47 protein-coding genes and 4 pseudogenes are annotated in these 44,332 nt (G+C 57.2%); 19 read left to right on the top strand and 32 right to left on the bottom strand.

Annotated elements, in window-relative coordinates:
- Nucleotides 1-359, bottom strand: a 359-nt coding sequence (locus tag ACWXWJ_RS08740) for a DUF5997 family protein (protein WP_473964159.1), incomplete at its 3' end; no start/stop codon positions are given.
- Between the two features lie 36 nt (nucleotides 360-395).
- Here ACWXWJ_RS08740 and ACWXWJ_RS08735 point away from each other — a divergent pair.
- The 4 genes from ACWXWJ_RS08735 to ACWXWJ_RS08720 all read left to right on the top strand — a co-directional run bounded on the left by ACWXWJ_RS08735 (nucleotide 396) and on the right by ACWXWJ_RS08720 (nucleotide 4,352).
- Entirely contained in the window at nucleotides 396-1,136 is a 741-nt protein-coding gene (locus ACWXWJ_RS08735) for a LysR family transcriptional regulator substrate-binding protein (RefSeq protein ID WP_473964158.1), read from the top strand.
- A 145-nt stretch (nucleotides 1,137-1,281) separates the two neighbouring features.
- Nucleotides 1,282-1,956: an LGFP repeat-containing protein gene (locus tag ACWXWJ_RS08730; protein ID WP_473964157.1), complete on the top strand. Its 675-nt coding sequence runs from the start codon at nucleotides 1,282-1,284 to the stop codon at nucleotides 1,954-1,956.
- Nucleotides 1,957-2,218: 262 nt separating this feature from the next.
- Nucleotides 2,219-3,610 carry a PhoH family protein gene (locus tag ACWXWJ_RS08725; protein WP_448308158.1) on the top strand — a complete coding sequence of 464 codons (1,392 nt, stop codon included), beginning with the start codon at nucleotides 2,219-2,221 and terminating at the stop codon, nucleotides 3,608-3,610.
- A gap of 73 nt (nucleotides 3,611-3,683) precedes the next feature.
- The gene (locus ACWXWJ_RS08720; protein WP_448308159.1) at nucleotides 3,684-4,352 is read left to right on the top strand and encodes a GNAT family N-acetyltransferase; all 669 of its coding nucleotides are present in this window, start codon (nucleotides 3,684-3,686) and stop codon (nucleotides 4,350-4,352) included.
- Nucleotides 4,353-4,403: 51 nt separating this feature from the next.
- On the opposite strand, the gene ACWXWJ_RS08715 is transcribed toward ACWXWJ_RS08720, so the two are convergent.
- From ACWXWJ_RS08715 to glpX, 4 genes are all read right to left on the bottom strand, one after another.
- Complete coding sequence (locus ACWXWJ_RS08715) at nucleotides 4,404-5,993, bottom strand: MDR family MFS transporter (protein ID WP_473964156.1); 1,590 nt, start codon at nucleotides 5,991-5,993, stop codon at nucleotides 4,404-4,406.
- Nucleotides 5,990-6,715, bottom strand: coding sequence for a TetR/AcrR family transcriptional regulator (locus tag ACWXWJ_RS08710; RefSeq protein WP_473964160.1), 726 nt, complete (start codon nucleotides 6,713-6,715; stop codon nucleotides 5,990-5,992). Before ACWXWJ_RS08710 ends, ACWXWJ_RS08715 begins: the two co-directional genes overlap by 4 nt.
- A gap of 399 nt (nucleotides 6,716-7,114) precedes the next feature.
- Nucleotides 7,115-8,518 carry a class II fumarate hydratase gene (locus ACWXWJ_RS08705; RefSeq protein WP_473964155.1) on the bottom strand — a complete coding sequence of 468 codons (1,404 nt, stop codon included), beginning with the start codon at nucleotides 8,516-8,518 and terminating at the stop codon, nucleotides 7,115-7,117.
- Between the two features lie 173 nt (nucleotides 8,519-8,691).
- The gene (glpX, locus tag ACWXWJ_RS08700) at nucleotides 8,692-9,726 is read right to left on the bottom strand and encodes a class II fructose-bisphosphatase (protein WP_473964154.1); all 1,035 of its coding nucleotides are present in this window, start codon (nucleotides 9,724-9,726) and stop codon (nucleotides 8,692-8,694) included.
- A gap of 146 nt (nucleotides 9,727-9,872) precedes the next feature.
- Here glpX and ACWXWJ_RS08695 point away from each other — a divergent pair, with 146 nt between their 5' ends.
- Nucleotides 9,873-10,472, top strand: a complete 600-nt coding sequence (locus ACWXWJ_RS08695) for a DUF4245 domain-containing protein (protein ID WP_293792323.1) — start codon at nucleotides 9,873-9,875, stop codon at nucleotides 10,470-10,472.
- Nucleotides 10,473-10,482: 10 nt separating this feature from the next.
- On the opposite strand, the gene ACWXWJ_RS08690 is transcribed toward ACWXWJ_RS08695, so the two are convergent.
- Together ACWXWJ_RS08690 and xseA are read right to left on the bottom strand one after the other, a co-directional pair.
- Entirely contained in the window at nucleotides 10,483-10,779 is a 297-nt protein-coding gene (locus ACWXWJ_RS08690; RefSeq protein ID WP_293792322.1) for an exodeoxyribonuclease VII small subunit, read from the bottom strand.
- 4 nt (nucleotides 10,780-10,783) lie between these two features.
- Nucleotides 10,784-12,121 (bottom strand): exodeoxyribonuclease VII large subunit, encoded by a 1,338-nt coding sequence (xseA, locus tag ACWXWJ_RS08685; RefSeq protein ID WP_293792321.1) that lies wholly within the window; start codon nucleotides 12,119-12,121, stop codon nucleotides 10,784-10,786.
- Nucleotides 12,122-12,230: 109 nt separating this feature from the next.
- On the opposite strand from xseA, the gene ACWXWJ_RS08680 reads away from it, so the two are divergent.
- The gene (locus ACWXWJ_RS08680) at nucleotides 12,231-13,217 is read left to right on the top strand and encodes a 4-hydroxy-3-methylbut-2-enyl diphosphate reductase (RefSeq protein ID WP_293792328.1); all 987 of its coding nucleotides are present in this window, start codon (nucleotides 12,231-12,233) and stop codon (nucleotides 13,215-13,217) included.
- A 3-nt stretch (nucleotides 13,218-13,220) separates the two neighbouring features.
- Here the strand turns inward: ACWXWJ_RS08680 and ACWXWJ_RS08675 are convergent, their stop codons facing one another.
- From ACWXWJ_RS08675 to ACWXWJ_RS08660, 4 genes are all read right to left on the bottom strand, one after another.
- On the bottom strand, nucleotides 13,221-14,042 hold the full coding sequence (locus tag ACWXWJ_RS08675) for a DUF6542 domain-containing protein (protein ID WP_473964153.1): 822 nt from the start codon (nucleotides 14,040-14,042) through the stop codon (nucleotides 13,221-13,223).
- Nucleotides 14,043-14,069: 27 nt separating this feature from the next.
- Nucleotides 14,070-15,962, bottom strand: a complete 1,893-nt coding sequence (locus ACWXWJ_RS08670; RefSeq protein WP_473964152.1) for an AI-2E family transporter — start codon at nucleotides 15,960-15,962, stop codon at nucleotides 14,070-14,072.
- 106 nt (nucleotides 15,963-16,068) lie between these two features.
- Nucleotides 16,069-16,251 (bottom strand): methionine/alanine import NSS transporter subunit MetS, encoded by a 183-nt coding sequence (gene metS, locus ACWXWJ_RS08665; RefSeq protein WP_448308168.1) that lies wholly within the window; start codon nucleotides 16,249-16,251, stop codon nucleotides 16,069-16,071.
- Nucleotides 16,251-17,894: a sodium-dependent transporter gene (locus ACWXWJ_RS08660; RefSeq protein WP_473964151.1), complete on the bottom strand. Its 1,644-nt coding sequence runs from the start codon at nucleotides 17,892-17,894 to the stop codon at nucleotides 16,251-16,253. Before ACWXWJ_RS08660 ends, metS begins: the two co-directional genes overlap by 1 nt.
- Nucleotides 17,895-18,179: 285 nt before the next feature.
- Here ACWXWJ_RS08660 and ychF point away from each other — a divergent pair, with 285 nt between their 5' ends.
- The 3 genes from ychF to erm all read left to right on the top strand — a co-directional run bounded on the left by ychF (nucleotide 18,180) and on the right by erm (nucleotide 20,810).
- Entirely contained in the window at nucleotides 18,180-19,265 is a 1,086-nt protein-coding gene (gene ychF / locus ACWXWJ_RS08655) for a redox-regulated ATPase YchF (RefSeq protein ID WP_473964150.1), read from the top strand.
- A gap of 107 nt (nucleotides 19,266-19,372) precedes the next feature.
- On the top strand, nucleotides 19,373-19,606 hold the full coding sequence (locus tag ACWXWJ_RS08650; protein ID WP_473964149.1) for a recombinase family protein: 234 nt from the start codon (nucleotides 19,373-19,375) through the stop codon (nucleotides 19,604-19,606).
- 349 nt (nucleotides 19,607-19,955) lie between these two features.
- Nucleotides 19,956-20,810: a 23S ribosomal RNA methyltransferase Erm gene (erm, locus tag ACWXWJ_RS08645; protein ID WP_473964148.1), complete on the top strand. Its 855-nt coding sequence runs from the start codon at nucleotides 19,956-19,958 to the stop codon at nucleotides 20,808-20,810.
- A gap of 318 nt (nucleotides 20,811-21,128) precedes the next feature.
- On the opposite strand, the gene ACWXWJ_RS08640 is transcribed toward erm, so the two are convergent.
- Nucleotides 21,129-21,356: a type IIL restriction-modification enzyme MmeI gene (locus tag ACWXWJ_RS08640; RefSeq protein WP_338078520.1), complete on the bottom strand. Its 228-nt coding sequence runs from the start codon at nucleotides 21,354-21,356 to the stop codon at nucleotides 21,129-21,131.
- A 287-nt stretch (nucleotides 21,357-21,643) separates the two neighbouring features.
- Here ACWXWJ_RS08640 and ACWXWJ_RS08635 point away from each other — a divergent pair, with 287 nt between their 5' ends.
- Together ACWXWJ_RS08635 and ACWXWJ_RS08630 are read left to right on the top strand one after the other, a co-directional pair.
- Entirely contained in the window at nucleotides 21,644-21,925 is a 282-nt protein-coding gene (locus ACWXWJ_RS08635; protein WP_005290974.1) for a type II toxin-antitoxin system RelE/ParE family toxin, read from the top strand.
- 34 nt (nucleotides 21,926-21,959) lie between these two features.
- Nucleotides 21,960-22,220 carry a HigA family addiction module antitoxin gene (locus ACWXWJ_RS08630; protein ID WP_293792327.1) on the top strand — a complete coding sequence of 87 codons (261 nt, stop codon included), beginning with the start codon at nucleotides 21,960-21,962 and terminating at the stop codon, nucleotides 22,218-22,220.
- Nucleotides 22,221-22,274: 54 nt separating this feature from the next.
- On the opposite strand, the gene arfB is transcribed toward ACWXWJ_RS08630, so the two are convergent.
- The 6 genes and pseudogenes from arfB to ACWXWJ_RS08600 all read right to left on the bottom strand — a co-directional run.
- Entirely contained in the window at nucleotides 22,275-22,718 is a 444-nt protein-coding gene (arfB, locus tag ACWXWJ_RS08625; RefSeq protein WP_043014449.1) for an alternative ribosome rescue aminoacyl-tRNA hydrolase ArfB, read from the bottom strand.
- A gap of 31 nt (nucleotides 22,719-22,749) precedes the next feature.
- The gene (locus ACWXWJ_RS08620) at nucleotides 22,750-23,259 is read right to left on the bottom strand and encodes a putative glycolipid-binding domain-containing protein (protein ID WP_080716817.1); all 510 of its coding nucleotides are present in this window, start codon (nucleotides 23,257-23,259) and stop codon (nucleotides 22,750-22,752) included.
- A 238-nt stretch (nucleotides 23,260-23,497) separates the two neighbouring features.
- A complete protein-coding gene (locus tag ACWXWJ_RS08615) occupies nucleotides 23,498-23,662 on the bottom strand; it encodes a hypothetical protein (protein WP_192816054.1) in 165 nt (54 codons plus the stop codon).
- Between the two features lie 203 nt (nucleotides 23,663-23,865).
- Nucleotides 23,866-25,758 (bottom strand): heavy metal translocating P-type ATPase, encoded by a 1,893-nt coding sequence (locus ACWXWJ_RS08610; protein ID WP_473964147.1) that lies wholly within the window; start codon nucleotides 25,756-25,758, stop codon nucleotides 23,866-23,868.
- Nucleotides 25,755-26,114 (bottom strand): Cd(II)/Pb(II)-sensing metalloregulatory transcriptional regulator CmtR, encoded by a 360-nt coding sequence (gene cmtR, locus ACWXWJ_RS08605; RefSeq protein WP_012359887.1) that lies wholly within the window; start codon nucleotides 26,112-26,114, stop codon nucleotides 25,755-25,757. Before cmtR ends, ACWXWJ_RS08610 begins: the two co-directional genes overlap by 4 nt.
- A gap of 82 nt (nucleotides 26,115-26,196) precedes the next feature.
- Nucleotides 26,197-26,436, bottom strand: a pseudogene (locus ACWXWJ_RS08600) (LLM class flavin-dependent oxidoreductase); the annotation flags it as partial.
- Between the two features lie 98 nt (nucleotides 26,437-26,534).
- Here ACWXWJ_RS08600 and ACWXWJ_RS08595 point away from each other — a divergent pair.
- Nucleotides 26,535-26,834 (top strand): putative quinol monooxygenase, encoded by a 300-nt coding sequence (locus ACWXWJ_RS08595; protein ID WP_473964146.1) that lies wholly within the window; start codon nucleotides 26,535-26,537, stop codon nucleotides 26,832-26,834.
- Between the two features lie 4 nt (nucleotides 26,835-26,838).
- Nucleotides 26,839-26,984: pseudogene (locus ACWXWJ_RS08590) on the top strand (HigA family addiction module antitoxin); the annotation flags it as partial.
- Between the two features lie 100 nt (nucleotides 26,985-27,084).
- Here ACWXWJ_RS08590 and ACWXWJ_RS08585 read toward each other — a convergent pair.
- Together ACWXWJ_RS08585 and ACWXWJ_RS08580 are read right to left on the bottom strand one after the other, a co-directional pair.
- Nucleotides 27,085-27,435: a VOC family protein gene (locus tag ACWXWJ_RS08585; RefSeq protein WP_473964145.1), complete on the bottom strand. Its 351-nt coding sequence runs from the start codon at nucleotides 27,433-27,435 to the stop codon at nucleotides 27,085-27,087.
- Between the two features lie 996 nt (nucleotides 27,436-28,431).
- On the bottom strand, nucleotides 28,432-29,919 hold the full coding sequence (locus ACWXWJ_RS08580; RefSeq protein ID WP_473964144.1) for an MFS transporter: 1,488 nt from the start codon (nucleotides 29,917-29,919) through the stop codon (nucleotides 28,432-28,434).
- Nucleotides 29,920-31,025: 1,106 nt separating this feature from the next.
- Here ACWXWJ_RS08580 and ACWXWJ_RS08575 point away from each other — a divergent pair.
- On the top strand, nucleotides 31,026-31,244 hold the full coding sequence (locus ACWXWJ_RS08575; RefSeq protein WP_473964143.1) for a hypothetical protein: 219 nt from the start codon (nucleotides 31,026-31,028) through the stop codon (nucleotides 31,242-31,244).
- Between the two features lie 222 nt (nucleotides 31,245-31,466).
- Here ACWXWJ_RS08575 and ACWXWJ_RS08570 read toward each other — a convergent pair whose 3' ends face one another.
- The 3 genes from ACWXWJ_RS08570 to ACWXWJ_RS08560 are packed head-to-tail and all read right to left on the bottom strand — an operon-like array spanning nucleotide 31,467 to nucleotide 34,270.
- Nucleotides 31,467-32,240, bottom strand: a complete 774-nt coding sequence (locus tag ACWXWJ_RS08570; protein WP_473964142.1) for a class I SAM-dependent methyltransferase — start codon at nucleotides 32,238-32,240, stop codon at nucleotides 31,467-31,469.
- A 51-nt stretch (nucleotides 32,241-32,291) separates the two neighbouring features.
- A complete protein-coding gene (locus ACWXWJ_RS08565; protein WP_473964141.1) occupies nucleotides 32,292-33,554 on the bottom strand; it encodes an FtsX-like permease family protein in 1,263 nt (420 codons plus the stop codon).
- The gene (locus ACWXWJ_RS08560) at nucleotides 33,551-34,270 is read right to left on the bottom strand and encodes an ABC transporter ATP-binding protein (protein ID WP_473964140.1); all 720 of its coding nucleotides are present in this window, start codon (nucleotides 34,268-34,270) and stop codon (nucleotides 33,551-33,553) included. The genes ACWXWJ_RS08565 and ACWXWJ_RS08560 overlap by 4 nt, the downstream gene beginning before the upstream one ends.
- Nucleotides 34,271-34,332: 62 nt before the next feature.
- Between ACWXWJ_RS08560 and ACWXWJ_RS08555 the strand changes: the two genes are divergently transcribed.
- Together ACWXWJ_RS08555 and ACWXWJ_RS08550 are read left to right on the top strand one after the other, a co-directional pair.
- Nucleotides 34,333-35,502 (top strand): sensor histidine kinase, encoded by a 1,170-nt coding sequence (locus ACWXWJ_RS08555; RefSeq protein WP_473964139.1) that lies wholly within the window; start codon nucleotides 34,333-34,335, stop codon nucleotides 35,500-35,502.
- A gap of 11 nt (nucleotides 35,503-35,513) precedes the next feature.
- Nucleotides 35,514-36,164, top strand: a complete 651-nt coding sequence (locus tag ACWXWJ_RS08550; protein ID WP_473964138.1) for a response regulator transcription factor — start codon at nucleotides 35,514-35,516, stop codon at nucleotides 36,162-36,164.
- A gap of 13 nt (nucleotides 36,165-36,177) precedes the next feature.
- On the opposite strand, the gene ACWXWJ_RS08545 is transcribed toward ACWXWJ_RS08550, so the two are convergent.
- The 3 genes and pseudogenes from ACWXWJ_RS08545 to ACWXWJ_RS08535 all read right to left on the bottom strand — a co-directional run.
- Nucleotides 36,178-36,810 carry a hypothetical protein gene (locus tag ACWXWJ_RS08545; protein ID WP_473964137.1) on the bottom strand — a complete coding sequence of 211 codons (633 nt, stop codon included), beginning with the start codon at nucleotides 36,808-36,810 and terminating at the stop codon, nucleotides 36,178-36,180.
- Nucleotides 36,811-36,881: 71 nt separating this feature from the next.
- On the bottom strand, nucleotides 36,882-37,151 hold the full coding sequence (locus tag ACWXWJ_RS08540) for a hypothetical protein (RefSeq protein WP_473964136.1): 270 nt from the start codon (nucleotides 37,149-37,151) through the stop codon (nucleotides 36,882-36,884).
- Nucleotides 37,152-37,453: 302 nt separating this feature from the next.
- A pseudogene (locus tag ACWXWJ_RS08535) lies at nucleotides 37,454-37,972 on the bottom strand (ABC transporter ATP-binding protein); the annotation flags it as partial.
- On the opposite strand from ACWXWJ_RS08535, the gene ACWXWJ_RS08530 reads away from it, so the two are divergent.
- Nucleotides 37,971-38,483, top strand: a complete 513-nt coding sequence (locus tag ACWXWJ_RS08530) for a recombinase family protein (RefSeq protein WP_434819697.1) — start codon at nucleotides 37,971-37,973, stop codon at nucleotides 38,481-38,483. The pseudogene ACWXWJ_RS08535 and the gene ACWXWJ_RS08530 overlap by 2 nt on opposite strands.
- A 205-nt stretch (nucleotides 38,484-38,688) precedes the next feature.
- Here the strand turns inward: ACWXWJ_RS08530 and ACWXWJ_RS08525 are convergent, their stop codons facing one another.
- The 4 genes and pseudogenes from ACWXWJ_RS08525 to ACWXWJ_RS08510 form a co-directional block, all read right to left on the bottom strand.
- Complete coding sequence (locus ACWXWJ_RS08525) at nucleotides 38,689-39,078, bottom strand: hypothetical protein (protein WP_408925406.1); 390 nt, start codon at nucleotides 39,076-39,078, stop codon at nucleotides 38,689-38,691.
- 12 nt (nucleotides 39,079-39,090) lie between these two features.
- Nucleotides 39,091-40,635: a hypothetical protein gene (locus ACWXWJ_RS08520; protein WP_473964135.1), complete on the bottom strand. Its 1,545-nt coding sequence runs from the start codon at nucleotides 40,633-40,635 to the stop codon at nucleotides 39,091-39,093.
- Between the two features lie 359 nt (nucleotides 40,636-40,994).
- Entirely contained in the window at nucleotides 40,995-41,294 is a 300-nt protein-coding gene (locus ACWXWJ_RS08515; RefSeq protein WP_434819699.1) for a hypothetical protein, read from the bottom strand.
- Between the two features lie 144 nt (nucleotides 41,295-41,438).
- Nucleotides 41,439-41,951, bottom strand: a pseudogene (locus ACWXWJ_RS08510) (hypothetical protein).
- 172 nt (nucleotides 41,952-42,123) lie between these two features.
- Here ACWXWJ_RS08510 and ACWXWJ_RS08505 point away from each other — a divergent pair.
- Nucleotides 42,124-42,363 (top strand): type II toxin-antitoxin system Phd/YefM family antitoxin, encoded by a 240-nt coding sequence (locus ACWXWJ_RS08505; RefSeq protein WP_284804622.1) that lies wholly within the window; start codon nucleotides 42,124-42,126, stop codon nucleotides 42,361-42,363.
- A complete protein-coding gene (locus ACWXWJ_RS08500) occupies nucleotides 42,360-42,779 on the top strand; it encodes a PIN domain-containing protein (RefSeq protein WP_473964134.1) in 420 nt (139 codons plus the stop codon). Before ACWXWJ_RS08505 ends, ACWXWJ_RS08500 begins: the two co-directional genes overlap by 4 nt.
- Nucleotides 42,780-42,789: 10 nt before the next feature.
- Here ACWXWJ_RS08500 and ACWXWJ_RS08495 read toward each other — a convergent pair whose 3' ends face one another.
- A complete protein-coding gene (locus ACWXWJ_RS08495) occupies nucleotides 42,790-43,467 on the bottom strand; it encodes a YoaK family protein (RefSeq protein ID WP_448308183.1) in 678 nt (225 codons plus the stop codon).
- Between the two features lie 37 nt (nucleotides 43,468-43,504).
- Nucleotides 43,505-44,281 carry a MerR family transcriptional regulator gene (locus ACWXWJ_RS08490; protein WP_448308184.1) on the bottom strand — a complete coding sequence of 259 codons (777 nt, stop codon included), beginning with the start codon at nucleotides 44,279-44,281 and terminating at the stop codon, nucleotides 43,505-43,507.
- Nucleotides 44,282-44,332 lie beyond the last annotated feature (51 nt).

Raw genomic sequence — 44,332 nt, 5'->3', positions numbered from 1 at the left:
TCGTTGTCCTCGCGCTCACTAGCCAACTTATGTCTTGCTTCTCGCAGCCAATCCGGCTGATTCTCAAGCAGTGCCTTGATATCGGCGGTGGTCAGAGGCTTGTCCATCTCATTGTTCTTCAAGGACGTGATGCTGATCCCCAGCTTGCGTGCCACCTCTGGACGCGGGTGCGGTCCCTCGCGACGCAACGCCTGCAGCCAGGCGGGAGGATTCTTTTGCAGCTCAACGAACTGCTCATGTGTAAGTGCGGAATCTTGGAACTCCTGCGGGGTTGCAGGAAGATAAATGCCCAACTTCTTGGCGGCAGTGGCGGGCTTCATGGGCGGGCCGGATTTGTAACTCGGGTTCGCATCAGTCATGACCATCATTCTAATGAAGCCCCTATTATTAGTCCCATGCCAGATGTTCCCGCTTCACAGAAGCAGCAGTCCACCCGTCGCGTCTCTCAACCAAAGCGTCAGGCGCGTCACCTAAAGGTTGTTTTCAGTACTGGAGTGCAGCCCGATAAATGGTTTGGCCGATTCGACGAGCGCGTACCGGGGTGGAAGATCGCTAGCGCGGGAACCGATGATCCATTGGCTTATATACGCTCTCACCAGGCAGATGTGGCTTTGGTGCGTTTGCCCGCCGCTGGCTATGAACGCCCTGCGGACATGCATGAGGTGGCTTTGTATGAGGAACAGGTAGGTGTTGCGGCGCCCAAGGAGCATCCCGTCAAGCTCATGGACGCTATCGACTACCAAGAGCTCACTGATGAAAAGCTGATGTACATTACTCCGTCGACAGGCTGGGACGATGTCGCTGCTCTTCGTGAAGCTCTCCAAGTGGTGGCTGCCAACGTGGGCATTGCTGTCGCGCCGCGCCCACTGTTGCGTGCTCTCAACCAGCGCGGTGTAGTGCACCGAGATCTTTTTGGAATTGACGCCACCACGTGTCCGCGCACTCGCGTGGCCCTCATGTGGCTGACCGAATCTGACAGTGACGTCATTCAGGACTTTGTAGGGATATGTAAAGGGCGCACTGCGGGCAGTTCTCGACAGACTGCTGTTAGGGGGAGAGGCAGCGTCAATAAAAAGGCTGCTAAAGGTGGTAAAACAGGAAAGAATAAAGGGCGGAAGAGGCGCCCCGGAGCATAGCGCAAAAATAAAGAATTCGTTGCAGTTGGGTTAAGTTATTGAACGACAGCTGCGTTAGGGGGAGCTTCCTATTAAAAATAGATCGGTAGGTCTTTTACATAAAGTAAAGATGAAAAGTCAGTTAAGCCAATAGAAAGGTAAAAGAATGAACTCTAACAAGCGTTTCCGTCGATCCGCAGTCGCGCTGGCCGCCGGTGCATCCCTGGTTTTCGGTGTCTCTGCCTGCTCCGAGGAGGACAAGGACAAGGCTACCGACGCTGCTAACTCCGCAACCGACAAGGCAGGCGACGCTGCCGGCTCCGCTTCCGAAAAGGCTGGCGACAAGGCTGACGAAGCTAAGGACAAGATGTCCAGCTCTGAGGAATCCGAGGGTGCAGACGCTGAAGGTTCCAAGGAAGCCGGCACTGAGGGCTCGGATGCTGAGGGTGCCGGTGCTGAGGGGGAGACCGTGAAGGTCAAGACCGCTAACGGTGAAGAGGTTGAACTCCCCAAGGATGTGAAGACCGCCTGGGACAACGAAGGCGGCGAGACCGGCGCTTTCGGCAAGTTGACCGAGTTTAAGGACGGCGAGAAGGGCTCCCTGGCCACCTTCGAGAAGGGATGGATCGCAAACTCGGAGGAGAACGGCGCAGTCCCGCTGATCGGCAAGATCGGCGAGACTTGGGCAAACGGTGGTGGCCTGGACAATGAAATCGGCCTGCCGACCGCTCCGGAGCAGGGCGATGCGGCTTCCGGCTGGACCCAGTCCTTCCAGAACGGCACCATTAAGTGGGCCAAGGACGCTTCCGGCAAGTTCGCGGAGACCATCGAGAAGCACTAAACACATAAGTTCTAACCTTCAAGTAGAACTTGATAACCCCAGGTGAGGGGCACCAGATGCCTCAAACCCTGGGGCTTTTTTGTGTTTACCTAGAGTTCATCTGACAACAATGTAATTTCCATGCAGCGAGCACAGCGTCGGTGTTGTCCGAAGCAAGTAACAACTACCCACCTCATCCGTTTCCCGGATGTAAAGCGTAGCTTTTGCAACGCGGAATGTCCGGGTTGATTAACTCATGATCCCTGCAAGGAGCGCCATCTCCATGACTTCCGCCACGCCCACCGATCAGGCTCACCAGACTTTTCACGCCGATCAGGCTCTCAACGCTCACTCCGACGCAGAGCTTGGCCTGCGCACCTATGTTCTCGACACCTCGGTGCTGCTATCTGATCCTTGGGCACTCATCAAGTTTGCGGAGCACCGCATCATCCTCCCCGTCGTCGTCATCAGCGAGCTGGAGGGTAAGCGCCACCACCCCGAGCTCGGATGGTTTGCTCGCCAAGCCCTGCGCATGCTCGAAGATTTCCGCCAGGAACATGGCCGCTTGGATATGCCCAGCATCATCAACGACGAAGGCGGCACGATCCAAGTAGAGCTGAACCACGTTGATCAGTCCGTTCTCCCCACCGGTCTGCGCGGGGAGCAAAACGATCACCGCATTCTCGCGTGTGCTTTGAACCTGCGGGCAGAAGGGCACAACGTAACGCTAGTCACGAAGGATGTCCCGCTGCGTGTGAAAGCCGGCGCAGTGGGCTTGGACGCCGACGAGTATCACGCTCAGGACGTTGTGCTGACTGGTTACAACGGCATGGCTCGCGCTGAGGTTCCATCCGGGATCATTGACGAGCTTTATGACGTAGGAGAAGCCGACATCTCCGGTGCACTCACTGTAGAGGGCGACGAAGTAGACGAGCTGCCGATCCACTGCGGTCTGCAGCTTACTGCTGGTAGCCAATCGGTGCTTGCACGCTCGCTGGGCGATGGCATGGTGCGCCAAGTGCCCACTGACCTGGAAGCCTTTGGCATTCGTGGTCGTAGTGCTCAACAGCGCGTAGCTCTGGATCTACTGCTCGATAACGAGGTTGGCATTGTGAGCCTTGGCGGATCCGCGGGTACAGGCAAATCTGCTCTCGCGCTGTGTGCCGGCCTGGAAGCAGTTTTGGAACGCGGCGAGCACAAGCGAATCGTTGTGTTCCGGCCGCTGTACGCGGTGGGTGGCCAGGATCTCGGTTACCTGCCAGGCAGTGAGACCGAGAAGATGAACCCCTGGGCGCAGGCGGTCTACGACACCCTGGAGGGCGTAGTAAGCGATAACGTGCTGGAGGAAATCGACGCTCGCGGCCTGCTAGAGGTTCTTCCGCTCACGCACATCCGCGGACGAAGCTTGAACGATAGCTTCGTCATCGTTGATGAAGCACAGTCCTTGGAACGCAACGTGCTATTGACTGTCCTCTCGCGTCTGGGTCGCAATTCCCGAGTGGTGCTTACTCACGATGTTGCACAACGCGATAACCTGCGCGTTGGCCGACACGACGGCATCCAGGCGGTTATCGAGAAGCTGAAGAATAATCCGCTGTTTGCGCACGTTACTCTCACCCGTTCCGAGCGCTCTGCGATTGCTGAACTAGTCACAAACCTCTTGGAGAAAGGCTAGTTCGCTGACAGCTGCCGGCTGTTAGCTGGCTGTGAGTGGCGAAACCAGTGGAACGTGAGGCAGAATTTCTTCCATGACTTCCGCGAATACCGCAGGGACCCCTTCACAGAACAGCGCCACTAAGAGCGCTGAGGGTAGTGCCAAGCAAGCAGTCTTTATCCGCCTCATGGAGGAGAAAGATTACCCCCAGGTTCAGAACATTCTGCAGACGGGGATGGACACAGGCGAGGCAACGTTTGAAGAAAACGCGCCGGAAGACTGGGAGACCTTTATGCGTCACCGTCTGCCGGAGCTTTCGTTTGTCGCCATTGACACGGATCCCGCAGCCGCCGCGGCCGCAGGCCTAGGCGAGGATGGGGAAAAGGTTCTGGGCTGGATTACCGCCACTTCCGCCAGCCACCGAGACGTCTTTGATGGAGTGCTGGAAGACTCCATCTACGTTCACAAGGACGCTGCGGGCAAGGGCGTGGCCGGCAATCTATTGGATCGGTTGCTCAAAGACGCAGCTGACCAGGGGCACTGGGCAATGCACTCCAGCATTTTTCCGGAGAACGAAGGATCAGTGCGCCTGCACCTTTCCCGCGGCTTCGAAAAGGTGGGAATCTTCCACTGCATGTCCCACATGAACTACGGCCCTAAACAAGGCACCTGGCGCCACAATATGGTGATGGAGAAGATCCTGGAGGGCGGCCCGGCATGGGAGTACTACCAGGAAAACCTGGAGCACAACGAAGACGCCTAACCAGGGAAGGAGATTTGGCCTTCCCCGTAGCCGGGACTAACTTCTCCCGAGCTACTCGATGGTTTCCTTAAGATTGTCCTGGCGCACCAATACAAGAATCAATGCAGCCACCACGGCCACCGGAGCCATTGCTCCGAGCACGGGAACGAGGGCGTCGTTATACGACGTAGTGATCGCCTCGTGCAGTGGGCCGGGCAGTGTATCGACGATCTCCGGAGTCAACCGCGAGCTACCGCCACCCTGAAGCTTTTCCGCAAACGGAAGCCCTTGCGGCCCCATCTCCTTTATCGCGCCAGGCACACGCTGTCCCATCAAATCCGCTACACGGTGGGTAAACAGTGAACCAATGATGGCAGAGCCAGCCGTGCCGCCAATTTGGCGGAAGAAGTTATTCGAGGCCGTTGCCGTACCCACCATCGTGATTGGGAACGAGTTCTGGACAATCAGCACCAGGATCTGCATCGTAAGACCCAAGCCAACGCCCATGAGCGCTAGCACCAGGCCTAGGTGTACGAGGGAATCGTGGGCGTCAAAAAGCCCCATAAGGCCCACGGCAGTGGCGGCAACGCACAAACCTACAACGGGGAACCACTTGTAGCGACCAGTCCGGGACACGTACTGACCGGAACCGGTAGCAGTGATGATCATGCCCGCCATCATGGGGATCATCATCAAACCGGCCTTGGTGGGTGTCATGCCGTGAACCATCTGAATGTACGTCGGCATATAAGCCAGCACGCCGAACATGACCACGCCCGTGATCGTGCCCGCCAAGGTGGTGACCACGAAGTTGCGGACGGTGAATAGTTGCATGGGGATCAGCGGATCGCTTGCTTTGCGTTCTGTCACTACGAAGAGAGCGGCCAGCACTACGGAGGCGATGCCGAGGCCAATGATGACTGGGCTGGACCATGCATAATCGCGGCCGCCCCACGTGAGCAGCAGAATCAGGCAGCTCGTAGCGCCGGCCATGAGAACAGTGCCGATCACATCGAGATTTGCGCCCTTGCCACGCTTCGGCAGCTTCAGATTGAAGCCCACCATGAGCAGGGTCGCGATCGCCAGTGGAACGTTAAACCAGAGAGCCCAACGCCAGCCTGGGCCATCGGTGAAGAAGCCACCCAGGAGTGGCCCCAGTACCGAGCTCAGGCCGAATACGCCGCCCATGATTCCCATGTAGCGGCCGCGCTCCCGGGCCGAAACCACGTCGGCGATGATCGCCTGCGACCCGATCATCAAGCCACCCGCACCGAGGCCCTGTACGCCGCGGGCGGCGATCATCATGTCCATGCTCTGCGCTAGCGCTCCAATGACGGAGCCGGCCAGGAAGAGGGAAACAGCCACTAGGTACAGCGGTTTGCGGCCCATCTGGTCGCCTAGCTTGCCGTATACCGGCATGCCGATGGTCATGGTGAGCAGGAAGATGGTGATGACCCAGCTCATTTTGTTCGCGCCGCCAAGCTCACCGACGAGGGTGGGTAGAGCGGTGGAGAAGATCATTTGCCCCAGCGAGGACATCAGCATGCCGAGCATTAGGCAGCTGAATACGAGTGGCACATTGTTGTTGTTTTTGAGGCGCTCTTTTTCTGCGGTCTCGAGCCGTGCCTTGGCAGCTGCGGCTTGCTTTCGGGTATCGCTCATAGGCGGTTCTCCTTTTGAGTTGTTTCTGCGATGGCGGTTGAGGGTTCGATGGCGGAGAAGATTTTCTGCAGTCCTGCCAGGGGAATGTCGAAGTCTTTTGTGCTGCTTAGCGTTCTTCCGTTGCGCGTTGCCGAAGTGGCAGCGGCCCATTGAACGGTGGTTGCAGCTGTGACGATGAGGTGTGCTTCCTCCATTGCTTCCAGGTCTGAAAGGCGATTGCCCGGGTGCTTGTCGAGGTTCCGGCATACAGCTTCAGCGAGGTCGCTGCGAAGCTTTTCGTAGCAGGCGATCTTCGCGAGTGCGAGGTTGGGGAATCTCTCAAGTATTTGGGATCGACGCCACCTTATCGACTCCGCTAATTCCGGATCGAGGTTGGCATTGTCCGACTTCCGAGCCTCTTCCAGGCGCTTCTGGGTTAGCATCTCGTAGAGGTGCTGGGGGAGGCTGCCCTGGTTGGGGGAGAAGTTCACTATTTCTGCGAAGTCTTCTTCAGTGAGGAGGGGAGGTTGCTTGCCGACCGCAACGTGCTCCTTTGAAGAAAAGTAGTTGAAGAAAGTGCGGCGGCTGATGTCAGCAGCGATGCAGATTTCCTGCAGGGTGACTCCATCAAAGGAGCGGTCGAGGAAGAGCTGGGTAGCTTTGTCCTCAATCCGCAGCCTGGTCTCCAGGCGCTTGCGCTCGCGCAACCCCATGTTTGCGGGGGCTGAGCTATTTGAATTCATCACTTGCCCAAAAGTACACCGAGTGCAAAGTTATAGCCAGTGCAAAATGTGTGTGATTGTGCATCCATGTTGTGGTGGTGTGGGGTGGTTCACGTTGGGTGTGGGGAAGGGGGATGGGGGGGAATGTCGTTAAATCGGGAATCTGTTAAAGGGGTCCGTTTGCATTAGTGTAAAAGGCCAGTTCAGAGCGTTTCATGTGGAGGGTGCCTGCGGTGAAGCTGTCGCAGATTCCCGATCTAGCGATATTTCATCCTCGCCGAGAGGCCGGATCCCAGGGCAGAGAAAAACCCGCTGGCATCCCTCCGTAGACGGCAGTTAGCCTCCGGAGGGAAATCAGCGGGTGATCTACTAAACTGACTCGTCCATCAGGCGGGGTCAGTCGCGCCAGCCTAAAATGGCCTACTTGTCGCGGTCGGTGTTGGCCATGGCCAGGACATCGAGACGCTTGTCCAGCTCCTCCTCGGTCAGCTTCTCGCCATCGACGAAGCCCAAGTCGATCACTGTCTGGCGGATGGTCTTGCCTTCCTTCAGTGCGGTCTTTGCAACCTTAGCTGCAGCCTCGTAGCCAATGGCGGAGTTCAGCGGGGTAACGATGGACGGGGAGGACTCAGCCAGAGTGCGCATGCGCTCCTCATTCGGCTCGATACCGTCGACCAGCTTCTCCGCGAATACGCGGGCGGTGTTGGCCAGCAGCTTCGCAGACTCCAGCACGTTACGAGCCATCATCGGAATGAAGACATTCAGCTCGAACGCACCCTGGGAGCCGCCGAAAGCCACAGCAGCGTCGTTACCGATAACCTGTGCCGCAACCTGGGTAGCGGTCTCACACAGAACAGGGTTGACCTTGCCCGGCATGATGGAGGAGCCCGGCTGCAGATCCGGCAGGTGGATTTCGCCCAGGCCAGTCAGCGGGCCGGAGCCCATCCAGCGGATGTCGTTGGCGATCTTGTTCAGGGAAACGGCGATGGTGCGCATAGCGCCGGAGAACTCCACGAGGCCATCGCGGTTAGCCTGTGCCTCAAAGTGGTTCTCTGCCTCACGCAGCTCCTTTACGCCGGTCAGCTTGACCAGCTCAGCGGTCACATTTGCGCCGAAGTCAGCCGGAGTGTTCAGGCCGGTGCCTACTGCCGTACCGCCGATCGGCAGCTCGCCCAGGCGGGGAAGAGTAGCCTCAACGCGCTCGATGCCAGCAGCGATCTGACGTGCGTAGCCAGAGAACTCCTGGCCCAGCGTCACCGGAACGGCATCCATCAGGTGGGTACGGCCGGACTTCACAACCTTTTCCCACTCCTTGGCCTTCTTAGCCAGGGATTCCTGCAGGACCTTAAGACCCGGAATCAGGTCAGTTACTGCAGCCTGGGTAGCGGCAACGTGGGTGGCGGTTGGGAAGGTGTCGTTGGAAGACTGACCCATGTTCACGTGGTCATTCGGGTGGATCTCCACGCCGTTGTTCTTGGCGATGGAGGCGATGACCTCGTTGGTGTTCATGTTGGAAGACGTGCCGGAACCGGTCTGGAAAACATCGATCGGGAACTCAGCGTCGTGCTTGCCCTCAGCGATCTCCTTGGCAGCGGAGATGATGGCATCCGCCTGCTCTTCGGTCAGCAGACCGCGATCCTTGTTTACCTGCGCACAAGCAGCCTTCAGCAGACCCATGGCACGGATCTGTGCGGATTCCAGCGGGCGATCGGAGATCGGGAAGTTCTCCACTGCACGCTGCGTCTGTGCACGCCACAGAGCCTTGGCGGGAACCTTAACCTCGCCCATCGTGTCGTGCTCAATGCGGAATTCTTGCTCGGTCATTCTTTCATCACCTTTATCTCGATTGCTTTATGACGCTTCCCGCTGTGAACTCGTCGACGTTCAAGCAGCAGGAACGTAAAGAAGCGGATTAGTCTTCGTGTCCCGCACGGACACTGCCCAACTTACCTAAAAGGATGTCGGACGGTTGAGGCGTGCGGGCGTCAATAAAAGGGCTAGTTACGGGTGTAATCCAGCACGGAGTAGGACTGCAGTTTCGCCAGCTGGTGCTGCGACTCGATGAAGCGGATTGTGCCGGAACGAGAACGCATAACCAGGGAACGGGTGGTAGCGGAGTTCTGGTGGTAGGAAACGCCACGCACCATGTCGCCGTTGGTTACACCGGTAGCTACGAAGTAGCAGTGCTCGGAGTTCACCAAGTCGTTGGTGGTCAGCACACGATCCAGGTCGTGGCCAGCGTCCAGAGCCTTTTGGCGCTCGGCTTCGTCCTTTGGCCACAGCTTGCCCTGGATCTCGCCACCCATGCACTTCATCGCTGCTGCGGCGATAACGCCCTCCGGAGTGCCGCCGATGCCCATCATGATGTCCACGGAATTCGTCGTATTATCCTGCGCGGTAGCCACGGCGCCGGCGACATCGCCATCACCGATGAGTCGAACCTTTGCGCCGGCCTCGCGGATTTCGCGAATGAGATCCGCGTGGCGCGGGCGATCCAAGACGACAACGGTGATGTCACCCGGAACGGTTCCCTTGGCCTTTGCCACGGCCTTGATGTTGTCGGCGACTGGAGCGTCAATGTCGACCTTGCCGACGGCCTCCGGGCCGACAGCGATCTTCTTCATGTAGAACACCGCAGAAGGGTCGTACATGGAGCCACGCTCGGCGGCGGCGATGACGGAGATGGCGTTCGGGCGTCCCTCTGCCATCAGAGTGGTGCCATCCACCGGGTCGACGGCGATATCCACCGCCGGGCCATTACCGGTGCCGACATGCTCGCCGTTGAACAGCATCGGGGCTTCGTCCTTCTCGCCCTCGCCAATGACCACCACACCGTCCATCTCTACGGAGTTGATCATCTGACGCATGGCGTCCACAGCGGCGCCGTCACCGGATTCCTTTTGCCCACGTCCGACCCACTTGCCGGAGGCCAGAGCAGCAGCCTCGGTCACGCGGACAAGCTCCATTGCCAGATTGCGATCTGGAGCATCTGGATTGGGGGAGACAGCAGGGGTGTGCGCTTCAGTCGACATGATCTTCCAGCTCTTTTCTATTGCTGATAGGTAATAGGTTCTATTCCACTTCCATTGTGCCCTATTTCCCACGGGCGATGCCTTTAGCAGTATCGGCCAGCCCTACCCAGGGTTAATTTGCCTAGTCGAGCAGAGGCAGTGCGATAATGGCGGACGTGCAGATTCAAAAACCCCGCGCATTTCAATCCGCCAAGGACATCGTGCTGTCCCTGGTGGTGTTGTTGGTCGCCATGTTCTTGACGGTCGGGTTCACGGGCCTGTGCTCCTTTGATCCGGGTGAGGCGGATCGGTCGGGTCCGGTGCAGGAGGTCGATGCAGATGCGGTGCTGAAGATGGATGCCCGTACGTTTGACTTCCCCATCCGCAACCCGGAAATGCCGGAAGGGTGGGTGCCCAATTCCGCTCGTCGTGTGATGGTCAACGGCGAACCGTCGAGCTTGGTTGGATGGGTCGTCAACGGAGAGAACTACATTTCTCTGACGCAGACCGGTGCCGATTTCAAGGCGGCAAGCCAGCCTGATGATTCGGTGCGGGAAGAGACCAGTACCGAAACCACTGGAGACGTTGAGTGGCATGTCTTCACCGGTGAGGATGCGCGCCCATTGTGGGTTGCCGACCTGGGGGATGTGCGTTTGGTGATCGAGGCTATGGCTTCTGCTGAACAGACGCGCACCGCTGCAGAAAAGATTGCCGCGACCGACCCGATCGATGTCGGCGAAGCGGCGCAGCCTTCAAAGGCTAAGTAGTCCTCTTCTGCTATTCCTCGCCGTTCGGCGCCACCTGCTCGGTTCCAGATGCTCCGGCGCTTCGGGCTTCGCGCTGTTGCAGTGCCTTTTCGATGCGCTGTGATGCGCCGTTGAGATAATCCTCGCAGTATGCTGCCAGCTCCTCGCCGCGCTCCCAGTAGTTCAGCGATTCGTCCAGGCTCATCTGCCCTAGCTCGAGGATCTTCACCACTTCCACCAGCTCGTCCCGCGCTTCCTCGTAGCTGAGTTGATCGAGCGGGCGAAACTTCTGTTGTTCGGTGTTTCCGGTGCCGTTGTTGTCTGCCATTGTCTTAAGCCTCTTCTGTGTTCGTATCTGCGTTGGTATCTGCGCGGTTGTTGTGGTCGTTGTTGTCACTGTCGCTGCGGTCGCGAGTCTTTTTTATGACGCCACCCGGTGCGGCTTGCACGCCCATCGCTGCGGCCGTGATGGATCCATCGGGAACCCGGATCCGCAGTTGTGAGCCGGGAGCAACCTGATCCACCGTGGTCACGACCTGCGCGCCCGATTTATCCCGTGGAATAACTTGCACGATTGAATAGCCACGGGCAAGAGTCTGCGATGGTCCCAGTGCATTAACCTGAGCCTTCAACGACTCGATGGAGCTCCGCAAGGAACGGACGTGCACCCCGAGTGCGCGATCCTTTCGCTGCAGTGCTTCTGCGATGATCTCTCTTTGCCGGGTGACTGGCAGACTTGGATCCGCCATGACTGGTCTGGTGCGGATCTGCGCTAACCCACGCCTCTCGTGAGCCACCCAGTTACGCAACGCGCCTGCACCACGTTCACGTGCTTCGCCGATAATCCGCAGTTCCTGCACGACGTCCGGTACTACCGTCTTCGCTGCGTCAGTGGGAGTGGCCGCACGGACATCGGCAACGTAGTCCAATAGCGGGTTGTCCGGTTCGTGGCCGATTGCGGAGACTACCGGCGTGCGCATTCGGGACACTGCGCGCACCAAAGGCTCCTCGGAAAATGGCAGAAGATCCTCTACAGAACCTCCACCGCGGGCGACGATGATCACGTCCACAGCCTGATCGCGTTCTAGCTCTTGGAGGGCATCAACTACTTGCGGAACCGTCTTGGGGCCTTGCACTGCCGTGTTGATAACCCGAAAGCGCACGGCGGGCCATCGTCGCTTAGCAACCTCCATCACGTCCCGTTCCGCTGCCGAACCACGCCCAGTGATGAGCCCGACAGTTGTGGGCAAGAAGGGGAGCGGAGCCTTCAGCCGGGGGTCGAAGAGACCCTCGGCGAACATTGCCTTCTTCAACTGTTCTATTTGAGCCAATAACTGGCCAATTCCCACCTGGCGAATATCCGTCACCCAGAGGGAAAAACTGCCACGTTTCGAATAAAACGAGGGCTTGCCGTGGACAATGATCCGGTCACCGTCCTTGACCGGAGTAGCCAAATTTTTCAGCGCGCTGGTCTCGACGGTCAAAGACACGGAGGCTTCGACGTTCACATCGCGCAGAGTGATATACGAAAAACGCCACGTGCTCTTCATGTTCACCTGGGTGACTTGGCCTTCGACCCAGATGAACCCAAGTTTCTGAATCCAGTTCTTTACTTGGTCGTTCAACTGCCCGACAGCCCAAGGGGACTCCGCAGAATTTGGAACGCTCATGGTTAAGCATTCTAAAAGACGGTGCGGACACCCTGGGCGCCTACGCCACATTGATGGTGAATGGTCAGACCCCGTCACGTGGTTTAACCGGCTTCACTCTTCCATTACGATGGGGCACATGACTACCCCAACTACAGAGCCAAGTACCGATACTAAGAAGGTTTTCCTCGCTGCTCCGCGTGGCTATTGCGCAGGAGTTGACCGAGCAGTCGAGTCGGTGGAAAAGGCTTTGGAAAAGCATGGTGCACCTCTGTACGTGCGCAAAGAAATCGTGCACAACAAGCATGTCGTGAAGACTTTCGAGGAACGCGGTGTGATTTTTGTGGATGAGACCACCGAGATTCCTCGCGGCTCCAACGTGGTTTTCTCTGCTCACGGTGTGTCGCCTGCTGTGCACAAGGAAGCCCGTCAGCTCGAGCTCAAGACTTTTGACGCCACGTGTCCGCTTGTCACAAAGGTCCACCACGAGGTCACGCGGTTTGCAAAGCAGGGCTACCAGATCATCCTCATCGGCCACCACGGGCACGAGGAGGTCGAAGGTACAGCGGGTGAAGCCCCAGATGTTGTACACCTCGTCGACGGCGAGGATGATGTCAACGCGCTGGAGTTCCCGGAGGGCACCAAGTTGGTTTGGCTGTCTCAAACGACGCTCAGCGTGGACGAGACCATGTCCACAGTGAAACTGCTCCGCGAAAAGTTCCCGGATATCCAGGATCCGCCGTCTGATGACATCTGCTACGCCACACAGAACCGCCAGGTAGCAGTGAAGGCGATTGCGCCGAAGGTGGAGCTCATGATCGTGGTTGGCTCCCAGAACTCTTCGAACTCCAAGCGACTGGTGGAGGTCGCTCTGCAGCACGGCGCAGAGAATGCGCACCTGGTGGATTACGCAGAGCAAGTTGATCCGGCATGGCTCGAGGGCGTTACGAACGTCGGCGTAACCTCAGGCGCTTCGGTGCCGGAGATTCTGGTTCGAGGGGTATTGGATCTTCTGGCGGACAAGGGCTTCGGTGAAGTCGAGGAGGTCACCACCGCGACGGAGGATCTGATCTTCTCCCTGCCTCGCGAGCTGCGCCCGCCGCGTACGCAGAAGTAGTTCTTAGTCGCGCTCGTCGTCTAGGTAGCGCTTGGGGGACAGTCGTCGCTCCGGGAGGGGAACCCGGCGGCGCTGTGCGTTATCTCGCAGTTCAGCTGAGCTGCGCGTCACGCGGGTAGCTTGACGGGGAGATGCCTCACGGCGGGAATATGCGCCTCTCTCTGAACTCTTGACAGGTTCGGAACGCGAGGTGGCGTCATCATCATAAAGAGACTCCCTACGCGCCCGGGTACGTTCCTTCGCGCGACCGTAGGCTTCGATGTTGCTGCGGTCAGATTCGCTGCGGCGGCGACGCTGCATCTCTAGCCTTGCGGCCTTGCGAGTGAGGGATTCGCGGTAGCTCCACCAGCGGAACACTGCGATTCCCACCGCAAAGAGGAAAGGGATCAGCAGCCACAGAAAGTGCTCGATGGCGGGGTAAATCGACGTAATGACCTTTGTTTTCCTGCTGGCTATGGTCGCCGCCCCAGAGCTAAACCAGCCGATGACGAGTGATCCAAACAAGTAATACAGCGGGAATGAGGCCACAGTAAGGAATAGGCCGCGCGGTTCGACGAAGATCGTGGAGACGATCATTGCGATCACGAAGAGAATGAAGAAACTGGTGGGGATTGTGGTGTCACCCTTGGCTAGTACCAGTCCAGTGAAAATCACCGCCAGCATCACAAGCACCGGAGCCCAAACGGGGAACCAATGCGAGGGAGAATCCTCGTGCGCTATTTCAGCGTGGCCACGACTACGGCCGAGGCGCTGTGCAGAGCGACTTTCGCTGCGCTGCGTGGCGCTCGTGCGGTTACTGCTTGTAGTTCGGCTGCTTTCGGTCACGGGGTAATGCTACTTCTTTGGTTTGCTTTACTTGTTATTGCCACGGAGGGAGTTCAGGATTGACTGCACCTTCCCGCGGATCTGTGACTTTGTGTCGTTAGAGGATGACGCCCCTTCGTTTTCAGTGCCTGCCGTTTCCGTGGAAACGCCACCATCAGCCGCTGCGGAGCTCATGTCCTGGGTGGCGGTTTGGATAGCACGGGGAGCCTGAGCGGACTGACCGTTTTGGGCAGTTTCGCCGTGACGAGGCTCATTTAGCTGATTTGCTTCGGACTTCTTGGAGTTGGTGAGCATCATTGCCTTACGCAGCTCCTGCCAGCGCTGAGCTGCACGTTCCGACTGTTCTCCAGTAAGTGAACCTGCGGTGGTGGCGAACTCGATATCCCTAGAGGTCTTTTCGCCTGTGGCGAGGTCTGTTAGATCACCCACGTAGCGCAGAATGACCGCAATCATGGCGGCAGTGGGTACTGCCAGGAATGCACCAATGATGCCAAACAGAGTGGAGCCCAGGGTAACGGACAGCAGAATGATGACAGGGTGGACGTTCATCGCACGGGACTGCAGCACTGGCTGCAGGATGTTGCCTTCCAGCTGCTGCACGGCGATAACGAGCAGCAGCGCCATCACAGCGGTATTGAAATCCACAGCTACTAGTGCGATGAGGACCGATAGGGCGCCGGCGACGAATGCACCCACCATCGGGATGAAGCCACCGAAGAAGGTCAGGATCGCAAGCGGACCGGCTAGTGGCACGTTGAGGAGCACCAGACCCAGGCCAATAAAGATCGCGTCGATGGCAGACACGATGGCCTGCGTGCGGATGAAGCCACCCAGAGTGTTCCAGCAACGGGTCAGAACCTCGGTGAGGTGCCAGCCGACACGGCGACCCGTCACGCGGCGCAACATCGGCAGGAAGTTCTCGCCATCCTTCAGGAAGAAGAATGTCAGAACCAGCATGACGAACATGGTCACCAGTAGGGAAGCGGTTTCAGTGCCGAAGGCCGCAAGGCTGGTGGCGATGTCGCCGGACTTGTTTTGCAGCCAGTCGGTAATCTGCTGCACGCCGTCGTTGAACTGGCTTTCCTGCAGGTTCACAGGCGGTCCCTGGAGCCAGTCCTGGATACGGCCGATACCGTCGCTAGCTTGGTTGACGATCGTTTTGCCCTGATCCACCGCGCTCGGGGCGATGGCGGCAAAAGTCCCGATGATTAGGGCGAAGAAGCCCAGAATGGCTATTAATACAGCCAGGCTGTTGGGAACTTTGGCCTTGCGCAATACACGCACGACCGGCCAGAGAACCGTACAGACAATAACCGACAGGCACACCGGAAGAATGCCCGCCCACAGCTTGCCGAAAACTTGGAAACCTAGGTAAAGCGCTGCGGCAATAATGATGAAGCGCAGGCACCAGCCCGCAAACCAACGACCCGTGGTGCCGATTACCTCGGCGCGGTCGCGCAGCTCAGGGTTGAGATCCTCGTCGATGGAAGATTTCTTGTTCTTCTTCTCGGACTTCTTCTTCACCTTGGCCGCATGTGACTGCACGCCGGGGCGCTCGTCGGTCTCGGTCTCTCCGTCTGGCTCATTATCCTCCGCGAGTGGCTTTTCATTGCCCGTGGTAGCGCGGGCGGAACTGCGTTCCTGTACGAATGCCTCGCCTTTTTCCTCAACGGTGGGAGCCGTCTCCGCGCGCTTGGCCTCAATCACTTCCGCCTCCGGAGATTCGGGACTGATTGTAGGGCGCTTTGCGGCTTCTGGTTCGTCTGCAAAAGAGCCGGAGCCTAAGCGTGCTTCATCTTTATCGTCGCCAGGGATCGGAATGTTCTCGGTATCCATCCGCTGTGAACCCGCGATAAAGTCTGCGAAGTCACGGCCGTCCTCGCCAAGAAAGGGCCTGTCGTGGGGGTTCTGGGAGTTCATTCTCCCTATTCTGCCTTACGACGGCCCGAAACGGGAGTTAGAAATGCCCTCCCGGAGCATGTTGATGTGACTGTGCTTGATTATTGGGTTTGGTTAGTGGGTTTGATTATTGGCTGACACCGGTGGCGGTGTGAGCGGCCAAAAGCGAATCATTGTCCGTGCCAGGTGCGTCGCCTAGCTCACCAGTGGAGTTGTCGTCAGTCTTGGCGAGCATCAAGATAGCGGCGATGAGTCCGCCCCAGATCACCAGAATAAACAACACCATGAGAAGTATTGCGGGGCCGGTCATTAGAGTTCATTCCCTTCGGTCGGGGTGGAGGTAGGCGTCGTCACCGAGGATGTGGCAGCGCCAGTGGACAGAGGGTTTGGTACCCCGCGCGGGCGGCCATTAGGTGGTACGCCGTAGTCGCTGCTAGGCAGTCCGTCGAGGATCTGGTTGCCGCGGAACGGGATGAAGGTCCACAGCACCGCCCCGAAGGCAATGAGGATTAGTACCAGCCAGCCGTAGCTGAAAATGGTGCTCGATTCATAGCCTTCGTATCCCTCGGAGAGTAGGGTGCGGATCTCCTCAACCAGGAAGAACAACAGCACTGCAGGGGTGATAATGAACACGCAAGCCTGCCAGACAATACCCAGTCGCAGCTCGGATACAGCGTTGAGGTGCTGTGCGATTTCGTTGCGACGCCCCTGAATCCAGCCGATAGTCAAGACGGCGGCCACGGCGCAGATAACGATGCCCAGGTTATTTGTGAACTTATCCATGATGTCCAGCGTGATGAGGCCAGAAGTCGTCGAGAACAACAGGCAGGATATAACAGCCATGATGCTTCCGACGCTGATCGATGCGACCTCGCGGGACAGGTTCAACTTGTCCTTCACTGCCGAGATCACAACTTCCATGATGGAGATCAGAGACGTGATGCCAGCTAGGAAAAGAGAACCGAAGAACAGGATTCCGAACAAGGAACCCATTGGCATCTGATTGATGATGGTGGGGAATGCGACGAAGGCCAATCCGATACCGCCCGACACCGTCTCGTCTACTGCGGTGCCGGACTGTGCGGCCATGAAGCCCAGGGTTGCGAACACGCCGATTCCGGCCAGCACCTCGAAGGAGGAGTTAGCAAAAGCCGTAACCATGCCGGTGCCGGTAAGATTCGTGCGGGGCTTCAGGTAGGAAGCGTAGGTAATCATGATGCCGAAGCCGATCGACAGGGAGAAGAAGATCTGGCCGTAGGCGGCGATCCAGACCGAAGTGTCCGTCAGGACGCTCCAGTCAGGTGAGAAGAAGGCATCCAGACCATCGGTAGCGCCCTCCAAGAAAAGGCTGCGTACTACCATCACTACGAACAGGATGATCAGTACCGGGACGAAGAACATCGTGATTCGGCCGATGCCCTCGTTAATGCCACGAGCGAGGGTGAAAATGCACACTACCCACACACCAATCATGACCAGCAAGATTGGTACAACGAAGTCACCGGTCCAGGCGGAGGAATCGTCGAGCTTAAGGAACTCTTTTTGGAAATAGGTTTCGGCGTTGTCGCCCCACGCCTTGGAAATGGAGTTCCAGGTATAGATTCCGGACCAGGCGATAATGGCGGCGTAATACACTGCGATGAAGAAGTTGACGCCTACCTTAAGCCAGCCAATAGGCTCAGCGAACTTGCCGGTACGGCGGAACGTAAGGGGAGTGGAACCGCGGAAGCGGTGCCCCATTGCGAGGTCGAACCAGAGCAGCGGAATACCAGCGCTGAGGAGAGCGACCATGTAGGGAATGAGGAACGCGCCACCGCCGTTTTCATAGGCGGCGTAGGGAAAACGCCAGATATTTCCCAGGCCGACTGCGGAGCCGATGGCGGCCATGAGGAAGACGAGTCGGGAGTTGAATGTTTCCCGTCGCTGACGGGGGTTGGCTTGAGACGTTGTCATTGCGAGGCAGCTTTCTTGCAGGCATCTCGGGGTGTGAAGGGGGAGACGAGACTTTAGGGGTGGCAAAGCCTCAAGTTTTTCTAAGGTGCATTTACTATACGACCGTGCAAGAGGGCTAATAGTGGGTTTTCACAATTTTTTCCTGAGTTTGATTACTTACGGGGTGGGGGTGTTGGGGCTGCGGAGATTTGAAAGGACTTCAAAAACGGTTTAGGTGGCGAGCTGTGGGCGTCAATAGAAAGGGTGCGTTGTTGGCAGCAACGGCCGGGCGATAGGATGGGGCACGTGACTCTTACTCTAGGAATCGTCGGCCTGCCCAACGTGGGCAAGTCCACGCTGTTTAACGCCCTGACCCGCAACGATGTTCTGGCTGCGAACTACCCGTTCGCGACCATCGAGCCCAACGTGGGGCTGGTGGAGTTGCCTGACCCGCGTTTGACGCGCCTGGCGGAGATTTTCGAATCCGAGCGCATCCTGCCCGCGACTGTGTCCTTCGTGGACATCGCCGGCATTGTGAAGGGCGCCTCCGGCGGTGAGGGCATGGGCAACGCCTTCTTGGCGAACATCCGCGAGGCGGACGCGATCTGCCAGGTGGTGCGTGCGTTCTCCGACGACAACGTGATCCACGTCGATGGACGTGTGGACCCCGCCAGCGATATTTCCGTCATTGAGACGGAGCTGATCCTGGCCGACCTGCAGACGGTGGAGAAGGCTCTGCCGCGCCTGGAGAAGGAAGCGCGGAAGAACAAGGATCTGGCTGAGCAGGTTGAGGGGGCCAAGAAGGCGCAGGAGATCCTGGAAGATAGCCGGACGTTGTCGAACGCCGCGGCGCAGGGGGAGATCGACCTGGCTACCGTGCGCGATTTGCACTTCCTGACGGCCAAGCCGTTCCTGTACGTGTTCAACTCCGATGAGGCCGTGCTGACCGACGAGGACAAGAAGGCAGAGCTGCGCGAGCTGGTGGCTCCGGCGGACTGCGTTTTCCTGGATGCCGCTACAGAGGCCGACCTGCTGGAGCTGGATGACGAGGAGGCAGCTGAGCTGCTGGAATCTGTCGGTCAGACCGAACCGGGGTTGCAGACGCTGGCAAAGGCTGGCTTCGCGACGCTTGGCCTGCAGACCTACCTGACTGCTGGGCCGAAGGAGGCTCGCGCGTGGACGATCCACCAGGGTGACACTGCACCGCAGGCTGCGGGTGTGATCCACACGGACTTCGAGAAGGGCTTCATTAAGGCCGAGATCGTGGCCTTCGAGGATCTGGACGAGCTCGGTTCCATGGCGGAGGCCCGTGCCCACGGCAAGGTGCGCCAGGAAGGCAAGGACTACGTGATGGCCGACGGCGACGTGGTGGAATTTAAGTTCAATGTGTAGCTAAGGGCCGTATTAATAGCGTTTGACAACACGCGCTCCTATTTGCCGTCGTATCTCACGAGACGCTGAGGTGGATGGCCGCACCATCGACCTGCAGCCTCAGGACTGTGAAGCCATTGCAAAGCAGCGTGGCTTGCGCGTTGGACATAGGACATAACGACGTCGATCAGTCCATTTCCGCGTCAAAGAAGAATGTGGCTCGCCCCGAATACGACGCCATGGTGGCATCCTTTGAACGCGGCGAAATCGACGCGATCATCTGCTGGGACCTCGAACTACCCGCCCCACGTCGCTGGACAGTCCGATCGGTCGGACAGAATTACTCCCGCACCCCAGCGTAATCAGGGGTGCACCTTAAAAACATTCGGAGGTGGGGGTAACTCCCCCTCGTTCCCCAGAGACAAAATACGCCAGTGGCGTCTGTATGACGCCCCGAAGGTAGGACAAATTCCAATCCAGAGAGGTCTTGCACTGTTGCGGTGCGGTTGTCTTCTTTCTCATCGTATTGCACCCTGCGAAATTAATTGGATACGATAGAACCATGTTGATTTCAGGTTCCGTTTTCATGCGGCCGCTCACCAACCGCTAAGGCGGTTTTCTCCCTCCCGCGGGTCAAAAACCGCTCCGGTCCTTTAGCCGGGCGGCCATTTGCCATGCCCGGCTCCGTTTCAACTCCACGGAGCACACCTGATGTCTACATACGGATACGGCCGTCACGAACATGGCCAAAATTTTCTCACAGACCATAAGATCATCAACACCATCGTCGATCTTATAAAACAAACCTCCGGCCCCATCATCGAGATCGGGCCGGGAAGCGGTGCCCTCACTCACCCGATATCCCGCTTGGGGAGGGCAATAACGGCAGTTGAGGTAGACGCAAAACTAGCTGCCAAACTCACAAAAAAGACCGCCTCGGCGTCGGTCGAAGTGGTCCATGATGATTTCCTTAACTTCCCGTTACCCGCCACTCCCTGCGTCATTGTGGGAAACATTCCCTTTCACCTCACCACTGCCATTCTTCGAAAGTTGTTGCATGCGCCGGCATGGACTGACGCTGTACTCCTCATGCAGTGGGAAGTCGCTCGCCGCCGGGCCGGGGTAGGCGCAAGCACGATGATGACGGCTCAGTGGTCCCCATGGTTCACGTTTCACCTTGGTTCCCGAGTACCAAGGTCTGCTTTCCGTCCACAGCCTAACGTTGACGGGGGGATCTTAGTGATCCGCCGGGTGGGTGACCCGAAGATCCCGATAGAGCAACGCAAAGCCTTTCAGGCTATGGTGCACACCGTTTTCACCGCCCGGGGACGCGGGATAGGGGAAATTCTCCGAAGGGCAGGGTTGTTTTCATCACGTTCAGATACACAATCATGGTTGCGCTCGCGAGGAATCGACCCCGCAACCCTACCCCCCAGATTGCGCACCAGCGACTGGATCGATCTCTTTCAGGTGACTGGTTCCTCTCCATCGCACCATCGGCAAATTTCACAATCGGGAAGTAGTCAACGCCCTCCTCAACGCAAAAAACGAGGCCGGCGGCGTTAATCCCCCCCCCGCCACCCAAACCGAAATCCACCAGTATTAGTGGACGACCAGTGCTGGTCTACCGTGAGCCGGGTTATGACAGTGACGTGTTCTCGTCGGGCACAGTCATAGTTCCCGGCGTTGCCGGCGACAGGGTTCTATACCCAGCAGCGGGGCCGATCAAAATTACCCGCACGGGGGACGACCCTGCTGGTGGTTTCGATTTTGATGGAAGCGAGGAGATTAGCCCCTCGACAACTCCCCGTAGCTGGCGAACAGTAGCTCCTGGCGCTGGCGCTCGTTGGTGAGTTTGCGTGCCACACCGAAAGCTTTATTTACTTATCGGTCCAATTCGTCGTGAGCCTTGAGCAGAGTTTGGTCCATCGCTAACGGGTTGTAGTGCTCCGCGAGTGACCCCTCGGGGTGCCGCTCGCGGGCCCGCAGTACCAACTGTCCAGCGTCGATGATTCGCTGCTGCGCTTTCTCATCTAGTTCACACGGAGCTGGTCCGAAGGAGTAGCTCCCGGTGTACTCCGAAGAACGGAAAAATGAATAGTGGGGATACATCGACTTCCATTTTCCATTCTCCCGGCTCAGAGTATTGAGGGGGCTGGGACCGGGTCCGTAAACCCTTTATGTTTTCCACGCACAGCGGTTTATAGCGACGATCCCTATAGGTTTTCCGCAGAACCTATATGTATTTCTGTGCACCCCCATGTTGTCCGTTTTAGCGGTATTTCGTTGCTACTTCCGCACTTGCGAATAAAATGGTTATTTATCGCCGACACTCCGTAGAGTTCAAGTTTAACGTTTAGCGTTATTGACGCTTCGCGTTATGGGGGATAGGGTGAAGCATGATCCAGTCGTTCGCTGACAAGGACACTGAGCGTCTGTGGAATCGAGAGCGGGTTCGCTCGATCGATTCCCGCATTCACTCAGTAGCGCTGCGCAAGCTTCGCCAGCTTGGGTACGCGCAGACTCTTGATGAGTTACGGATTCCCCCGGGAAACCGGCTCGAGGCGTTGAAAGGTGATCGGCGGGGTCAGTTCAGTATTCGAATCAACGACCAGTGGCGGATCTGTTTTAGGTGGTCCGCCGCGGGGCCAGAGGAGGTTGAGATCGTTGACTACCACTGACAAGCTCCCTCCGGTTCACCCCGGTGAGATCCTCATGGAGGACTTTCTCAAGGAAATGGGGATCACCCAGCACAAGCTCGCCGTCTCCATCGGCGTCCCGCCCCGCCGGATCAACGAAATTGTTCACGGTAAGCGCGCTGTAACCGCTGACACGGCCCTTCGTCTAGCGAAGTTTTTCGAGATGAGCCCCCAGTTCTGGCTCGGGTTGCAGACCCAGTACGACCTGGATGTGGCGGAAGACAAAATCCTCCCGGAAATCGAGCGGATTCAACCGGTCCAAGCTGTCTCAGCGTAGCGGTTACCCGAACCAGGTCCGTCAGCGTGAGGATATGCACGCGGATGGTTCGAACTAGGGAATTTGGGGCCGCCGTCGCGTGGACTTGAGTTCCGAGCGCCGCTTCTTCGCTTCGAGACGGCGCCGCACCGAGCCGCGCGTCGGCTTCGTTTTCCGCCGCGGGGGAGGCGGTGGGGCGAGCGCCTCACGCAATAGGGAGGCCATGCGCTCTCGCGCCTCGGCGCGGTTACGGACCTGCGAGCGCTGCGTCGACGCGCTCACGGTGAGCACAGTGCCGTCCAGGCGGTGTTCGAGGTTGTGGAGGGCGCGGCGGCGTTGGGCGTCGGAAAGCGATGCGCACGCCGCGATGTCGATGGAGAGCTGCACCTTGCTGTCGGTGGTGTTGACGCCCTGGCCGCCGGGGCCCGACGCCTTCGCAAACCGCTCCGTCAGGTCGGCGGCGACGATGGCCAGACCCCCGGGGATCCCTGGGCCAGGCGCGATGGTCAGGTCGTTCATACCGCCCAGCTTAGTTAGAGTTGTTTCCGGATCAGACCCGCCGTGCGAGATCAGGGTAGTGTACGACCACTCCGTCACCGTCGACCTCCAACTCGACGTCGACTCCCCGTGTTCCGCTTCCGTATCGGACAGTTTCAGCATCGACGGAGCTGTAGTACTGGTCTGATGCGATCACCTGGAGGGACGGTATATCAATCCAAGCCATGATCAGCTGCGTTTTCGGAACCTGAGTCTCAAGCAGCGTCAAGCGACGAATAGGCATTGTGTTGGTGAGAGGGCACAGACCGAGATCGCAATCGAGTGCGGCTTTCAGGTCGGCTGACTGGACGATACCGGGGGAGGGCAGATCTTCAGGCTGGGCGCCCTCTTCATTGGTTTCCGCCGACCACACGCCTTGCTCGGACCTAAACAGCTCGAGGCTTCGCCCCCATCCGTCGCCTTCAACGTTCACCGACACACGTTCGGTCACCCAGTTCTCCGCGGTGCGCAGCTCCCACGTGGCCTCGTATCCATCGCCGTATTGCACTCCGGAAGCGGTCAAGCCGGCTCTTAAAAAATGAACTGCGGCCTCGTGCCGGATGAGGGGAGTCTCGACATGCTCCCACTTATACGTGCGCTCTATGGTGAGGATTTTACCACGCTTGATGGTGCGAAAAGGCAGGTAGCTTTCGACTGAAACTCGGTGGAGTTCAAGTTCAACGTGTAACGCGAGCAGCCGCCGCCGGATTCTCGGTGGCGATTCCGGCCCGAACCTCGGGGACATTGTCGCGCTTCCTCATTTACGTGAGCTCCGCGACTCCGGCCAGCTCGCCGCTACCCCCATCTTCGATAGCTTGAGCGAGCTCGACCACGACCATCTGATCTGGTGCACTGGTTTCCGTCCGGCCCTCAGTCCATTCCGCCACCTCATGCGCGGCCGCGAAACCGCGATGACGAATCTGCATCTGGTCGGTTACGGCAACTGGACCGGCGACGCCTCGGCAACACTGATGGGTGGGAGCCCTTTGCCAAACACACTGCCCAGGTAGTCGCGGACCGTGTCGATGAAGCTCGGCATCAAAAGTTTTGAGGCGACGCTTGGTCCCTGAGCAGCTCGATCCTTCCAAGATCCGCGCTGGAGAGCCAGCGCGCTGGGCGAAGGTGTGTCTCAGCGCTTCGCTCGTGCGGCCCGCAGGCCGTTCAAGATGACAATGACTTCAGCGACCTCGTGAACCAATACGACAGCGGCCAGTCCCAGCACGCCGCTGATCGCCAGTGGCATCAACACGATGATGATGGCCAGAGACAGCACGATGTTTTGGTTGATGATCCTGCTGCCTCGGCGAGCGTGCTGCAGCGCTTGCGGGATCAGTCGGAGGTCGTGGCCGGTGAAGGCGACATCAGCGGACTCGATCGCGGCGTCAGAGCCGGTTGCTCCCATCGCAATGCCCACCGTTGCGCCCGCCAGTGCCGGGGCGTCGTTGATGCCGTCGCCGATCATCGCCGTCGGCGTCTTGGAGGAGAGTTCGGCGACGATGCTTGCCTTGTCCTCCGGTCGCAGCTCGGCGCGCACGTCGTCGATTCCGGCGATTTCAGCCAGCGCCCGGGCGGTGCGAGTGTTATCGCCGGTGAGCATGCTCACTTCCACGTCGTTGTCGTGCAGGGTCTGCACGGCTTGGGGTACCTCGGGCCGCAGCTCGTCGCGGACCCCGATCGCCCCGGCGAGGGCGTCATCGACGGTGACTAGGACGCAGGTCTGGCCCTCGGACTCCATGCGCTCAACGTCTGCCTTTAGTGGCCCGGCGTCGATCCACCGGGGGCTGCCCACCAGCACCCGTCGACCTTCGACGGTGCCGCCGATGCCATGCCCGGCCTCCTCGCTGATGTCCAAGGCAGCGGGCGCTTCGGGCCCCGCTGCCGCGATCGCCGTGGCGAGGGGGTGCGTCGATTGCTGCTCAACTGCCGCCGCGAAAGCAAGCACCTGCGCCGGATCGAATCCGTCTGCCGGGACCACGTCGGTAACCTCGGGCTGGTTGCGGGTAAGGGTTCCGGTCTTGTCCACCGCCAGGTGACGGATGCCGCCGAGTCGCTCGAACGCCGCGCCGGACTTGATGACCACGCCGAACTGGCTGGCCGCGCCGATGGCGGCCACGACCGTCAGCGGCACGGAGATTGCCAGCGCACACGGGGATGCTGCGACCAGGACCACCAACGCGCGGGTGATCCACGTCTCGGGGTCGCCCAGCAGCGAGCCAATCACGCCGACCAACACCGCCAGGATCATCACCCCGGGCACTAGGGGTTGGGCAATCCGGTCGGCGATCCGGGCGCGGTCGCCCTTTTCCGCCTGCGCCTGCTCGACGAGGTCGACGAGTGTGGTCAGCGAGTTGTCCGTTCCAGCTGCGGTCGTTTCGACTTCCAGCACACCGGCGGAGTTGATCGCTCCCGCGGGCACCTCGTCGCCGGGCGCAACCTCCTCCGGAATGGATTCTCCGGTGATCGCTGAGGTGTCAAGGCTGGAGCGTCCGGACCGAATGATGCCGTCCGTGGCGATCCGCTCCCCGGGGCGTACGATCATTAGCTCGCCAACCTCAAGGTCCTTCGCAGCGACCTCGGCCGTCGTACCGTCGCGCAGCACGGTCGCGGTTTGCGGTACCAGCTTCAACAGTGCCCGCAGTCCGCCTTGGGCCCGGTCCATCGCCTTGTCTTCCAGCGCCTCGGCGATCGAGTACAGGAACGCTAGCGCCGCGGCCTCTCCGACGTAACCGAGGATTACCGCGCCGACCGCGCTGATCGTCATAAGCAAGCCAATGCCGAGCTTGCGGTTCGTGACAAGGTTCCGGATCGCTCCAGGTGCGAACGTGTAAGCGCCCAACAGCAGGCCAAGCCAATACAGTACCGTTGCGGGCGTCTCCAAGTCGGACCAGCCCAGTGCCAGTCCTATGCAGAGGGCTACGCCGGAGAAGATCGGCAGTAGCAACTCGGGGTCCTTCCACCAGGGCCGATCGAGATCTTCGATCTCCGTGGCTGGTTCGTGTTCGCATCCACATGCTGAACTCATGCGTCCGCTCCTTTTCCGTCGCAGCCGGGCACCGAGCACTCAGGGTCGATGCACGGGGCGTTTTCGTCGACAGCCAACGTCGCGTTCACTAGCGCGTTGAGCGCTGTCGCGAGGTGCGGATCGGCGATTTCGTAGCGTGTCTTGCGGCCCTCCGGCTCGGCGACGACGATGCCGCAGTCACGCAAGCAGGTCAGGTGGTTCGAGACGTTCGAGCGGGTCAGGTCCAGGTCGCGCGAAAGCACGGCCGGGTAGCTCGGGCCGTCGAGTAGGGTGATTAGGATTCTGGAGCGCGTCGGATCCGCCATGGCCCGGCCGAGCCGGTTCATGACGTCGAGGCGTGAAGCAATAGTCAGCATATGCTGAATCATACAGCAGTTACTGAACTATTCAACACGCACTGAACTGACGTTGAAACGAAGAGCTTGCGACCTGCAGGAATTAGTCGATGGGATAGCCGGTAACTGGGCCTTCGTGATTCGGCTTCTTCCACGCGGGGGCGACATGCGTGGCGAAGTTGTCCAAGATCTTCACGTTGACGTCCACGCCCATTCCGGTGGGGATGGTGATGAGCAGGGTGCCGGCGGACATGACGGCGGCGTCGGTTTTGAGTTGCTCAATGAGCTTGTCTGGCTCGGCGGCGTAGGTGCGACCGAAGGTGGTGGTGCCGACATCAGGCAGCCTTAACGAGAGAGAGTAACTTTGCAACGAGATGCCGTGGAATATAAGTTTAACGTTTAAGCGCCGTGTCTGACTTTTAGCGAAGGTGTTCTAGGAGCATGTTCGAGCTGAACGGTACCCTGATCTGCAAAGACCTCAGTGATGTTTCGATCGTTGAACGGTTCCTTCCTAAACACGTTGAGCTCTCTCGTGATGAACTCGGGTGTCTGCGCTTCGAGGTCACTCAATCCGACGACCCGCTCGTATGGAATGTATCGGAACTATTCACTGATCAAGCATCGTTCGATTCGCACCAAGCGCGGGTTAAAGCGAGCGAGTGGGGTCAGGCAACAGCGCATATTCAGCGTGACTACACCATCACGGGGTCAGAGGACGTAGAGGCCGTTCACTACCGCTGACAAAATCCCTCCGGTTCACCCCCGGGTGAGAATCTCATGGAGGACTTCCTCAAGGAGATGGAGATCACCCAGCACAAACTCGCTATTGCTATCGGTGTTCCGCCGCGCAGGATAAACGAGATTGTCCACGGTAAGCGTGCCGTTACTGCGGGGATACAGCCCGTGCAGTCCGCCTCGGCGTAGCGGTGACAAATTAAATCCACGACAGGATGAACTTCGTCTTTGGAGCCTGCGTTTTAAACGCGCCTTGCTAGGTTGCGGGACCGCCCACGCAGAACTCGTTGCCCTCTGGATCCTGCATGACAGTCCACTCGAGCCCGGGTGCTTCGTTCGTGCTGAGTTCGGCAGCGCCTAAACCTTTGAGGCGCTCTACTAAGGCTTCGCGTTGCCCGCCGCCAACGTCGATATGCATGCGGTTTTTTCCAGGGGTGGGATTCTCGACGCGCTGGAACCCGAGCGCCGGCGTGGAATCAACCATCACGAAATCGCCGTAGTCGGCGGCGATTCTGCAGCCAGTTGCAGACGACCAGAACGTGGCGAGTTTTGACGGATCATGGCAGTCGAAGGTGATCTGGCGGATATCAAGGTTCGCGTCACTCATGGTTTCAATTATCGAGGTTCAATTGCGCACCTGCAATGTTTCGGAGAAGGGATCGTGGGGCTAGCCGGGTACTGTCTCTCGCCTCCCTAGAGAGACCCGACGGCTAATCGAGCAGGTTGCGGTTCTGCTTGCGCGCCTTCATTGAGTGAATGATCATTTCTCTTACGACTCGATGCCGTGTTTCGTGGCAGGACTTCCTTCCCCTGCGACGAGGAGCACGGTGGTCAACGTCGTCGCGCTGTGATGAGTGCATAGCCGGTCGTGGATTCGATCCGTCCGGAGGAATTCGTATGAGCTTTGAGGTGGTCGCGCAAGGCGCCCCATAGAGCCTCTCGGTGATACTCCAGGCCATGTGTGGCGGGGTCTGCTTCGAGTCTCCAGGGTTGACCGATTCCATCATTGCGTCTGTCGTTGTAGACGGTGCTGAGTAGACGGTGCTGGCATACTGCGAACCGGGGCCGGAATGATGCACGAGGCCAGCGGTTTCCCTAGCCGTCGCGATAATCTGGTTTGGAGCCTGCAACGGCAGTGTCTCGGTGCGGATCGTATCCGAAAAGGCCCAGTCGACAGTCTTTCGGTAATACACATCCATGACGTAAGCCGTGTAAAACAAGCCCTCCAGCCGTGCGAACGTATTTGGGGGTCACGTTCCGACGCCATAAAGCCGGAGCGGCCTTTAGTAACTCGTTGGTGTCGCGGAGCTGCTGGTTTTCTCGCCGTAGCCTCGCATTTGCAGCAGTGTTGTTTTCCTCGCCCCGCTGGACGTGTTCTTCTCGGTGAGCCTGCCGCACCACTGACGGGTAGTGTGCCAAGACACTCTGAGGTTCGGCGCGGCCACCTGGCACTGCCTTCGAAGAAAAATACCCTCCGCAAGGATGCGATCCTAGATCAAACGGACCACACGATCCTTCGCATTCTGATCAAACTTCTTCGGCATACCCCAGATTTTCCCAACTACTCAAACGGAACAAACGTGGGACGGTTCAGTTGTAGCTGCTAGTCATGTCGTGACTCAACTGTTGATACCGGAAGGCGAATTGCCCACCAGCAGAATGCAGCGCATAGGGCGCTGCAGAGAGCAGCGATGAACATGATGGTGCTCAGACCATCTGTGAAAGCTTCCGTTACAAGAGAAATAACTTCTCCTGGTCCTTGGATACGGAGCGCATTCAACTGTCCTGTTGCTCCCGCCTCGCGGATACTCTCTGGAACTTGCTTCAACGCGTCGATGTGAGAGCTCAAGACGGATCCGAAGAAAGCTACGCCTGTTGCTGTTCCGAGCGGGAAGGCGGTATTAACCACGCCCGTGGCCGAACCTGATCGGCTAGCCGGAACAACGGACAACGCTATGTTCATCATGTGTGGCATTGCTAAGCCAGTGCCCACTCCAATTACGATGAGCGGGCCAATAACCGGCTCCCATGAAGCATCTGGAGATACGGCTAGTCCCAACCAGATCAGACCAATGGTTACAAGGAGCATTGCGACTCCAGTAACTACATTGACTTTTCCTGTCCTCTGCAACGCTGAGGACGGACCCGCCACCACCACAATCGGAAGTGCCATGGCTAGAAGGACGAGTCCTACTGCAATGGGAGAGAGTTCCTGGTAACCCGCGAGCCAGAAGACGAGGTAGGGCATCATTCCGTATGAGGTGAGGCGAGCAGTGAAGGACAGCGTGATTGCTGCTGTGAAGGTACTACTCTTGAATAAGCTGAGGTCTAATAATGCTTCGTTGCCATGCCTGATTTGGAGAACTATGAAAACTCCCAATAAAGCCGCGGCGACGACGATCGCTCCGAGGACGAGGGGCGTAGTCCAGCCATCGTCCGGACCGCTAATGAGGGCGTAGTTCATGGCAAAGAGGGCGATCGCGATGATTGCGGTGCTGATCCAGTCGATGTGTCCACTGGCCCGTGTTGTCTCTTGGGAGGAGCGAATTAAGAAGAACATGATTGCGATAGCCAACAGACACAGCGGTGGGTTGATAGCAAACATCCAACGCCATCCACCGTTGCTTATGATGATCCCCCCTACGAGGGGGCCGAGAGCCGCAGCGGCGGCGCCGGCGGCCATGTAGATCCCGACTGCTCGTGAACGTCCTGCGTCGTCGCCCTCAAAGTGATCGGCAATGAGGGGCATACATGTGGCGAACACAAACGTGGCACCGAGTGCTTGGATAATGCGTCCAAGAATCAACATGTCGACGCTAGTGGCGACAGCGCAGAGCAGGGAGGCTAGCCCGAAGACAACATGGCCAATGAGAAATAAGGGGCGGCGAGGAATGCGGTCGGAGAGGGCTCCGACTCCCAGGAGTAGAGCCGCAAAGACGAGGACATAACTATTGACGACCCACTGGGCTTTGGAAAGACCGCTGGAAAAGCTTGCGTTGATTTCGGGTAGGGCGATGGTGACGACTGTCATGTCGAGTGTCATGAGCGCGGCAGAGAGTGCGATCGTGAAATTGAGCCATCGGGTGGACATTGCTTTAACTCCTTGGCTTGGGGAGGGTGCGCTGGAATGGGGGTAATCTCCAACTACCTAGAAGACAGATTAGCTTAGCCTTCCTTCACTTAATGTAGCCTAGCCTAAGAGGAGTGCTGAAAAGCAATGTACTCAGGGACATATTCGATGGCGGTGCTTCCAAACTCCTTGAATAGTGCAATGAACACATAAGCATAATAAGGAGAACTTTCTAATGTCTGGACATGAAAGGCCCCGTCGGTGGGCACAGTGAAAACGGCATGTGGAGAAAGCTACGTAGTACGAAAATGGCCTACGTTAACGGCCGAAACGAAGGACAAGCATTCGGTGGTGTTGATTTCAGAGCATTGCGCAATGCCATCAGGAACGTGCGCCGACACCCAGCCTTACGTTCCGTGATGCTGGGTGAATACCACTGGGAAATAGTTCGCTGGAGACCCTTCACATTCAGTGTCTTGGAACACTCCGGCACGAAGAGGCAACTTGAGGAAGATGGCGCCCATCAGCTTCGCGCAATCCTTGTTAGACGGGCTGATTACCCAGCTGGCGAAAGGGGGGTCGATATCACGCGGTGGCAGCACAGAATTCGGATTTAGAGTCAATGGATTCACACACCAATGGTTGGGCGCGTTGGGTCCACGAGATTGATGGTCCGTTCACTGTACCCGGTGATCATTCGCACCACATCACTCGGAATGAGATTGCCTACCTGGCCAAGCTCTATGTCTGCGGGAAGTCAGCCGTAAAGACATTAAAAGGAATGATATGAGTCAAGAAAAGAGTCTTATGGAAGGGTGTGCCACGCGTCGGCTTCACAAAAAAGCCTCCCAGCCAGTAACCCAAACTCCAAGAAAACAGCCGATTCTAACGCTTTTGCAGCCGGTACGTCGCTCGCTCGGTCTTGGCGTCGCGCTGCAGGTCATGGCCTCCATCTGCAGCGCATTGACATTTGTAACTCTGGCTCAGATGGTAACCCAGTTGCTTGAACGGGACGAGACGGGGCTGGGGAGCGAGCGTGGTGCGGACCTATTGCACGTGCTAGACCCAGCCATAGTCGTGCCGACAGCTTGGTTCCTCTCAGCTTGTCCGGCGGACAACGACAGCGGTTGACCGTTGCCACAGCGAAAGTGGCTGGCGCTGATGTAATTGCTTTTGATGAGCCGACCTGTGGGCTGGATCTTACTGCGATGAAGCATATGGGGCGGGTCATCCGCAGCTGTGCTGAGGAAGGCGCTGTGGTTTTGGTGGTGACGCACGACCGAGAGCTAATCGAAGAAATTGCAGATTTTGAGCTGAGAATGCCGAGTGGTGGGCTGCGTGGTTAAGCGGATATGCGACGGTGGCGATGGTGAGAAGTAGGGCGAACGACTGCATCGCGTTCAGATTCGGACACACCAACCCTGATACGTGCTAAGCGTCATCTCGATGAGACTGCTGAAGAGGATAAACAGCGCGTAGTTGAAGTCTTCACGTCCGGCGGGTGGCCTATGGAGTTCAAGTTCAACATTTAGTCGGTGCCGGGGTCTCTACGGTGAGAACCCCGGTTGTTAACGTCGTCGCGCTGTGATGAGTACGTAGCCGGTCGTGGACTCGATCCGTCCGGAGGAATTCGTATGAGCTTTGAGGTGGTCGCGCAAGGCGGCCCATAGAGCCTCTCGATGGGAGCCGGCATTGTCGGCCATCCATACGTGGGTGGGGCTGCCCTCGCGGTAGAGCTGCATGCCGTCCTCGATACTGTCGAATGTCCAGTTCAGCTCGCGGTGCTCGATGTGGATGCTTTCGAACCACTGCGACAGGCGTTCGTGAGCCACCTCGGTGATGCCCCAGGCCATGTGTGGCGGAGTCTGCTTCGAGCCTCCAGGGCTGACCGACTCCATCATTGCGTCTGTCATTGTGGCGAGGAAGCCCTCTTGATTCCAAGCAGTCATCACCAGCTCGCCGCCCGGACGTAGGATGCGAGCCCATTCTGATGGTCCGGTGGTTGGGTCGCAGAACATCGACCCAAATGTACTCGTGACGGCGTCAACGGATGCGTCTTCCAAGCCGGTGGCTTCGCCCAGTGCGTCTATCCACGTGGCGTTTGGCGCGTTGTGCTGCCCGATCGTGCGGATTCGGGCGGTCGGCTCGATAGCGGTCACGGTGTAGCCTTCGGCGACGAGCGCTGCGACGCCATCGCCGTGCCCCGATCCGATGTCGACGACTGCTGCAGGGGTGGGCAAACGTCCGGCCAATTCCGTGGCGACGAGTTCAGAGATCGGTCGTAGGCGTGCAGCTGTCGGGGCGTAATCGCTGGCTGACCAGATATCGCTGGGGGAGCTCATGTGCTCACCCTATATGAAAATCGTTGTCCTTTGTCATGAAGCTGGTTTGGTTCACTCGATAGCGCGGCTGAACGTTAGTCGACGGCGGACGTATGCACCGGGCAAATCGTCATCGACTGCTGTCCGGATTGTTGCTACCGCCAGTTTGACACTACATAGAGCCAAGAACATCGCAGCGAAGGTGCAGGCAAAGGCTGTCCACCAAATCCCATGGAAAGAAACAAAGCAGGTGAGGTGGTCATTTACTATGCCAACGGTCAGAACCGTGAACACCAAAACCACCACTGCAGCCGTTCCGGTGAGTGCGAATGCTTCGCCTATTTGAATTAGAATCCAGGACCTACTGGGCGCGCCTGCAAGGCGAAGCCCATGGATATCCCTTTTGATTCGGGCATGCATAATGAGCGAAGTCATTACGGCGCCAACGATACTGGGTGCAAGGACTGGACCAAGGACAACCACAAAAACTTGCCATGCTGACATTGAGCTCCCAGGCTCTGCGCCCTTGATTAACCGAAGCCCTGAACCCACACTGATGATGAGGCTTCCGAATAATACCCATGGAACGATATGAGGCGAGGAGAAGTTACGTCGGACGCGAACGTTGGCTCCTTCAATGCCAAGTACACGTGTCCACTGGTCAAGAAGAGGCAGCAGCCAGGGCAATAGTAGCGGTATGAGGACTGACATTCCCATCGCCCAGGCGAGTACATCTTCTGTTTTCTCGATGCAGGCGCCTCCAATACTGCATCCGGCAATAGCGACCGTAGCAACCGCGCTCCGGATTGTGATCCACAATGGGTGAGAGTCGGTTTGTGGTCGAAAAATCTGTCTTAGCGGTAGCAGTGCGCCAGCTATAGCGGCCCCACCGCAAACGAGTACGACCCACATCACCACAGAGGCATCAACCGATAGGTCAGGCATGGGGATACCATCACCACGAAGGGCCTCGACTGCTGGGCTCAGCGCTGGGCGAATGAGTTGTGCCCCGATTAAAGAGGTAGTAGCACTAACTACGGCAACTTGGCCGAGTATGAGGAGGTTGATCATCCACCCAGGCATGCCGACCATGCGCCAACTCTGATAAATCGGTTGGTGTTCTTCGATGGTCAAACGCATCTGACTAAACGTGACTAGAACGATGGCACAGATTGACATTCCAAGGATCGTTCCGCCAAGGGGAATTGCGTCTTTGCCATCTGCGGAGATCATCGAAATTGCCAGACTGCAGCTAGCGGAAGAAACGAGCATCGTGATTGAAATCGCCAGCCATGACAACCAATTCGACTTTAGGTCTTTAAGCCAAACAATCATGAGTTTTTGCTCCCAGGAGTGGCCAGAGGTTCTTTAGCGAGATCAATTACGCGGTCCGCATATGCGGCTGCTCTTTGGGAGTGTGTAACCATTACCACTGTCGATCCTGATTGGGTTGCTGTTTTGAGATGCCTTAACACCACATCAGCAGTTTGATCGTCGAGAGCACCCGTGGGCTCGTCAGCAAAGATGAATGGAGCGTTAGCAAGCAACGCACGAGCCACGGCTACACGCTGCTGTTGACCTCCAGAGAGTTGATGTGGCAGATAGTTTTCAAATCCTTTGAGTCCCAATGAATTAAAGACTGTCTTGACTTGAGCCATGGAGCAGCGGCGCCCACTAAACCTGGCGGTAAGCATCGCATTGCGCCTTGCCGTGAGGGATTCCAGCAGGTTGTAATCCTGGAAGACGAAGGCGCGCTCGGTACGGTGAGGGGAATTCACTGTGCCCGATGAAGGTTTGTCGAGGCCAGATAGAATTCTGAGTAGTGTTGTTTTGCCACTCCCAGACGGGCCCATTATGGCGACAAATTCACCAGAGTTAATGCTTAGTTCGAGACCGTCTAGCACCTTGTGCTTACCGAATCGCTTCGTAAGGTTATGAGCTTGGAGCGCTTGCGGAGAGACTGGTGAGCTAGCTGATGCGGCGGTGGCATGACTGCTTGTTCTTGATTTCTGCATACTCTCATCCGACCAGCCACGCAGTCTGGAAGCCATGGAGCCAACTACCTACATAACGGTAGAGCTGGCTCTACCGTTTTTCTCGAAGGCGACCACTAATGTTGAAATCGATGAAGACGTTGAAGAGTTTGGGTTGGAGTGCAGTGCTCGCGCTCCTTTTCGTACCTGGATTCGTTATCTCGTTGCTGATGCTGCCTTGGATTCCCCTTGTTGCACGCGGTGCAGATGCTATCTGTAGACGTGGGGCGTTGTGGATGGGCGTAGAAGTCCCGTACCGCAAAGCGAGCCGCTGGTTCGACTGGCCACAGTTCTTTCATCTGGTGATGCAACTTGTGCTTGCTGCAGCTGCCTTCTTTACATGGGTTTCTTTGGGCTTCTTTGCAGGAGTACTAATTGCCATCCCATTGCTACCTGTCGGTGAGCTTTCTCTGGGCGAATGGTCCACCTCAAATCCAATTCTTATTTTCGTTGTTTCTTGGGGTGTGGGCGCCATTGCTATTGGTCTTTTGATGATCTTCTCGCGACTGCTTTCCGCGGCGTCAATAGCTGTAGTTCGGTTTGCGCTATCTCCTAGCGATAAGGAGCTCGCTGCTTCTCGTGCCACTCTTATCGACGCTTTTTCTGGCGAACGCCGTCGCATCGAGCGTGAACTCCATGACGGGCCACAACAATATTTGACAGCGCTAAAACTCAACCTCGCTACAGCAAAATTGCATTACAAGAATCAGGCTTCCTCTGAAGTTATGGAGATAGCATTGGAGGATGCAGAACACAATGCCTCCCAGGCGCTACGCGCGTTACGTGCGACTGTGCGAGGAATCGCCCCGCAGGTGCTCTTTGACAGAGGGCTGGTTGCAGCCCTTGAAGAGCTAATCGCACACGCAGGGGTCGACGCTGTTTTGCAGGTCGAAGGTAGCTCTCCGGAGTTGGACGAAACAATGGCGCTACTGGCCTACCACTGCGTTGCCGAAGCTTTGACGAATGCAACGAAACACGGCGAAGCTCAGCACGTTGACGTGAAGGTCGCTTTTTCGAATCGGCTACGGGTATCTATTACAGATGATGGGTTGGGATTCATTGAGACCCCTTCAGAAGATTTACGTGACTTAAACGGTACGGGTATCGCAGGTTTGCGTGAGCGTGCTGCTGCACTTGGTGGAACGGTGAAACTCCAGAACATTAAGGATGGTGAAAGCTCGCTTGAAAATGATTCTGGTGCGCGGTTGATTCTTGAACTGCCTCTGTCGGAATCCCCCAAATCAACCTAGTGGAGAATAGATTGAAGATCTTGCTTGCAGAAGACTCTGCATTGCTTCGTGCCGGGCTAGAACAATTACTAATGGCGCTAGGGCATGAAGTCGTGACGGTGGTCGATGCGTCAGAATTGCGAAATGCCACGATGGCGAGTGATGAAAATGGGCAGAAATACGATGTGATTATCACCGATGTACGTATGCCTCCCACCATGACTGATGATGGTCTGCGCGCGGTATATGATCTGCGCAAACGGCATCCTTCCCAACCAGTTATGGTGCTAAGCCAATATGTTGCGGCGAGCTACCTCGATCGGCTGTTGGAGCACGGCGGCTTTGGCTATCTTTTGAAGGAACGCGTCTCTGACGTGGACGAATTCGTTCACTCTCTTAACGAGGTTGCTCGGGGAGGAACCGTCGTCGATCCAGAGGTTGTATCTGCCCTACTTTCGGCGCGACGAACCGGCCTGGCTGCGTTAACTCCTCGGGAAAAGGAAGTCCTTGCTTTAATGGCTCGTGGTCTGAGCAACTCGGAGATCATGGATGAATTGGTGCTGACCGCAGGAGCAGTGAGCAAGCACGTTGCCAGCGTCTTTATGAAGCTTGGGTTTGCACCCGAGGATGCTAATCGCCGTGTAAAGGCAGTGCTTGCTTGGTTGCGACATACGGAGCGATGAAGGCTAACGCCAACTAGTCGAGGATCTCCGGTTTATAGTCCGAGTTCTTGACCGTCACCGCCGTCGGGGGAGCGGATGGGTCCGTCGCGAAGGTCATGTTGTCCCGGTGCGCGATGACGCGGATTTTGTGCCCGACCATGGAGTCCCAGTTCATTTCGTTTGGCATACTGCTGCTACCAACGATGGCCCATTCGGGAGTTTGGGTGCCAATACCCGCTCCCAGTTTCGCCGTCACGGGCTTCTTCGGATCGAGTTTGATCGCGTAGTAGTCCACGCTATCGTCCACGATGTCCGCCACTCGTGCGAAGTCCTCCGGTGGGGTCATGTCGCTGAAGCGCACCTTCATCAGCTTGCCCTCTAAGGCTGTTTCATTCGGGGCAAGCTCGACCTTATCGGGCTTCGGAGTGCTGGGCGCTGAGGGGTTGGGGCGCTTTTTCGCTCTGTTGCCAGTGTTATCTGTGTTGCCAGAGGCCTCATCATTTTGCCCTTCTTCCGAGGTGCCTTCTTGTCCTGCGGCGGAAGTTTCGCCGGACTCCTTCGAATGCTGAGCAGCGCTCGGCTCAGGCGGAGTCTCGTTATCCGAACAAGCTGCAAGCGAGAGGGCCGTCAACGCGGCAACGGAGAGTGCAACAAGGCGATTTCGCATGAGGTTAAGCGTACAACGTCGCCAGCGTTTGTCCCTACAGAACTAAGTAATTAGGCGCTCGTGGCGACGGGCTAACCCGTCACAATGGCGCGCGCCATGCGATGCAGTGTTGCCGTTGCTTGTTCGAGGTCTTCGGGGGTTTTTGCCATTTCTGACGCCCTCACCACCGCCGCATTCAGTAATCCGATGTCAATGGAGGAAACACCGGGGCAGAAGCTATCCACGATCTCCTTAAAACCAGCGTGCGATTTCTGTACCTTTTCCTCGGCAAACGCTTCCGGGAAGAGCTGGGCGGCGGCCATCAGAGGGCCGTAGGAACCGTGAACGAAAAGATCGAGCATCGCCTCCACGTAGGCGCAGAAGCGCTCTTCGGGCGCTGGCGGGGCGGGCTAGGCCAACCTCGGCGGCCACCTCTGCCAGGGAGGGAACCTTGCCGACGCCAGCAACGATCAGCCGCTCGGCGGCCTCCAGCACTGCGCGGTGCTGGACCGCGCGGTGCTCGGCTACTGTCGTCTCCGTGATCTTCGGCATAGTGCCCTAGTTTACTACCCGCTTTTCGGCCTGCGTAGCTGCCTATTTGGATGTCTAGTTACCCAGTTGCCTAGTTGTCTTATGCCTAGTTGGAGGTAGGGCTCAAGCGCCCATCGACCAGCAACACCTGTGGGGCGCCGACGAGAGCTCGGGCGATGCCCACCCGCTGACGTTCGCCACCCGACAGACTTCCTGGGCGGTGCTTAGCTCGGGGCGTCATACCAACCTTCTCCAAAAGCTCCGCACCAGAGTAACGACCGTGTTTACCCATGACGCGCGCGGCGAGCTCCAGTTGTTCCTCGGCGGTGAGGGCGCCGGGCAGGCTGCCGGAGGATTGGAAGACGAAGCCGATGTAGTCCCGGCGAATGCGGGCTAGTTCCTTGTCATCGTATTTGGTGATGTCTTCGTCGCCGACTTTGACGCTGCCAGAGGCTGGGTTGGTCAGCGCTCCAGCAACGGCCAGCAGTGTGGACTTACCGGAACCGGAAGGGCCGACGACGGCGACGAACTCTCCGGGCTCGACGGTCAGGTTCACCTTGTCCAACGCGGTGATCTGGGAATCACCGTCGGTGTACCCCAAGCGAACACTTTGTGAATGACAAGATTTCCTGTTGGCTAGGGTTGGCTCCATGACTAACGGAACAGAACCGTCACTGCCTCTAGAGATCACGGAACAGTTGGGTGTGATCTCGGGGCAAAAGGTGGGTTATGCCCGGGTGAGCTCGAAAGATCAGAATCTTGATCGCCAGATTGAGCAACTCAAGGCGGAGAAGGTCTTCACCTATTACACAGATAGGGCTAGTGGTGGTTCACGAAAGCGGCCTAGTCTTGATGAAGCGATGCGGTATGTCCGTGCGGGGGATCAGCTTGTGGTCGCGTCGATGGATCGGTGCGCGCGGTCCTTAACGGATCTGTATGCCATTGTTGACGAGTTAGTCAGCAAAGAGGTGTCGGTGGAGTTCCTCAAGGAGGGACAGATCTACTCGAAGGACTCCACCCCGATCGCCAAGCTGATGCTCGGGCTGCTGGGTTCGGTGGCGGAATTTGAACGCTCAATCATTAGGGAGCGTCAAGCCGAGGGGATTGCTCGAGCGAGGGGTGTACAAAGGTCGTGCCCGCGCGCTTACTGCGGAGCAGGTTGATCAGGCGCATGCATGGGTGGATGCTGGTGTACCGAAAGCGGAAGTCGCACGACGTTTTGAAGGTAGGGCGAACAACGCTGTATAGCTGCTTTGGCAAGCCAACGCGAACTACGGATTTGGCTTAAGGAGACCATGGTCAGGTCGATCATATCGATAGCGGACTTGGATAATCTGACCTATTATAGCAGTAGTCAAACAGTATGGATTATCTTAATAGAGAGATCAAATAGAACCTAACGACCATGGAGAACCCTGCCAACAGGAGGACTTCGCCGACTAAAAATATGAGACCTCCGCCAATGTTAGGGCTATTGTCTGCCATGCTTTTAACAAGTACGACAGCCACCGCTCCAGCGGCAATGATCGCCCACCCTGTAGCGATTTTATTTGGGGCAATTACCGCAAGAAAAATGCCCAAAAGGGCAGAAATTGCCGAGATTATTACAAGAGATTGATTGAAGGAATCAAAAAACTGGCTCTCCGTACCGTAAGATGGGTCATAAAAAGGCATTATGATCCATCTTGATAAGCCAAACAAGGACAGAGAAATAAGAATAAGTTCAATGATCGGCAAGAAAAGAATGCGCTTTATCAAATTAATTATTCCTTAAAAATCATGAGGGGCATTCTTTACGACTTGATAGTAAACCTGGGCTACATTTCCGCACCGATACCTATCTACACTGTATTGTGAGTATACGCCTTCGCAGGTTAGCAATAGCTGCGAGTGGAACCTTTCATCACAAAATGATTGGGTCCTTTCTCCTCGAGAAACTGCCTGGTAGCACATATCATGAATAGCGCAAGGTCCTCTGAAATCTGCATTCTTTACTCCTCCAGAGTATTCATCAGGGCTAGATGTGCAGTAGTCGTTTAGATTTCCTCTATGCCAGTCATATACATAGTAGCTAGGGACTGGAATGATTGTCACTACTTCTTTTCCGCCCACTACACGAGAATCTCTAGTTTCTGCATTGGCGACAAGGTCATTTCGTGCGCCTATCTCCACATTCCCCCCACTAGCCAACTCAGGATAAAGAGCAACTAGTTTATCGTTAAGTAGCTTCTCTCCCACTCGTGTAGTGGCGGTGTTTCCTAGGTACACACTTAGATCCAGTCGACTTTTTGAGAAGTTTTGAACAACATTTCCTTTACTGTCCAAAAATTGTTCGGAAGTAGGGTATCCATAGATACCTTGCTCACGTCCGCTCGCTTCCCAGATCAACTGCTGTGCTCCCACAACGCTATGTGCTCCATATTGTGGGTGCCAGTAGATCTTCCCGCGGGTGAAGTTATGGAACCGTCCGATGCCGTCAGGGGTTTTTGTTTCATCACCTGTGGGGTAGCCAAGCGGGCCTTTTTCTGCCCCGGTTTGCACCCACTTGTCGTAGATCGCCCCGTGGATTGTGGCCAGTCCTGCCAATGAGCCGTAGATGTGGCCGTGCTCGAAGGATTGCTTACGCCCGATACTGCCAGACAGGCCAAATTCGTCAGTGGTGGGGTAACCTAGCGGTCCACGTTCCCATCCGATACGTGCCCAAGCGACAGAGAAGTGCGTGGTGATCGAATGAGCACCGGTATTAGGGTGCCAGTAGATGAATCCGTTGACGAACTCGTTGCGGCGCCCCACGCCATCGGGAACCTTCAGTTCGTCGGATTTTGGCCAGGTTAGGAAGCTTTGTGGTCCGCCGAGGGAGTCGTACTTTTCGCGGATCTTTCCGCAGACCTTGAACGGGCTGGGCCAGTACGTTCGGCACGTATCGACAACGGCAAAAGTCTGGATCCCAGAGCGTGCCTGTGTGGCCTGTTCTTTAGCTTCTTGGACCTCGGCGCGGTTGGCCTGTTCTTTGGTGAAACCACCAGGGATTTCTTCTTTATCGGAACGCATCTGTCCTGGGATGACTTTGCTTTTGGGGTTGGTGGTGGGGTGCCAGTTTTTGCCCGCTTGGTTATCGACGTTGTTGTCGTCGAAGCCTGGTTCTGCCGGTTCGAGATCTTCGCGCCCGGGTGCGACGTAATCGGCGTTGTTGTCGGCTGGTGTGCTGGCGGCTGCTGGTGGTTGTGTGGGCTGAGCTTGCACGGTGGGGGTGAAGCCGATGCCGAGGGTGAGGGCGAATAGGAGAGTGGTGATAGTGCGAGATGGTCTGGCCATGATGGGTCATCTTTCGCTGTGGTGAATGGTTAGAAATGAACTTAGCGCGAGATAGTTCCTTTGGGAATGAAAAATGGTTGAATAGTTGGGAAATCTTGTAAATATGCAGGAAGATTCCTGAAATTATTCTGCATGGCTGTTTGTCGACAGTCTATTCAGCGCTATATCTGTTCTTCTTATATATGGAATAGGCGAGCGGCCGGGAGAGGGGATGCGATGCGACGTGCCGTGAAAGAGATGCGAACTCCCCGGACTTTCCTCATATCCCGAGCCAGGCATACTCGGAGGCAATCGACGTGTGGCATTGTTCACCCCGATAGCCACGTATCCGGCAGCAGCCTCAAGTACTGCCCCCGCTTTCAAGCGGCGTCCGGTTTTCCCTTCCCTATCATCTGCACTACGTGTTCAGTGCCCAAGTCGATCAGTGCCGACAGATTATTAATCGCACTCGGGTTCGCGGAACGGAAGGCCTGCACGCGGTTCCTGACGCCTTTGCCAGGTGTAGCGGAGTCGTATTGGGCCTGGATTGAGAACACAGCATCGATAAGGGCTGTGCTGATCTCCTGGGGGTAACCACCGCGGTAGGCGGTGAAGTTTGATTCGGGGATGTGGCGGGTTGCGGCAATGACAGCGTCAAGCTGGGCCGAAGTTATGGTCATGCCTGTGAGATCTCCGTATCAGTGGTATTTGGTACGCCTACGTGGGCTGCATTGATCCCTAAAGCGAAGTAGTACTGTAGGTCACCGTGACGTCTTTAAGTTCCAGGGCCGGAACGTGCGGGGCGGGAAGATGCGAGGCGGGGCTCATCGGTTCTCTCCTAGGGCTGCAAGTGGGTTGGTGCGGGTGACGCGGACGACGGCAATCAACGCGCCGATCAGGCTAGATACGAAGAGGATCGCGCTGCCGCTGAGGACGGATCCGAGTTCGGTGGCGTAGGGCATGGCCGTGGTTTCCAGGAAGCTTTCGAGGCCGACGGCGATGAGTGCACCGACGATGACGGAGATTTCCTTGTACGCCTACGGGCTTATCTCTTCGCCCTTACATGCGCCAGCGTGGATTTCCTGCCAGACGTCGAGGGGCAGGTAGGCTGCGTCGACGTTGACGATGTAGCGGGTGAAAGCGGAGTCCGTCTGGGGGCCATCGGCGAAAGCGATGACGTCACTATCCATTGCCTTCAGGCCGGAAACACCGTCGTTAACCAATCCGGCTGTGAGGCCGGAGATGATGACGACCAGCAAGGACATGAGCGCCAACACGACGCTCATGAGAAGAAAGCGGGTGCGCGCAAAAAGCATTTCGCGCAAGGCTAGAAACATGATGAAAATCCCTGGGGTTGAGGTTGGGGGAGGTGAGCGGTTCATCAGTCGCTACACAGACTTGAGCAACAATGTGTTGCAAAGATAAAAACAGGGCGTTTCTAACAGCGGGTATTGAAAGTACCGTTGGTTAGTTAGAATGTAGGTACGTTGCTACAAAAGGAGGGTTCTCATGACTAGCGTGAGTGCGCGTGAGTTCAATCAGGATGTGAGTTACGCGAAAAGGAAGGCCAGTGAGGGGCCCGTTGTTATTACTGATCGGGGTGAGCCGGCCTTCGTATTGCTTTCCATTGATGACTACAGGAAGATCTCCGGCTCGAATGAAGGCTGGGCTTCGCGGTTGCAAATGGAAGAGGACATTGACCTCGAGGACGTAAGGATGGACTTCGAACCGCGGGTGCCCGAGCTATGAACTACCTGCTCGATACGAATGTGGTCAGCGAACTCCGGAAGCCGCCCGGGAAAGTAAATCCCAGGGTGTTTGAGTGGGTTAATGCGCAGATCTTGCACAGCCAATATCTCTCTGCGATCACTATCTATGAGCTGAAGTTAGGTATCTCCCGAAAGAATCACACCGATCCTGTGCAGGGGCAGCGGCTGCAGAAGTGGTTCACTCAGGATTTACTTCCGCTGTTCGAAGGTCGGGTTCTTCCTTTTGATGAGCGAGTGGCTATAGAGGCGGCCAATTTGAATGTTCCGGATCCCCGGCCCCAGGCTGATCTATTAATTGCTGCCACCGCGCGTGTGCATGGGCTGACAATCGTGACTCGAAATCAGAAGGATTTTGAGCCGATGGGTGTGCAATATTTGAACCCCTGGGAGCTCTAGCGCTCCAGTCCTAAACCGCCAGCCCACGGTTGCGCCGCCATTGGCGGTACACCAGTGCAGTCACGGTTCCCGCGTACAGCATGCCCGTCACCACCAGAACCGCGTGCAGTCCCACCTGCACATACATCCAGCCACCGAGCAATGCGCCGCACGCCAGCGCCATCCACAGAGCGAAGTAGCGTATCCAGTCGATGTGAGGACCGCCGAACAAAGCGGCCACGAATCGCTGCGACATCTTCACCAGCGTGCCGGTCATATATGTCAGCGAGATGCTTACCTCGCCATCGCGTTCGAACGTAGAGTTCATCGCACCCACGGTGAACGACAGACTGTACACCGCCAGCTGCTCGTGCCCCGTTAGTACCATCACCGATGCGAGAGTGGAGGTTGCACAAATAAACAACAGGATCGCCTCACGAGTGCGCGTGCGTGGCAAGTGCCGATGTCCCAGTTGGCTGATCAGAGCCCCAATTCCCACGCCGACCAAGAACAGCACCATCACGCCGCCCGCTGTCGCAGCAACCTCCCATTTCCCCGCGTTTACTGCCGCCGTCAGGCGCGTGGTGTTACCCGACATAAACGAAAGGAAGTACCCTCCCAAGTACAAAAACCCCAGCGTATCGACAAAGCCCGCGATAGAGGATAGATAGATCGCCAGTGCATGTTCGCCGATACGGTAGCCCTTCATGGCGCAATCGTAGCAATACCGATGCGTACTACGTGGACTAGTCGTCCCAGCTAGGGTTCGTGATTCCCTCTTGCTGTGCGCGGTATTCCACCAGGGACAGCAGGTATTCCTGAGCACCTTGGTAGGCATCGGCGAATCGCTCATCGCTGACGTACATCCGAGCCAGAATCAGCTGGCGCGACGTAGTGACGTCATACCACTGGTTGATCGTTGCGCGGTGCTGCTCGACCAGAGCTTGTGCCTTGTCGCTTTCGGGCGCGACGCCCGCATCTCGGGCGGTAACAAGTTCAGCCACGAAGCGGTCGTGGTCGTCCTTGATTTCCTGAAAATCTTCATCGCCCAGCGAATTCAGCTTCTCTTGAGCCTGCTGGTACTCGGGAGTGTCCCCCCAACGCTCGCGTGCTTCCTCCTGATAGGCAGGCATGTCTTCGCCGAAGTACTTCTTGATCTTGTTCATTTGTTCCATGGTGTATCCCTTCACTTGCGTTGTATCTATTAGGTCACTGACCGCACGCAATTGGCTCTTCACCTGGTCGAGCTTTTGCGTCAGCGCAGCTCGGTGGGTTCGGAGTGCACGATCCAGCGCTGCCTCGGAAGGGGCATCGATTAGGTCGGGTATGTCCGCCAGTTTGAAGCCCATGTTCCGGTACAGCACGATGGTCGCACCAATGCGCAGATCGTCTTCGGTGTAGAGCCGGTAGTCGCCCAGTGTGCGCCACTGCGGGGTGAGGAGCCCGATGGAATCCCAGTGGCGCAGGGCTTTGGGCGTCACTCCCAAGAAATCTGCTGCATCGCCAATCGTGTATTCGGTCATGGGAAAGATCCTTCCGGTTGTCGCAGGGGCAAGGTCAAGCCGAGAGTGGAA

It is taken from the genome of Corynebacterium sp. p3-SID1761 (assembly GCF_055862885.1).
This window is presented reverse-complemented; position numbering and strand designations above follow the sequence as displayed.

Coding starts and splice junctions, on each gene's coding strand:
- ACWXWJ_RS08735 (WP_473964158.1), top strand. CDS start 396: ATGCCAGATGTTCCCGCTTCACAGAAGCAGCAGTCCACCCGTCGCGTC.
- ACWXWJ_RS08730 (WP_473964157.1), top strand. CDS start 1,282: ATGAACTCTAACAAGCGTTTCCGTCGATCCGCAGTCGCGCTGGCCGCC.
- ACWXWJ_RS08725 (WP_448308158.1), top strand. CDS start 2,219: ATGACTTCCGCCACGCCCACCGATCAGGCTCACCAGACTTTTCACGCC.
- ACWXWJ_RS08720 (WP_448308159.1), top strand. CDS start 3,684: ATGACTTCCGCGAATACCGCAGGGACCCCTTCACAGAACAGCGCCACT.
- ACWXWJ_RS08715 (WP_473964156.1), bottom strand. CDS start 5,993: ATGAGCGATACCCGAAAGCAAGCCGCAGCTGCCAAGGCACGGCTCGAG.
- ACWXWJ_RS08710 (WP_473964160.1), bottom strand. CDS start 6,715: ATGAATTCAAATAGCTCAGCCCCCGCAAACATGGGGTTGCGCGAGCGC.
- ACWXWJ_RS08705 (WP_473964155.1), bottom strand. CDS start 8,518: ATGACCGAGCAAGAATTCCGCATTGAGCACGACACGATGGGCGAGGTT.
- glpX (WP_473964154.1), bottom strand. CDS start 9,726: ATGTCGACTGAAGCGCACACCCCTGCTGTCTCCCCCAATCCAGATGCT.
- ACWXWJ_RS08695 (WP_293792323.1), top strand. CDS start 9,873: ATGGCGGACGTGCAGATTCAAAAACCCCGCGCATTTCAATCCGCCAAG.
- ACWXWJ_RS08690 (WP_293792322.1), bottom strand. CDS start 10,779: ATGGCAGACAACAACGGCACCGGAAACACCGAACAACAGAAGTTTCGC.
- xseA (WP_293792321.1), bottom strand. CDS start 12,121: ATGAGCGTTCCAAATTCTGCGGAGTCCCCTTGGGCTGTCGGGCAGTTG.
- ACWXWJ_RS08680 (WP_293792328.1), top strand. CDS start 12,231: ATGGGGCACATGACTACCCCAACTACAGAGCCAAGTACCGATACTAAG.
- ACWXWJ_RS08670 (WP_473964152.1), bottom strand. CDS start 15,962: ATGAACTCCCAGAACCCCCACGACAGGCCCTTTCTTGGCGAGGACGGC.
- metS (WP_448308168.1), bottom strand. CDS start 16,251: ATGACCGGCCCCGCAATACTTCTCATGGTGTTGTTTATTCTGGTGATC.
- ACWXWJ_RS08660 (WP_473964151.1), bottom strand. CDS start 17,894: ATGACAACGTCTCAAGCCAACCCCCGTCAGCGACGGGAAACATTCAAC.
- erm (WP_473964148.1), top strand. CDS start 19,956: ATGTCTACATACGGATACGGCCGTCACGAACATGGCCAAAATTTTCTC.
- ACWXWJ_RS08640 (WP_338078520.1), bottom strand. CDS start 21,356: ATGTATCCCCACTATTCATTTTTCCGTTCTTCGGAGTACACCGGGAGC.
- ACWXWJ_RS08635 (WP_005290974.1), top strand. CDS start 21,644: ATGATCCAGTCGTTCGCTGACAAGGACACTGAGCGTCTGTGGAATCGA.
- ACWXWJ_RS08630 (WP_293792327.1), top strand. CDS start 21,960: ATGGAGGACTTTCTCAAGGAAATGGGGATCACCCAGCACAAGCTCGCC.
- arfB (WP_043014449.1), bottom strand. CDS start 22,718: ATGAACGACCTGACCATCGCGCCTGGCCCAGGGATCCCCGGGGGTCTG.
- ACWXWJ_RS08615 (WP_192816054.1), bottom strand. CDS start 23,662: ATGCAGATTCGTCATCGCGGTTTCGCGGCCGCGCATGAGGTGGCGGAA.
- ACWXWJ_RS08610 (WP_473964147.1), bottom strand. CDS start 25,758: ATGAGTTCAGCATGTGGATGCGAACACGAACCAGCCACGGAGATCGAA.
- cmtR (WP_012359887.1), bottom strand. CDS start 26,114: ATGCTGACTATTGCTTCACGCCTCGACGTCATGAACCGGCTCGGCCGG.
- ACWXWJ_RS08595 (WP_473964146.1), top strand. CDS start 26,535: ATGTTCGAGCTGAACGGTACCCTGATCTGCAAAGACCTCAGTGATGTT.
- ACWXWJ_RS08585 (WP_473964145.1), bottom strand. CDS start 27,435: ATGAGTGACGCGAACCTTGATATCCGCCAGATCACCTTCGACTGCCAT.
- ACWXWJ_RS08580 (WP_473964144.1), bottom strand. CDS start 29,919: ATGTCCACCCGATGGCTCAATTTCACGATCGCACTCTCTGCCGCGCTC.
- ACWXWJ_RS08570 (WP_473964142.1), bottom strand. CDS start 32,240: ATGAGCTCCCCCAGCGATATCTGGTCAGCCAGCGATTACGCCCCGACA.
- ACWXWJ_RS08565 (WP_473964141.1), bottom strand. CDS start 33,554: ATGATTGTTTGGCTTAAAGACCTAAAGTCGAATTGGTTGTCATGGCTG.
- ACWXWJ_RS08560 (WP_473964140.1), bottom strand. CDS start 34,270: ATGGCTTCCAGACTGCGTGGCTGGTCGGATGAGAGTATGCAGAAATCA.
- ACWXWJ_RS08555 (WP_473964139.1), top strand. CDS start 34,333: ATGTTGAAATCGATGAAGACGTTGAAGAGTTTGGGTTGGAGTGCAGTG.
- ACWXWJ_RS08545 (WP_473964137.1), bottom strand. CDS start 36,810: ATGCGAAATCGCCTTGTTGCACTCTCCGTTGCCGCGTTGACGGCCCTC.
- ACWXWJ_RS08540 (WP_473964136.1), bottom strand. CDS start 37,151: ATGCTCGATCTTTTCGTTCACGGTTCCTACGGCCCTCTGATGGCCGCC.
- ACWXWJ_RS08530 (WP_434819697.1), top strand. CDS start 37,971: ATGACTAACGGAACAGAACCGTCACTGCCTCTAGAGATCACGGAACAG.
- ACWXWJ_RS08520 (WP_473964135.1), bottom strand. CDS start 40,635: ATGGCCAGACCATCTCGCACTATCACCACTCTCCTATTCGCCCTCACC.
- ACWXWJ_RS08515 (WP_434819699.1), bottom strand. CDS start 41,294: ATGACCATAACTTCGGCCCAGCTTGACGCTGTCATTGCCGCAACCCGC.
- ACWXWJ_RS08505 (WP_284804622.1), top strand. CDS start 42,124: ATGACTAGCGTGAGTGCGCGTGAGTTCAATCAGGATGTGAGTTACGCG.
- ACWXWJ_RS08500 (WP_473964134.1), top strand. CDS start 42,360: ATGAACTACCTGCTCGATACGAATGTGGTCAGCGAACTCCGGAAGCCG.
- ACWXWJ_RS08495 (WP_448308183.1), bottom strand. CDS start 43,467: ATGAAGGGCTACCGTATCGGCGAACATGCACTGGCGATCTATCTATCC.
- ACWXWJ_RS08490 (WP_448308184.1), bottom strand. CDS start 44,281: ATGACCGAATACACGATTGGCGATGCAGCAGATTTCTTGGGAGTGACG.